This window comes from Candidatus Lokiarchaeota archaeon (genome assembly GCA_014730275.1).
In the GTDB taxonomy this organism is placed as follows: domain Archaea; phylum Asgardarchaeota; class Thorarchaeia; order Thorarchaeales; family Thorarchaeaceae; genus WJIL01.
Map to the genome: position 1 here is coordinate 1 of WJIL01000108.1, position 57,671 is coordinate 57,671.

The window sequence follows — 57,671 nt, forward strand, 5'->3', positions numbered from 1 at the left end:
AGCGATTCGCAGAAGATAGCCGATAGAGTTTATACCACTGGCGAGTTAGGCAGGGGAACCAAGGAGCAATCCTTGGTAGTCCATGGAAATGATGAATGGACGCTTGTAACTGGATGCGCTCATCCCGGGTTGGAAACCATTCTTGAGAAAGCAGAGGAATTTGGGAAGATTCATTGTGTAATCGGGGGTTTCCATGGTTTCAGTAGGCTCTATGCACTTGAACACATACCACTCATTATTCCCTGCCACTGCACCAGCAAGAAGAAAGAAATCCACGAGTTGTACAAGCTCTCAAGCAAGCGGTGTGGTGCCGGTCTGGATATCGAGGTCTAGGCTAGCTATCGGGTCTTAGCGATGCTGGAATCTCTAACTCATCAGCAACTGTAGTGACAACCTGTCCATCATATACTAATTCTAGAATTTTCAAACCTGCAGCCAAAGTCGACGTGACGCCACCGGCGGTCAGTACATCTCCATCAAGAATCACTCGATCAGCACTCACTTCGCAATACTCGCCAAGCTCATCGCGAACACTATGATGTGTAGATGCTGTTTTGTCGGATAGAATGCCAGCCTTCGCAAGAATCAACGCTCCGGTGCAGACCGATGCAATTGGTTTCTTCTTGCTGAAATTCTGAATTTTCGAGAGAATATCGTCATTTTTCATGACCTCCCTGATTCCACTGCCGCCTGGTACTACTACCAAGTCGTATGAAGAGAAATCCAAGTCCGAAACATGAGGCATCAACAAAAGACCATTGGCACACCGTATTGGTTTCTTTGAAGCTAGGATCTCAACTTCTAGGGGATGACCAGTGTTGAGCAAACCTTCCTCTTCGAGTGTCTTCACACAAGCCAGCACTTCATAGATACCTACGATATCAAGCTCTTCAGCTTCAGGAAATGCAAGAATGCCAACTCTCTGTATGTCCTTCCAATTCATTATTTCTTACCTCCACGAATAAGACGTAGCAGATTACTCACTTAGCTGGGGCACTACATTCCCACTATCCCGAACGATAAGCACATCCATATCAGGACCCAATTTCTCGTATGCCATATCTACAGCTGCTTGCGGAGAAGGCGCTTTTTTCAGATTGATACTTTCAACGGTCTCCTCGCTCATCTCAGTGACCATCCAAAGCTCCTTATTCGCTAGAAAAGGAGGAATTGATCCGATTTTGTGCGCACCCAGTTCATAGTGCTCTTGCATTTCCTCAAATCGCTTGACAAGCCCCTCAACGGAATCGGCACACTGCATCATTTCAGTGTATTCTTCATTTCCGATTCCTCCAGGACAGGCAACCATCAGTGCCATGATGCCTCCATCTCTAACAACATCCTTAGTGTTCTCAAATCCTTTGGCACCTTGATAGAGATCATGATCTAGAGGGGGATAAACAACAGAAAGGAGAAGATCAACCTTATTCTCAATAGAAGGAGCATAGATTTCTTCTGCGAGCTCAGCACCTTTGTAAAGCTGTTTGAATATGTCGCCAGCTACTGCTCCGACGATTCTTCCCTCGCCATCCTGAACAACATTGATACCAAAGGTTGGATAATCATTCACAACCTTCCCAACAGCCTCTTCCATGTCCTCATGGAGAGGGTTACCTTTCAATGCAAGGACGTTTGCCCGTTCATCCAGAGCCATACTGTGATTCCGCTCAACCGTCATGTACTCGGCTATACCGGGTAGAATGCTCTTTCTTCCTCCAGTGTATCCTGCGAAATAATGAGGTTCAATGGAATTGATGGCAATGATAGCATCAAACTCGGTGATTGTCTTGTTGAATTTCAGAGGTGTTCCTCTGCTGGTTTCACCGTAATCCACCATTTCATCGTTCTTGCAATCATGCAGAATAACACGGTCTTTGAGTTCTTCATAGAATTGACCGAGAATCTGTTCACGAAGATCTTTCTCGGTTGGTTTGGCATGAGTTCCACTTGCGACAATAATTTTGAAATCTACATCTTCAAGATAAAGAAGAACAACCTTCAATATCTCGGGAGTGGGTGTTCGCCGGGCGTAGTCATTAACAATTACGAGAAATGAATCGTGAGATGCGATGAATTCCTCAAAAGAGGGTGAATCAATAGGTGATTCCAGGGCGTCGTCCACAATTTGGGCAGGATCCATGTCCACATCCACAGGTTGGGGTTCGACCACTTGTACATCACAGGATTCAGGAATATCTATAGTTGTCTTCTCTCCAGCATAGAGTACGTCAAATTTCAACAAGCTTCACCATGTCTACATCAGTATTTGACAATAATAGTATAGCCAAATGGGAAAAAGAGATTCTCTATCCCACTTGGCTCATTCCTTCAATGCGGAACTAGAAGGAGACTATTTCTGCTTCCCGCAAAGCTACTATGATTATGGAAATTGTAACTACCGCGGCAACCACACCCGCAGTAATGCCAATGAGGGGATAGGTCGCAAGCTGTTTCACAACTACCCCAGTAGATGCCCATATGACTACTAAGCCGAACGCGATGTCTTTTCGCATAAAGAGCATAAGAAGTGTTAACACTAGTGCAACTACCAACATGATAACTGTCAACATCACCTGCGTAGGTATCGGGATTCCTGGAATCAATACATTCAATGCCGAAGCAATACCTGCGATTGTAGCCAAGCTGATCCATCCTAGATAAACACTCACTGGAAGATGTACAGCAAGCATCTGGTTACGAGGAACATCACGTATACCGATACCCAGTCTGACATACATGATAATGAGTGAAATCAACAGGACAACAATTGGAATAACAGCTAGGACAATCTGCTCATAATGGAACAAGAAGATCCAAGATGTGTTTCCAATTGCACCAAGGAGATGGAAGAAACTGATATCCTGAAGATACTGCTCACCTCGTTGATTTGGTCGAGCTTGAAAAACCATGAATACCGCTAACAGGACGTAGATAACGCCCCAGATGGCGAACACGTAGCCTGGTGGCGTGAAAAGATTTGGATACGCGTCAGCTACTTCTCCAGTGGTCACGCCGTTTATCGGCAAAATGTTTGCAAGCGCATCAACGACAAGTGTTGCAACTACCGCAATGATGTTTGTAATCTGTAAGATAATCGGATTAACTCGAGATGACATACTATTAATGTGATAACTATTGTTAATAAACCTACTTGATGGTAAAAAAAGGCCGGCTTTCATCGAGGATTATAGATGCATATTTCATTCAGCCTTGATAGGAGCCCCACAATAGGGACAAAATCGGTCCTCTTCTCTTAACTCAAAACCACAGTACTCACAAGCACGTACGTGTTTGGCCGGGTATTCTGTAACTCTAAGTGGCGTAGAAGTCTTGGTTCCAGTATTTGGATCAAACCAGACATTGGTCTCACCTTTACGTTTTCCTTCCACAATGTGACGCCTGACTTTTTCTTCAGGCAGTCCTGTTTCTTCTGCCGCATCATCTACGCTCTTTGCATCCCCGCGCTCCAGTTCTTCGATTACTCGTGATTGGTTTTGTTGGGATTTGGCTGAAGATCCCAAGAAAGAAATCACTAAGACTGCAATTGGAATTACGAACCAGACAGTTCCGGTCAAAAAGAAAAGGAGGAGTAGCACTGCAATAGGAATCAACACTCCTGCCGTAATCCCTTGTTCTTTCCTCCGTTGTGTTTCGTAAATTGGTTCTTGAATACCCCCAGTCTTGCCAATACGGGAACCCGAGAATGAAGATTTGGCATCAGGCGCCTTCCAATAATCAATATCACTGGCTCTACGAGTAATCTCTCGATCTTTGTGAATGCTTAATGCGAAAACAACTAGAAGTACTACGAGCGGAACGAGAAACCAAACGAAATGTGTGAGCATCATCATGATAAGAAGTACTGCAATGGGAATAGCCAGTCCCCATGGATCATCTTTCTCTCCATGTCCTCTTCTTCTCCTTCTGGGCATGTTGCTATTCTCCATTCACGAGTTTGTGCGCCGTGTAATTGCTAGTCCAGACTGCTTATTGCTCTTTGGGGGATTGGAATGGGTTTCGTTTAGAACAAGTTTCCTCAGATACGAAACATCAAAAGCAGCCACAACAATAACGACATGAGCTGAATCATGTGCAGGAAAAATTGACTGGGCAGCTATCCTCAAAGGAACTTGCTGAACTTAGGAAGTTAAAAATTGTCAGGAAGATGCTCAGAGAATTGAAGAAGAAAGGAAAAAGTGCAGATATACCAATCTGTCCTAACTGTAAGAGCGCTCGCTTGATTCGACTAACCTCTTTTCGTGATCTTGGTTACATCGGCAGTTTCCATCCTGCGTACTACTGCTTGGAATGTGGTTGGTATGGCCGTAATCTCACGCTCATGTCTAATCGAGATATGAAAAATGCGGTGCTGGAAGATTTGCATGAGAACTTCGGCAATCTTCTTGAGAATGATTCCTCGATCTGAATGCTATAGTGATGCATAGTAGTCACAGTGCTCATTGAGGAAACATTTTTCGCAAAGTGGATTTTGGGCCTTACAGATTCCTCGACCATGTTTAACCAAGTTTCTGTTCAATGAAAATACACAATCATGTGGTATTATTTCTTCAAGCACTACGTGTGCCTTCTCCCGCGAAGTGTCCTGATCAATAAGACCAAGGCGCTTTGTTACTCGCCAGACATGGGTGTCAACTGGCAGTGCTGGGCGACCAAACGAGAATAGTAGAATAATCGCTGCTGTCTTCGGGCCAACCCCATGCAAGGAAGTGAGCCAGTTCTTTGCTTCGTCAAGGGGCATGTCATTAAGCAAAGACAGGTCCAATTCTCCGACTCGGCTTTGTATTTTCGCCAACGCGGCCTTGATTCGTTCCGCCTTGATGTTATAGAGACCAGAGCAATTGATGGCTTCGGCCACTTCTTCTTGTGGCGCTTTTAGCAGGAGTTCCCAAGAATCGAAACGTTCTTTCAGGGATTCAAATGCTCTTCTTGAATTAACATCCGTTGTATTCTGGCTCAAAATGGTGAGTATGAGCTCATCGATTGGTGGAAGGCGTCGTTCATGAATAATATCGCCGTAGTTTTCTATCAAAATCCGACATGTATCACGAGCCTTCTGTTTTCGTCTTGGAAAGTCAGGCATCTTTATCACTCCTCGGCTCCAATCTACGCTAGATGATACGAGGGTTTTGTATTATTCTTGACAGAAGTGTGAAATGAGGCAAATTTAGACTGTTGGTTCCTCGGTTTACGTACATGTGCCAATCCTTTTGTTTATTCTATCTTCTTGCTTTTACTGATAACGATGAAGGTGGTCGTCATCTACGAAAGCACAAGAGGAAGAACAGAAGCCATGGCCAAAGCAATTTGTGAAGGTGTTAATTCAAATGGTCAAGAATGCGAAATTGTTAACGCCAAGGACTTCGAAGAATTGAAAGACACTTGTGCTTTGGCGGTAGGCAGTTCAACACGAATGAAAAAGGCACTTCCTCATGTGAGACGATTGCTCGCAGAGATGAAAGATCTTGAAGGAATACCAAGTGCAGCTTTTGGCTCGTATGGGTGGAGCGGGGAGGCCCCAGACACGATTGCTGAAGAACTGAAGAGACTCGGAGGCTCACTTGTTGAAAATCAACCAGTCAAGGCAAAGGAAATGCCTAACAGAAATGAGCTGGAGCTCTGCAAAAATCTAGGCAAAAGACTTGCAGACTCCTGTACGAGCTAACGTGTTTATTCATCTGCTCCAAATGTAGGGTTCACAACCCTTATCATATTCTTGTAGCGACCAGTATCTAGGGATGGCATGAATGGGTTACGTATGGCGATTGACTAAATACGCCCTCAAGCACTGGGGTCATTTCATAGGCTACCTTGCTTGTGCAGGAATTGGCTCACTCTTCAACGTGCTAACGCCCCTCGTACTTGTGAGTATCATCGATGATGTCCTCCCGAGTGCACAATATGAACTAATACTGCCATACGTTTTGATTTACATTACGTTAAGTGGACTCTATGCTGTTTTTGATATCGCTGGAAGGTATGGTGCAGCACTTACCGCTCAGAACGTAATCTATGATTTACGAAGTGAGCTATATGATAGCCTTTTGGAGAAAGACCTCGCATTCTATGATGAAAACGAAACTGGCAAGCTTCTAGCCAGGGTTACCACAGATGTCACAACTATGCGGCATTTCCTGTATTGGGGCTACAGGGTTGTCTTTATTGCTATTGCAACCCTCATAGGAACCTATGCAGTTATGTTCACATTAAGCATCGAGCTGACAATCTACATGCTGCTGGCCCTTCCATTTATTGTGACATTCATCTATCTCTTCGCAAAACGGGTACGACCTGTCTTCTACGAGGCCCGGAGCCAGTATGGTACTCTCAGCTCAGTTTTGTCCGAGAACGTAACAGGCATGAAGGTTGTCAAAGCGTATACAGCAACTGATCGAGAGTATGATAGAGTACAAGAAGAAAATGAGAAGTTCTATGAGACTCGAACTGAAGCTCTTCGACTTCTTTCACTGTACAGACCATTGCTCCCTGCAGTTCTTGGATTAATAACCGGCATTCTCATCTACTATGGAGGGTTCTCTTTCACCCTTGGCGGGATTAGTTATGGCCGTTTTGTTGGTTTTATCAGCTTGGTAAGCATGCTGTATCTTCCTGCCCGATTTCTTAGCTGGGGAGTTGGCATGTATCAAAGAGCGTCAGCATCAGGTGAACGAACATTCTACATTTTGGATCACGAAGACGAGCTGACCGAGCCAGAGGATCCTGTTCGAGTCGAGGACCTTGATGGGAGAGTTGAGTTCGATGGGGTGGATTTCAGCTACGGGGGAGATAACTGGATTCTGCGTGATATCAACCTAAGCGTTGAGCCTGGAAAAACAGTAGCACTTCTAGGTGGAACGGGGTCAGGCAAGACTAGTCTCGTTAACCTCATTCCAAGATTCTATGATGTCGACACGCGCACTACAGTAACTTATGATTGTAAGAAATACGCCGTCGACGAGAATGGAAAGGTGGAAATAGAGGGTGAGACATACACCGTCGAAGGGGACACTGTTGAAATCAAAGGTGAGGAATACCCCGTCAAGATGCCTGGAGCAGTTCGAGTAGATGGCATCGATGTGAGACTCTACTCCTTGGAGGATCTCAGAAGCAACATAGGAATGGTTCATCAAGACCCCTTCCTCTTCTCTGCGTCTGTAAGAGACAACATCGCGTTTGGTAATCCTCAAGCCCCATTGAAAGAGGTCAAAGAGGCAGCAAAAGCAGCAAACATTCATGACTACATCATTACGCTTGAAAACGGATACGATGCTAGGATAGGAGAAAGAGGTGTTACCCTTAGTGGGGGTCAAAAACAGAGGATTGCCATTGCCAGAGCGTTGTTGGCGAATCCGCGAATCTTGATTCTTGACGATTCAACAAGCTCTGTTGACGCTAGGACGGAAATGCTAATCCAAGAAGCGCTAGAGAAACTCATGACCGGGCGGACTACATTCATCATCACCCATAGACTCAGCACCATTCGTAATGCTGACATGATTGTGATGATGGATAGGGGGCGTGTAGTTGAGAAGGGCACTCACAAAGAACTACTAGAGAAGGATGGACTATATGCAGGTTTACATGCTACTCTTAAACAGATGGAGATAGCAGCCCCACGAGCCCAGAGCCCACAAACATCCACCGAAGAAATGGAGGTGACGAGTGGTGGGTAGACGGGCATTACTCTACGAGGATCTAGAACGATCCAACGAATATGAAGACATGACACTCCTCACCCGGATGGTGAGTTATCTTCTTGAGTACAAGGGATATTTCATAGCAACTTGTATTTTCGTTGCTATCAACATCATCGTGAATATCTGGGCACCTTTTGTGCTCAGACATGCAATAGATGTGGATTTCATCAGCGGTGATTTGCAGGCTTTAGCAATGACTGCTTTGTTTTATGTTGTTCTTCGGATAGGCAACTGGCTTTCAAACTATGGCAGTGGTTACCTTACAGCCCTCATGGGACAACGAGCGGTATATTCAGTAAGACAGGAGCTTTTTGGCGAGCTTCAGAAGATGGGGCAAGACTTCTACGATGACTACGAAAGCGGGAGAGTGATTTCGAGACTAACCAACGATGTCGATCGTATGAGTGAGTTCCTCTCAGGTGGCCTTATCAATACGATGGCTCAATTCTTCATAATTTTCGCAATAGGAGGAATCATCTTCACCGTTGATTTTCAGTTGGCGATTGTTTCGCTGGCCGTGGTACCCCTTTTGGGAGGGACAGCCATATTCTTCAGAAAGAAGATGAGGGAAGCGTATCGGAGTACGCGAAAGACAATATCCAGCGTTACAGCCAACCTTGCCGAGAGTATATCGGGCGCCAAGGTCACCAAGAGCTTCGCCAGAGAGAAACGATCAGCAGAAACTTTCGAGGAGCTCAATAAAGCCGATTACGAATCAAACATCGATGCGTCCAAAGCCAGTTCGACCTTTTTCCCGAGTATCAGATTTGTTGGTGCCATAGGCGTGTTCCTTATCCTCTGGATAGGTGGTATGCGACTTACTCAAGGGACGCTGAGCCTTGGTACACTTGTATTGTTTATCCGATTCAATGAACAGTTTTTCCGCCCAATGTTGATAATAAGCAACTTTTACAACACTGTGCAGGCTGCATTCGCAGGATCGGAAAGGGTATTTACAATCATGGATTCCGAACCTTCAATCGAGAACAAGTCAGACGCCATTGAGATGCCCCCTGTTAAAGGCCGGATAGAATTTGAGGATGTAACATTCGGCTATGTAAAAGATACACCGGTTCTAGAGGATTTCAATTTGGAAATCGAACCGGGCGAGACGATTGCCCTTGTTGGAGATACTGGTGCTGGGAAAACCACCGTGGTGAACCTACTCAATCGATTCTATGATGTGTGGGAAGGTTCTGTCAAAATCGACGGTATAGATGTCCGTGATGTCACTCAAGAGTCACTGCATTCCACTATTGGTATCGTACTGCAGGATCCATTCCTGTTCATGGGAACCGTGAAGGAAAATATCGCATATGGCAGACCAGATGCCACAGATGATGAAATAATAGAGGCTACTGAAGCCATTGGGGCAAGGAAGCTGATTGAGAACCTGGACAATGGCTTCGAAACCGGTGTAGGAGAACGCGGAAGTCATCTATCAGAAGGGGAGCGCCAGCTCGTGAGTTTCGCTAGAGCTTTGCTTGCTGACCCCCGAATCCTGGTGTTGGATGAAGCCACCAGTAGTATCGATGTGTACACCGAACACACGATTCAGAAGGGCATGGAAACACTTCTTGGGGGCCGGACGTCGCTTGTCATTGCGCACAGGCTGTCAACTATAGTCAACGCTGATCGCATCGTCGTTATCGAAGATGGCGAGATCGTAGAATCTGGCAAACATGAGGAGCTCATGAAAAATAAGGGGAAATATTTCTCGCTGTACGAATTGCAGCTTAAGCCAAGGGCGATGGAATCAACTGCGACCGTGTAAGGATAAGGAAACATTCAGATAGTTGTTTTGTAAAAAAGAGGCCCCTGCTCAGAGCACAGGGGCGGAATACTGATTCGATGCAAGGAACTAGAAGATGCGATTCTACTCTTCGTCTTCCCAGTCCAAATCGTCGATATCGCTGGAGCGTAGTTTCTTCAAGCTCTTTAGGCCCTTCAAACCCTTAAGTCCCATCATGGATTTACCAACTATGTTGGAGATTGATTGGCCCAGTCCCATCCCGGGAATATCTATACCACCTATCCCGTTCTTGCCAATTGTGATGGTCTTCCCGCTTGGTTCAGTGACTGTGACACCACTCTTCTCAACCGACACCAGTCGATTTTCTTTAACCACGAAAACCGATTTGCCTCTGACAAGTACAATCTCTGGGTCCTTTGCTACAAGAACAATCTTCTCATCTTCTTGGTCGGTTCCGATGATAACACCTTCTTCATCTAAGGCCCCTCTCCGTTCATCTTTGGTAGCACCCAAATCATCTATTTTGGGCCTTGCAGCTTCCAGGAATTCTTGGTTATTCGTATATTCCGTCTGTTGAAAATCAGTATCATGAGCAACCCGTGAGATATCATCAATCTCAACTGGTCCGAAATACACCTGTATACCCTTGAAAGAACCTGTTATCGATTCTCCAACAGCGCCGCGATCAGTTTCTGCAATTGCGTCAACAGCAAATTCTGCAGGATCACTAAATACAAGCCCAATTGGTTCACCGTTGTCCAAGAGCCTTGAACAGATACATCCTGACCCTAGCGTGACCAAACATTTCTCTTTAGAAATGAGGTCATGGGTTGTTTCGATTACATGAGTCTCTTCTTCTATTGTCATGCGTGCCATCTTTACACATCGCTCCTAAATTCATCATCTTCTTCAACGTCGTTTCCGTTCTCCTTTTTATCAAACTCAACCGAGACTTCACCATTGGTTCCAGCAGTTTTCTTTCCGTTTTGTACTCTTCTCTCATCTTCAACTTGGCTAGTTAACCACTGTGATAACCGATACGCTAGTCTGCCTTCAATAGTAATGTAATAGGTTCCCCGCACCTCGCCTTTCACAACGTATCCAGCTTCAAGCAAAGGATTGAGATGATGGGTTAGTGAACTTCCCGTTCGCCCAACATGATTCTCCAGTTCATTGAACGATTTGGCGCCGTCTTTCAGAAACTCGAGAATACGTAATCGCTCTTCACTTCCCAGAGGACTGATTACCTCAGCAACACGCTCGGGGGGTATTTGCTCGATTTCTTCACGATCCCATTTACGCTTCGCGCGATGGACCCGTACTGGAGGAACCTTGACTCTGAAATCACCGATGCCCTCTACAGAGGCCTGAATCTGTTCGTTTATGCCTTCCATCATGTCGCTCAAGCTTTCGGTCATACCACTCAAATCAATGAAGGGTCCACGAGGGGCATGACGAGATTCAGTAGTACGGCGAGATGATTCCCGCCGAATCCGGGCTTTGCTTCGAAGGTTCTTCCTTTCTCGGCGAAGATCCTCAATTTCTTCACGGAGGGTTTCTTTGAGCTCTCGCACTTCGCGGAGCTCATCTCGTAGGTTGTCAATGTCGTCGCTCATTGTATTCGTCTAATGTACAGTAGTACAGTTTGTTTATAAATTATACGGTCATAATACATCAAAGAATTGTGGTGGAATCAGATTTCAATGATCTGATTCCCAAAAGGAGAGATAGAGAGTAAGAGAAGGCCCAATGAGCCTCCGTTGAGAAGCGAGATGAGACCTATGCTTATATTCGAAGGAGGAGAGGCTCATTATTCCTAATCCAACGGGCCAGCCTTTGTGTGGGGGTGGTTGTGTTGAGTCTAAGCTCTTGCCGCCCATTGATGGGCCTATGGCTGCGTATCATAATGGAAAGGTATAATCCCTTTGCAATTGAACAGCCCGGTGCATTTACAGTAAATGTGGCTCAATGAAACATATGAATCACTTCAGCAGAAAGATAGAAGTAGGAAAACGCTACAGTCAGGAAAGTGGGAAGATGTGGCATAATGAGTGAGCGTTCACTGTGGATTGGCGTTTTTCTTGCAGTCTTGATATCTGGTGTGGTAATGATCCTTTCACTATGGCCGCGGGGTTTGGATTCGGTATTGCTCAATGCCACGAGATTAGTTTCCATTTTCCTTGGCATGCTTGGAGGTACGGCTCTAGGGGAGCTATTTAGAATCAGAAATAATCAGCAAACTGGACAGAAACTCTTGGATGATTTGCGAGAGGAATGCAAAGCGAATCTTGAGATTCTTGGCACAGGTGTACCATTGCGAAAAGGCTTCTGGATTCTGGGAATGCGGTCAGGAAGAGCACAATACCTCCCTGATGAAAACAGGCACAATCTTTGGGAAATCTATTCCCGAATCACACACTACAATGAGGATATTGAGAACCTTCACAGAGCTATGCTACTAAACCCAGAGCAGGAAAAACCAGCTGGTCTTCAGGAGGAAATAGACGACCTGTGTTCAGAAATAAGGAAACGAATCAAGCGCTTCCTGGATAAAAACTAGTTTGAAGAGACGAACCGATTACGTCAAATTATCTCCCTTTGAAACACTGAACTCGACTATCCCGCCCTCAGGTGTCTCTTCAATTTCTGTTATCTTGGCGTTAAGTCCAAATTCGTGTTCAAGGAGAAACCGAAAATCCTCGAAATAATCGTAGTAGCCACAGGTTGTACAAAACGAGCCAGTAAACTCAAGAACAAGCGATTCGTCCTGAAATGATATCAATTCCGCCTTTACTTCAGGCACTCTATACTTGTTGTATTCGTTTATGGCATTATCAATAACCTGCGTGATGTTCAGTCCTCTTCGCCTCCGCTCAAATGTAGCACAGATCATTGAAAAAGTAGTGGATTGAGGATAACTCATGCAAGCATGATTTAAGGGCAAGCTTGCTAATTCTAAGACCATGACCGAGCCCATTGTTTACCACGTGCAAGAAGGACGCCTTGTTTTGATGAAGGATCCTGGAGCTTTTGGAAAAGGAGACTGTTACCTTGTTGACGGTGGGGACAAAATCTATCTGTGGATTGGACCCGAATCAACCGTTGATGAGAGATTCCTAACTGCAGCAGAAGCAGTAATGCAGGACACTGCCCGAAAAGGCAAAGCTGACATTGATAGAATCGATGGCGGGGATGAACCGGAATCGTTCACGACCCTTTTCGATGATTTCGAAATCACCGATCAAGATACTGCCAGTATGTTGAAGAAAGTGCGTTTAGAAACCCATGAGCACAAGCTATGGAAAGTACACCGTGAGGGGGACAAGACCTTCTTCACAGAAGTGCCACTTGAAGAAAGCTCACTGAAATCAGACGATGTTTTCGTGCTTGATGCATGGGATGACATCTACGTATGGCGAGGGAAAACAGCTACAGCCAGAGAAAAATTCGATGGAAATATCATCGCAAGGAGATATGACGCGGAGAGGGTCGGCGTTCAGGATATCGAAATAATAGAGGAAGGAGCAGAACCAGAAGGGTTCTTTGAAAGCTTCGGTTAAGCAATAGTTATGGTTCCTTGCAAATAAATGTCCGACGAGAGGTTCTTGAGGTACTAGGGGCGGAGCTTTCGTTCCTATGCAAGTTGCCAGCTACCACTTTTCATGAAGCTGAGAGGTTCATAAGGGGAAATACGGAATTCAGAAAGAGTATCTCTGTAAGGCATGCTCACGGAGGCAAAGCTCTTTGATTACCATAGACAAGGCACGGAATTGGGAGTCGTATAGAAATCACTGGACAGAATTGATTGCCTCTGTTCAGTGGTATGACAGCGATGTCCCCATGCATTATTCTCCAGAGGAGGAGCTGGAAGAACTGGAAAGCGCTTTCATAAACAAAGAGGGGATATTCCTATTGGCCAAAGACGGGAGGGCTAAGATACGAGGGCTTTTGGGTGTCAGGTGTAAAGGGAATGTTGCCAAAGTTAGACCTTGGGAGCCGCTAGTAGCAGCCGATACATCACTGTATTATGTAGGACAAGTGCTTCTAGGGGCTGCTAGGACGGAATTGAGGAGGAAGGGAATAGAGACACTTCTCGCCACGCTGAAGTACAGCATAGATGAGATAGATAGCGCAAAACAACTACGTGAGCTCTATTTGAGCTGTGATTTTAATCTAACTCGATATGTTGGGATTCAGCTAATCGCAGACTTGACCCAGCTAGATACTGCTCATAGAGGGCCACAGGATATGATTATCAGGAATATTGATACCATCGATATGGATAGAGTTACCGAGCATGTTCTCAGGGCGTATATGTCCACACCGGGGGATCGTTCTATTCATGGCAACGACCCGGGAGTAAGTACTGCTGAAGGGATTATGCGAGCGTTGAATCAGGTAACCTCGGGCTCACTGGGAACAATGAAGCCGGGTTTGTACAAGCAGGGATTCAAAGATGGGACACTTGCAGGATTCATTCTCGCAGTCATTCGAAATCGGCCATACTATCCACGCCATGGACTGATTTTCCTATTCGGTGTTTTCCCCGAATTTCGACGACAGGGAATTGGTCAGGCACTACTGTATGAATTGGGGAAAACGCTCAAAGAATATGGCTGTGAATATACCTTCGTAGGAACACCAAAGGAGAACCAGCCAGCAATCAACTGCTATATTGATGCGGGATTTGAACCCAACTCTTGGGTGGAATTCTATTCCACAGAACTGAATCCGTAGCCATTGAATCTTCACTTTCAAATTGTTGGGGACCCATTCAGCTTCCTTCGTAAGATTCACGATAGATTGACGCCTTTCTGAATCAATTGAGTTCCCCCAATCAACTATAATAGTCAAGTTATGCGTAAAATCTGATATACTACGAAGGTCATGTATTCGATATGCTCGTTGAAATCACTCTTGTCTTTCTACTAGTGATACTTGTCTGGACTGTAATATCGTTCAGGGGTTGGAAACGAAAGATTACGAATACTCTAAGGGAGGAAAGTGAAGTTGCTAACACGGCAAGAGGTAAGATTGAGTATGCTCTCCAAGGTAATGGACCAGTAGTTCTAATGCTACATGGTGCTCCTGGCGGATATGATCAAGGCTCACTAGATATGGATATGTGGGTCAACGAAGGTTTCTCATTATTGACCATTTCGAGGCCAGGCTATCTCCGCACACCATTGAGTACCGGGAAGACATTCCAAGAGCAAGCAGATGCTATTAGTGCGCTACTGGACGCGCTTGGTATCTCAAAGGTCGCGATTGTTGCCGCCTCGGCTGGAGGACCTGTAGCTTTGCATTTTGCTCTACATCATCCAGACCGAATATCGGCTCTTGTTCTAATGGCTGCAGCCAGCCAACAGTATACCGTAGAGGAGAACCAAATGCATTCCTTGCTTGGTCGGATACTTATGTCCGACACGATTGCGGATTTTGGAGTCTGGTTGTACGACATTCTGACAAGATACTGGACTAGCATGTCATTAAAACAGATGTTCAATGAGAACGTAACTTTGGAACCAGAGGAATTAGATGAGTATGTAGACGAAGTGATGGCGATCCCAGAAGAGGTTGCTTGGTATAAGAGGTTCGTCCGCACGACCTGTCCAATGAGTCTAAGAAATGCAGGGCTCAACAATGATTTGGAGCAGCTTGGGCAGGTATCTTTTGATAATTTGGACGTCATAGAGTGCCCAACATTAGTGGTTCATGGAACAGCCGATGGAGATGTATCATACACAAATGCTGAGTTCTCGGCTTCGTCAATCCCAGATGCTAGATTGTACAGTCTTGACGGTGTTGGACATATAGTCGGGTTAGGAGAACACGTCCCTGAAATGAATTCAGAAATACTTGAATTTCTTGGAGAATCCATGTGACAGAAAATATTCGTATTTGAAACAAATGAATGAAAGCCTGCCGCCATTCTCTGGCGAACAGGCTCTGATTCCTTTCTACCTTTCTTCTTGCAGTTTCTTGATCTGCTCGATGATTTCAGGGACAACATCGAACAAATCTCCTACGATGCCGAAATCAGCTACTTCGAAAATCGGCGCTTCTGGATCCTTGTTGACAGCTACTATAATATCGCTGCTTCTCATTCCTGCTAGATGTTGAATTGCACCACTGATACCGAAAGCGAAGTAGAGTTTGGGACAGATGGTGCGTCCAGACTGGCCGACCTGCTGGGTTGGTGGGAGCCAGCCTGCGTCGACGATGGGACGTGAGCCGCCAACAGCAGCGTCGAGCAAGTCAGCCAATTTCTTGGGAAGGTCCAGGTTGGAAGGATCTTTGATGCCACGGCCGCTACAGACAACTATGTCAGCCTCTTCGACCGATTTCATTCCTTCGACCTTTTCGATGACGGTGTCAAGGACTTCGGTCCGGATCTGTGATTTGTCGATTGTAATGTCGACCTTTTCGATTTCACCCTCTCGTGATTCATCCGGTTCAGCCACTTTGAATACATTGGGACGAACAGTGGCCATCTGTGGGCGGGTATATGGAGTGATGATTTCAGCCATGACGTTGCCACCAAATGCAGGGCGTGTCTGAACGAGTTGACCTTCATCATCGATGTCAAGTGCCGTGCAGTCCGCAGTAAGTCCAAGTCCAAGTCTGGCTGCAACGCGAGGAGCCAAGTCTCTGCCATTGCTTGTCGCACCATAGAGTACTATTGAAGGATCTCTGGAGGATATCAGAGAGGTTACAGCGATTGTATACGCATCAGTGGTGTAGTCCGAGTAGATTTCATCGTCGATAAGCAGAACCTTGTCAGCCCCCTGGTAGATGAGCGGCTGAGCCAGGTCGTCGATGTCATGGCCAACGATAACTGCAGTAAGGTCCTCACCTAGTTTGTCAGCAAGCACCCTTCCCTCTGTTACGAGTTCGTTAGCGACACTACGCAGTCTTCCCTCTTTGGTCTCACAAACTACCCAAACACCTTCGTAACCTTCAAGAGCTTCCTGGTCCACGGCTTTTCGTTCGATTTCGATAGCATCAACGGGGCACACTTCCTCACAGGAGCCACAGAGTACACATTTGTTCATATCGAAGGCGACTTTCTTGCCATCCTTCTTAATTGCTCCAAAATTGCATACTTTTAGACACATGCCGCATCCAGTACAAGTCTCTCTATCGTAATTCAAACCCATTTCATATCGCCCCCTTCTTCGCGAGGAATTCAACAAGTTGTTTGGCTCCTTCCTCAGGAGTCTCGGGTTCTATTTTGATACCACCTTTCTTCTTTTCAGGCGGGAACACCTTTCTGACCTGAGTTGGTGAGCCCTTCAACCCAACTTCGTCTTCATCCACACCAAGGTCCTCAAAGCTCACTTCTTCCAGCGGTTTCTTCTTCGCCTTCATAATACCCATAATATTCGGCAACCGTGGTTCATTGAGACCCTTGGTAGCAGTAAGTAGCAAGGGCATCTTGCCTTTGACAACTTCGTAACCTTCGTCGGTCTCCCTGTGAACAGTAATATGCTTCTCGTCATCAGATACCTCGATATCGCGGACATAACAGATCTGTGGAATACCCAGCAATTCTGCGATTTCAGGACCGACCTGTGCAGTATCACCATCAATGGCCTGTTTGCCACAAATCACCAGATCGTAATCCATCTTCTTAATCTGCTGTGCAAGAGTGTATGATGTTGCCCAGGTATCAGCCCCTGCAAAAGCTCGATCAGTGAGGAGAACAGCCTTGTCGCCACCCATTGCTAAGGCTTTGTAAAGCGCATCCTTTGCCTGTGGGGGGCCCATGGTGATAATGGTGACCTCACCGCCGTACTGCTCCTTCAACTGCATCGCAGCTTCTACAGCGAATTCGTCAAATGGATTCAGAATTGACGGCACACCTTCACGCACAAGCGTGTTAGTCTCCGGGTCAATCTTGACCTCTGCTACTTCGGGAACTTGTTTTATTGGCACTACAATTTTCATTCGGACCATTCCCTATCGCCAGAGGGACCGTTCTACATTATAAGGAATATGCCCTCGGAAATCTAACAACCTCAACAGATACCACGGTGCACCAAACGCTTTTACACAACCCTTTTATTGTGTGAACTTTTCTTTTTGTTTAGTTCCATAATGATAGCCTCTCGTAGTTCGATATACTCGGGAGGTAGACTCGAGGTAGTTGACGGAAAATGAAAGAGAAAGTTATCGGCGCATTAATCTTCATAGTTGCTATCCTAGTGCTCATTTACTACACTTGGGCATTACCGCTATTGCAGAACCCATGGTTCGGGCCAGCCCTCAAGACTTGGGTGGACAATACTTTCGGAGCGGGCACTCTTCTACATCAAATCTTCGCCCCAGATCCGATGTTCCTCATCATCTTGCCTGTCTGGCTTGCAGCTGTCCTTATCATGGTCATCGGAGCCTGGATTGGTTGGACAATGATGACAACTCCTGCTCCAGAACCTTTGGAAGACTTCGATTTCGATGAATCTGAGATAGCAGAGCCCGAAATGGAAGAAGAGACTGAGGAAGAGTCAGAAGAAGAGGATTAATCACATCCGGTTCTTCACCTTACGTCTACAGTTTATGGGCCGGTTCATCCGGCCCCTCTCCAATTCTATTTCTTCTTTAACGCCCGCACAGTCAATCAAAACTAGTTTCTTATGATGTCATCTATCTATTTCCGCGTACCCGATAGCATAATAGATGATAGGATTCAAAGGCGTTCTATAGGGAGGGGGCTAGGCAAGGGTTTCCAGCGCCTTGAGAATCATGTTCTTCCCTTTTTCTGCTAGCTTCTCAGCTGTTTCCTCCGTTTCACTCTCAGCAAAACAACGCCAGATTGGTTCTGTTCCCGACGGTCTCATGAGAACCCAGCCCTCGTCGTACACCAGTTTCACACCATCTATCGTAATTCGTTCTTCATCTTTGGTTAGTTCAAGCAAAGGTTCCAAAATATCGAGTTTCTTTTCCTGGGGAACATCCACAGCCAATTTGACGCTTTCATACTGGGGTAAATCAGCAACGAGTTCAGATAGGGTCTTGTTCTCAACAGCCATGATTTCAGCCATTTTTCCAGCAGTCATGGCCCCGTCGCGGACTGCCTGATGCTCAGGATAGAACACACCACCGTTTTCTTCGCCGCCCATCTCAGCGTCGATTTCAGTCATGCGATGAGACACGTCAACACTTCCTACTACAGTCCAGTCGATTGTCGCCCCTGCTTTTTTAGCAACATCCTCAATCAGGCGACCACTACTTACAGGAGTTACCAGAGTCGGATTTTCATACTCGGCTAGGATATAGGAAGCCAGGATAGCAAAGGATTGGTCTCCCCAGAGGATAGTGCCATTCTCATCAACAAAGGTTGCCCGGTCTGCATCCCCATCATGGGCAACACCAAAATCCGCACCTACAGCTTTCACAGCTGCTGCAAGCATTTCTAGATTTTCGGGTGTTGGTTCGGGGTCTCGTCCAGGGAATAATCCATCCATTTGAGCATTCAGAGAAATGACCTTGCAACCGAGCTGCCGAAGCAGTATTGGTGTTGCCAGTGAACCCACACTATTTGCTCCATCGACCACCACCTTGAGTGCTTGTTTCTTCACAGCTTCTATATCAATGTGAGATTGTATTGCTTGGAGGTAATCTTCGATGGCAGAATCATAACTCCTTTTGCTGCCAATTTCGGTCCAGCTGGCAAGTTTGAAATCCTCATTGAAGTAGATTTCCTCCATTTCGTCTTCTAAATCTCTAGATACTTCTATACCGTTAGATCCCATGACCTTGAGCCCATTGAATTCTGGGGGGTTATGAGATGCAGTAATCATTATCCCGCCGGTACATCCAAGCTCTGGAATAATGAATTGAAGGGTGGGCGTCGGGACGAATCCAACATCCACAACGGATTTCCCGGTAGAAAGCAGACCTGATGTCACTGCATGCTGTAGCATTTCACCACCCATTCTGCAGTCGCGCCCGATAGCCACCTCCTCACCTTCTAGAACCGTCCCAACAGCTTTTCCTATGCTAAGAGCGATTTCCGGAGTGATTTCACGGTTAATGATTCCACGAACGCCATTTGTCCCAAAGAGCTTCTTGCCCATGGTGAATCGTACCCAGCTTTGTGCAACTAGGCCCAGACTTAAGAGTGTCGCTACAGTGTGGCCGAAGGGGGTTCGATATGCCGTTCGGTTTCTTCAAGAAAGAGAAGGACAAGAAATACGAGAAAGCAGCCAAGCTGCTGGCGGAAGAGAAGTATGAGAAGGCAATCTCGCTTCTAGAGGAAGTCCTCGAGGTGGACCCCGAGCATACAAATGCTCTTACGTCAATGGGAGTTGCTATGGTTTCTATGCATGTCAATCCAAACCTAGCAGATCCCAGTATAGCAGAAGGACTTGATTACTTGAATCGGGCTGCAGAAATCGACCCAGAAGATCCTGTACCCATATTCAACAAGGCGGTTTTGTTGCGGAAACTGAACAGACCAGACGAGGCAATTGAAGCCTTCAAAGAAGTACTTGAAATCGAGGAGCGACAACCACTTGCCCTGTTACATATCGCAGAAATCAACTATGAGCTCGAACGCTGGGAAACTGCCATTGAGTATGCCCGACGAGCGCTTATCAGAGACCCGGGATTAAAAGAAGTAATGAAATGGGTGCCTGAAGCCATGGAGAAAGCGGGCATGCTCGATGAAGAACAAACGGACCAAAAGTAGTATCGTCTCTATTGAGCTGGTTCATGTTATCTACTTCGGACCCTCAAAGTGTTTGTGCTGCTCTTAGCCATATACAAAAATACCCGTTCTGTTTCAGCCTGTCAGCGTCTTCTGAAGAAGATAGATGAGACGGGGTAAACAGATATGGATTGCAAAATAAGGGAATGGGACAGAAGAGCTGACATAGTATTTTTCAAGAAGGCGGAACTGGAGGCATTCAAAGGAACGATTCCAAACGCCGATGATTTGACCGAGTCGGAAATCAGAAACAAGCTCAAAGAAATGGATGAAAACGACCCTGTCGACCTCACTGATCCAAGTCATGAAGTTTTCATTGCTGAGACGGATGAAGCAGGGGCAATCGGATTGGCATGGATCCAAGATAGGGAGCCGTTCTGGCGGTTTGAAACCCAGCTCACTTGGATATTCAATCTATATGTCATTTCACAGTTTCGCAGAAAAGGTATAGCACGGCAGCTCCTTGAGTACATCGAAGCATGGACTCGCAAGCAGGGGTTGTCTCGAATCGGCCTTCATGTCATCGAATGGAATACAGCAGCAAGAAAACTGTACGAGTCATTGGGGTACAGCTTGCTACATAGCCACAATGAGAGCCGGTTCTATGAGAAAGTGTTATCGAACGAAGAGTGAATCCTGTAAGCAGAAGTATGCGCATGACAATCCTGGTCTGGGGTAGAATACTTCCTTTCTGTATCGCTCGTTTTCAACAGCTGCTGCATAACCCTTAAATTCACACTTTCAAGGCACTTCATTGAATTACTACAAGTAGTATATTCCCCATTTCCTAGGGTGATTACATGTCTCAACGTGGCAGAGAACCAACATATCGTGGCTACAAAATCCAAGAGCTCGTCGAAATGAGCATGGACGATCTCATCGAACTCCTCCCAGCTCGGCGCAGACGATCTCTTAAACGAGGCCTTCCTCCGCGCCAGAAGAAACTCCTCAAGAAGGTCAGGGAAGCTCGGAAGAAACTCAAGAAAGGAAAGGCCCCAGTCATCCGAACCCACTGCCGCGACATGGTCATTCTCCCCGAGATGGTAGACCTCACCTTTGGCGTTCACGACGGCAATCGCTTCCAAGATGTGAAAGTCACCCCTCTTATGATCGGTCATTGTTTGGGTGAGTTCGCTATCACTAACAAGAAGGTTAAGCATGGCAGCCCCGGTATCGGAGCTACCAAGAGCTCTGCATATGTGCCACTGAAGTAAAACCAAGCACGAAACTTTTGGCTGGTCATATGCCAGCCCTTTCTATTTTCATTCCAGAGAGCGGAAAGGCCAATCGTCGATTCCTTCTGCAGCAAGGTCATGTTCAACATCTTGTTTCCGTTCCTCTTGCTGAAAGACCCATTTCATCACATCAGACAGCTTCTTTATGTCATCAGGAGGTGTGAGAAGAGCTGCTCTCATTGGTCCTAGCAATACGAAGGAAAAAATCATTGAGGGGGGTGGGCTTGAGTTCCTCCCTCAATCCCCGGTCCAGCAGTGACTATACTACTCACTTCTAAGCGCTTCTACTGGTTCAAGCTTGGAAGCCCGCCATGCCGGGTAAAGTGCAAATACGACACTCACAAGTACTCCGAAGAGTAAGGCCTCAAGGGCTAATGTAGGTGTTAGAACAGGTGTTATGGCCATTGGGGCTCGTTGAGCTCCAGGACCTCCTAAACCACCCATGAATCGACCAAAGAAATTGGCTAGCAGGGCCCCAACACCAATTCCTATGCCACCGCCAATCAGACCGATGAGAAGAGCTTCACCAAGGAAAATTAGTAGGACACTCCTGCCAGTCGAGCCCAATGCCTTCAGGATTCCGATTTCTCGGGTGCGCTCCATGAGGGAGACGATCATGATGTTCATGATTCCAATCCCTGCAACAAGAAGCGATATCCCAGCGATTCCCCCAAGAAGAAGCTCGACAGTGGCGAGAGCATTAGAGATTGTATTCAACATCGCGGTGGCAGAGACGACTGACACCTCGTTGAGGAATAGTTCTTCAATATCCTCTGAAACAGAGTCGATAAAGTCACTATCATCACTCTCAAGCTTGACTGCGATTTGAGAAACCTCTTCTGAATCGAAGTACCCCATTGCTGATTCTAGGGATATGTACGCCCCCGTGTCGGAAGGGCCGAATCCAAAGGCACCGATTTCCTCCAAAATCCCAACAATTGTCACTGACTTGTTGACAGGTACCAGCTTGGTTCCGTTTCTCACCGTGTAGTATACGTTCACGGTATCACCGAGTTCTACCAGATGTGTTCCGTTGTTCCACGGATCATAAAGACGGTGTCCAATAACCATCTCATCATTAGCCGGATTGTCAGGTATCACCCCATGTTCGGCGACAAATGTAGAATACATCTCATGATATGCGTCAAAGTCTGCCCCGGTTAGGCTGAGTGTTCTATCCGAATCGTCTAATTCAACAGTAACGGTTTTAGAAATCGTGGCACTAGAAGTAACAACACCATCAATCTCGTTAATAAGCTCAGTATCGTTCGCATACAGTGCGAAGTCGCTATCTTCATTACTGTTGAAACCAAAACCAGTTGAACCTGTCTGTACATTCACAACATCAGTAGAAAGCCCTTCTTGGAACTGGCCAGTTATTGCCACCTGGAAACCCTGAGTGAAGGATAGGAGTGCAACAATTGCCCCAACGCCAATAACAATTCCCAAAGTGGTCAGGCCAGACCGAACCTTCCGTAGACGAATGGCACCAAATGAGTATGATAGTATATCACGTGCTTTCAATCTAGTTCCCCCCGTCAGACACAATATGCCCATCCCGCATTCTGAGAATTCGTGGCGTTTCCTTGGAAACCTCTGGATCATGAGTAACGATGATACAGGTAATATGCTGCTCTTCGTTTAATCCTATAACGAGATTCATAATATCCTGAGCCGTCTCCGAGTCAAGATTACCGGTTGGCTCATCCATGAGCAAAAATGTTGGATCATTGACAAGTGCCCGTGCAATAGCAACCCGTTGACGTTCACCACCGCTGAGCTCAGCAGGTTTGTGGTCCATTCGTTCCGCAAGACCAACCTTGGTAAGAGCATCAGTTACCAAGGCCTTCCGCTCATCCTTTGACATTCCTGAAATGGTAAGGGGAAGCTCCACATTGCCCTTGGCATCTAGCCGGGAGATGAGATTAAAGAACTGAAAGACAAAACCCACGGATTTCCTCATGCCGGCAAGTTCATCATCATCCAGTTCGTTAAGGTTCACACCGCTCAAGACTACCTTTCCGCTGGTTGGTCGGTCCAGAGCGCCTGCTAGGTTAAGCAAGGTGGATTTGCCGCTTCCACTTGGCCCCAGAATCGAAATCAGTTCGCCCTGGTGGACATCAAAACTGACTCCACGTAAGGCTTTGACTGTCACTTCACCCATTCTATAGTGTTTAGTTGCATCCTCTAGTTGTAGTACTGTATTCAGTTGTATCGACCCCTGTGTGGGGCGGAACAACACACTTCACGATTTGAGTTCGGCAAGAAGTCGTTCAACTTCTTCTGCGGCTTCAGTCATGAGAGACTCTAGTTTCTTGGCAACCTCGGATTCAGGATGATCAGTCAGTTCCATCGTGACTGCCAGCAAAGCATGGAACAGCCTTCGAGCTGAATCCCTGAGATAGTCAATCTCATCAGGAAGATCCAGAAATGGTGGGACTGACAGCGGGCCCGAACTGAGCCGCTGTTTCATCTTTTCAAACTGGCCACTTTGCTCCTCCAGAAAAGCGTGTCCCATATCTGTTAGCTCGTATCGCTTCATACCATCAATAGTTGGTAGTTCTTCAGCAAGCCCACTCTCTTTGAGTTTCTTCAAGAGAGGATATATCGAGCCTGGACTGGGACTGTATCTGCCGCCGGTCTCTTCCTCGATGCGGGACATAATCTCAGAGCCAGCCATTGGTTTTTCTTTCAATAGTAAGAGAACCCGATATCTCAAGTAGCCCTTGGGGACTCGCGCAGTTTGCCTTGCCCAACGGGACATTGGAGGAATCGGAAATGGCGCCTCCTTGTACTCATCAACACGCTTCTCATCAAGGTAGTATTTTCCATCAACCTCTTGAAATGGAAGGTGTTCCCCCATCGGAGAATCCATGAAATACTCAAAGACGTTTGGTAATCCCAGCTCATCCAGAGACAATGCGTTTTCTCTGCTTGTTGCTCCCTTCTGCTTGAAGAAATCAATGGTTTGCCTGAGCCGTTCCCGCATATCGTGATGCATGCTATTCCGCCTTTTGTCTTTAACGATATTGTTATTGATATCGTAAGCGATATCATAAGCGATATATAAATAAACTTTGTGAATGATACCATCATTCCTTGGTTGTGCATTAGTGACAGAATACCAAATACAAAACCAACAGCAGCTACAGGAAAACCAAAACCAACAAGAACCAACCGGTAGCTACTAGCAGATGAAGCATTGCCAATAGACTGGCAACTTTCGCAAATTCAACGAAGCTTATGGGATTTTTTGCCTCTTCTGCAAGTCCAATAGCCATAAGGTTAGCAGGCGCACCCATGGGAAGCAGATAGCCACCAATATTGACAGCTGTAATCAGAGCAAACGTAAACACAGGTGAGCTTGAAGCGAATTCCAAAGCAACTGGAGCAAGAACAACAGATACAGGAATATTGTCCACAATAGCAGAAAGGGCCGCCGGAAGCCAAGTGAGAAGGACAGTTGCTCCTTCCATGCTACCTCCAACTAGTGCGCTTACACCGTCTCCAAATGCGTCTATAACGCCGGTAATCTCCAGCGCCGTGACAAGGCCGAAGATTCCTATAAGAAAGAAAATAGTGCCCCATCCGATTCGTGCAAGAAAGACATTGACTCGTTCATGATTCATCAATAGCATGGCAAAAGCAATTGTGATTGCCACCATGACAGGCTCGATACCTACACTTGAACCTGCTGTGAAACCGAAGATAAGAACAATTATGGCTATGATTGAAGCATAGAAGTCACGTCTGGATTTGATCATGCTTTGAGGATTGATGTCAAAAATGTCATCCACCAAGTCTTGTGAACAACGTACAAATTTCGGTTCGAAAAGAGCCAAGAGATATACAACGGTGATGATAAAGAGAATGGCGGAAAGGGGCATTAGTACAAGGAACATCAGTCCCGCATCCAGTCCCGTTTTTGATGCAATTACCAAGTTGGGAACCGCTCCCACAACAGAGGGAATGGAGCCGAAATTGGCTACTATTGACTCAGATATGAGAAACGGTTTGAAATCGATTTCCAGCGCCCTGCAGATTTCGATGGTTAAGGGTGCCATGATAAGAATGGTTGAAGTAGTATCAAAGAAGAGTGAAACCGCCCACACGAAAGTCAAGAGCACGAGGAAAAGGTGTTTTGTATCGCCCCCCGAAGGTCTTGCCAGCGTCAGTGCAAGATATTGAAACATGCCCGAAGCCCCAGCAACGGAAACGATAACCATCATAGCCGTTACAAATAAGATTGTGTGCCATTCAATGTGGGAAATTAGGTCCGTGAAATCGGTTCCCTGAGATGGATCGATGGCGTGTGCAATCCATAGTGCGAATCCTGCGAAAGCCATGCCGGTCATTGACATTGCTGTCCGATTGACTTTCTCGCTGGAAATGGCAAGATACGTGATAACGAATATGATGATAACCAGCATTCCAACTGGTTGGATATCTAGCTGCAGCAGTTTCACCTCCACTGTTCATTGGAAATTCTGGACGGCTTATCCACTCTGCGAAACTATTTGAAGTATTCGCATCTGTAGGTGTTATTCAAGTTGCGACGGCTGAATGTAGTCGCCATGTTCCTCCTGTGCATCGGAAAGACGTTCTTTCTGTTCGTCCAATAATCGATAGAGAATGTTGGGTGTATCAGGCACAGTCTCATGGTAAGTGTTTGATACACGCTTAATTTTCTCCAAAAGCTCCGGCACTCTGATTGTAAATTGCTCTTCGTAGGCCTTGTACGAGTAGTCCTTGCCGAGTTCATCTTTGAAGAGGGGTTTCAAATCCGCGTAGTAGGGAAGATAGCCGCTTGGACTTGGGATAGCATCAACTTCGCCATGAATCCTCCTATCCATCCACTGAAGCCAAACCCGCTTGTCCTGCTTTCCATTCATGTATTCGCCACTGTCATCTTTCAGGAAATAATTGACAGCAAAGATTTCGGGTGGCGAAGTGACCTTGGTGCCAAAGTCAAGATGGTTTTGAATATACTGGCCAAGTGGAATTGAGACGAAATCAAGGTTGGAGAAGGGCTGCAATTTGCGTATACCACTGGGACCCAGTGTGGCTGCAGTGGTCTCTGATTCTAGACTTGCACCCATCGTGATGACACCATGCTCCCAGCTGAGAGATTGTTGCACGGGAACCCAAGTATCGCTATCGCGTCCACCATATATGATGCCTCCGACTTTCACACCCGTCGGCTCATCCAGTGTCTCATCTTTGTTGGGCAGACTGTCTAGGCTCACTGTGTAACGGGCATTCTTGTGTGAGGGTGGAATCTCATTGCCTTCCGCGTCGACTTTGCCTTTGAACCACTGCCCAGAATGATTGATGCCGCGATCAGGAGTTTCTCTCCCATCTCCGAGCCAATAGGGTTCTCCGTCATGAATAAGCACATTGGTAAAAATGACGGGTTCATCAGATTGGAGAACATTCCAGATAACTGGATCATCCTTTTTGTTAACGGAGCGAATTATTCCAAAGATGCCATGTTCAACATTCACCCCCCGGATTTCATCGTCAATCGCTCTGAGATAGGCGATATCATCACCAACAATGGTACTACCCTTCACCATCGAGGTGCTTGTTTTGCCACAGCCGGAGGGAAAGGCACCAGTAAGATACGTCTTTCGCCCTTTGGGACCATGGGCAGCCATCAAGAACATGTGTTCAGCAAGCCACCCTTCCCGATTTGCTTTTCGTATAGCAAGTCTGAGTGCCAGCTTCTTGAGACCTATTGTATTTCCAGCATATTGTGTGTTTACGCTATACACTGTGTTTTCCTTGTAATCAATTGAAACACCACGCTTATCCCAATTGATACTCGTAGCATGAGCAAGCTTGCCGGAGGAATGAAGCATCCAGAATATCTCAGCATCCTCAGGTAGTGTCTTGAAGAATTCGTATCCCTGTCTATAAAGAAGGTCCTCACTATGTGCAACATAGAAGGAGTCGGTGATTTGAACACAGGGTATGGAAAAGGGTGAATCCACCGGGCCGAGACAGAAGAAGCGTACGACCAACTTCTTGTTATTCATGCTGTTCTTCAGACGCTTCCGAACCAGCTTTAGTCCCTTCTGCCGATCCATTTGTGCCAGCTGGTCACCAAGGCTCTCGCCCTCTGGAACCAGGTAGCGAGTGTGTTCTTTGTCACGTGCTTGATCGTAAAAACCATCGAAATGCACAGTATGATTTGGATTTGATAGCGGTGTTTCCTCACCACGGGCTATTGCAGTTTTCCGTACATATTCTATGTCCTCCTTCTCATCACTGCACACGAAAACCTTCATTGGCTGGCAGAGCTCTATAGCATTCGCAACGAATCTATGAATGCGCCTGTTAGGAATCGCTAACAACTTCTTGAAGTTCGCGTCGTTAAGTCTCTCTTCAAGGATTGATATTGTTTCATTCATGCGGTCTGTCTCCCTGGCGGATTTCGCTACCATCATGGGATTGAGGGGCAGCATGTGTTTAATATAAGCCCCATGGATATTGCAGCTGATTCTTCCTTCCACCACCATCTCTAGTCTTAAGTGGAGGTAATGTATCTAACGGGTATTAAACATAGGAGGTTATAGAACCTGCCCACTATGGAAATCAACGGAATCGAGATGTTCTACCGAATTACCGGAGAAGGAGAACCAGTGTTATTTGTTCACGGCCTAGGCGGTGATATACGCGGCTACGAATTTCAGGAAGACGCATTGGCAGAACACTTCACCCTTCTCATGCCAGATCAGAGAGGCCATGGTCACTCCGACGGTCCGGATGCAGATGCAGTCTCAACCGAGGTTTTCGGCAACGATTTGGCCACGTTTCTCAAGAAGCTGGGGTATGAGTCAGTCCATGTTGTAGGCCACTCGATGGGTGGAATGATAGCTCAACAATTCGCCTTAGATTATCCGCACTTAGTAGACAAGCTCGTTCTTATTGATACAACCCCAAGAATCACTGAAGAGACAATCGACGAAGTGTATTCATGGCGCGAAGCACAGATAGAAGGCGGTCCTGAAGCATATCAGGAGGCTGCAATGCGCAGCACATATCCACAAGAGTTCATGGACAACAATCCTGAGCTAATCGAGTACTTGATGAGCAAAGAGGATCTCGTAAACCAAGAGGGGGTGCTTGCTGCGGGACTCGGTATGGCTTCCTTTGATGCCACTGACAGGCTGCCGGAGATTAGCGCAGAGACACTCATTATTCATGGCGAGGAAGATGTGATAATGGATATCAGTCTCGCGAAACTCATGCATGATAGAATCCCGCACTCCAAGATTATCACGTTCCCAGAATGCGGTCATTCACCTACAGTCCAGCGGCAGGACGAGCTCAACCAGATACTTATCGAGTTTCTGGCGTCCTAATCACCAAAAAGATCCCCAATCATACTGAAGGCAAATGTAGCAAATCATAATATTGGCGAAAGAGGGAGCGGGAATACTCGGCTCCACTACTTCCGATACCGATATGCATGACACAGTGCTTCAGTACTTGGCCCCTTTGTTGAGTGTTTCAGAATAGCTCGCTTGTTGGTTGCATTTCTTGAATGAGACATTGTAGTTCACACGAGTATATGTTATGGGCAGTGGCTATACCCTTTCTGTGAAGATTTGCCCACATTTACGGTCACATCTGGCCAACAAGGCAGATTGGGTATAATTATGAGTTTAAAAGACAGAATGGCCATGACAGGAAGGTGATTGCCGTGGATACAGTTGCGCTTGTGAAGAATGAAGGGGCTGTTCGACAGAGCATAGAAACAGGATTGAATCTGCTTGAGGGTTTTAGAGAGCTGCAATCACCCGTCCTATTGAAGCCGAATATCTGTACAATTGATAATAGCACGGGTCACACCGTGACCGACATAGAAGTTGTTAAGGCAGTCGTGGACATTCTACTTGAGGAAAAGAAAGACCTAGAGATTAGAATAGTAGAATCGGACAGCCAGAGCAAATATGCTGATGAGGCGTTCGAGAAGTATGGATACGATCAATTGACTCAGAATATGCAGGAAATGGGCTATGATGTAGCTACAGTCAATCTAAGCCATTCACCAAAACGCTTGGTGGATTTCAACGGTTTCTATTTCAAAAACCCTGAATTCCCGAACATCATTGTAGACCATGGATTCTTCATATCCGTAGCAACAGCCAAGACACATAGTTTGACCTGGATTACTGGAGCGCTAAAGAACCAGTTCGGACTGTTACCTGAGAAACAGCAGTCAAGGTTCCATTCAGATATTGATGATATAATAGTCGATCTGAATAGACTCGTTCAACCTAATCTCTGCATTGTTGACGCACGGGTTGGTTTGGAGGGGTGGAATGGTCCAAAGCAGAGAATGCTTGATTCATTCATACTTGGCTACAGTCCAGTCTCTATCGACGTAACTATGGCGCGTATTATGGGCTTCAATCCCGAGGAAATCAAGCATGTAGTGAAATGTGCGGAGGAGGGGTTGGGAGACATGAATCCAGCAGTACTCGGTGAGGCTATTGAGTCTGTTATGATTCCATTCGAGAAGCCCTAGTGGGTGAATGTGGTCTTTGCAATCAGTCCCATACCTTGACAGGAAATTGCGCTTGGTCTTCAAGCCATTTTGGATGGACACCAACACTTCGTTTCAGTGTTTTACAGGGAAAGTCATCACATTCTGAACAGAATCTGAGGCTTTTTTTCTCAACACAGCACTCGTATATGGTACAGCCTTCTCTGCTTTCTGTACCACATCCTTTGCACTCATTGTTCATGAAGTAACGGCATGATCCACAATACAATAAGCAGGGCGTACCCAATCCATCGAAATCCATTTTAGTAACGCTCGCTGAAATCACGACCTAGTGATTCATATGCCTTAATATCTCCGCCAAGATGGGTTGTTTCGGGTCTTAGGTGCCATACCGAAAAGAGAAGGTTTTGTTCATCGATAAGGAAACTCGAAAATGATTGGCTGTTCTGCAACCATGACTACAATCTGATTCCGATGTACTAGATAATTCTTTGTGGCAAAAGAATATTCGTTTCTTTTTCTTCTCGAATCTCTTCTAGCATGAACGTGCAATCTTGGAGGTTCCTCTTCAATTGTAAGCTCAAGCTGAAACCTATTTTCGCCTTTGAGTTTTTCTAGGGTTGCGTTTGAAGGTTTCTGAATTGGTATTCGCTTAGTGCGACCATTACTGAGAGAGATGCTCATCATCGGCAAGGTTTGTAATCCTCATGTTTGGAATTTGTTACACAATATATGTGTAACATATTTGACTTAAATATTGTGGTCATAGTTACACAGTATGCGTGTAATAATGCTTAAATGAGGGAATGTGATATCGGAATTCATGGCTCCAAATGAAACAAAGCTGATAGAAACGTTAGAGAAAGAGATGGATTTCACGCCGTACGAAGCGAAAGCGTATGTTGCGTTGCTCATACACGGTCCTCTCTCACCTCGAGGGCTGAATCAGAAATCAGGAATCCCGAGACCTCGAACCTATGATGTTCTGAATGGCCTTCTGGGGAAAGGCTTGCTAGTTGAACAACCAGGAAGACCCCGTCTGTACGCTGCTGTTGATCCGACCATTGGGCTTGAATCACTACTGAAAAAATACAAGAAAAAAATGAACAGAAGAATCAGAGAGAAAACTAAAGCTGCGAATCGCTTGACTTCGGTGCTCACAGATTTATACGATGAAAGCAAGGGAGCCACAAGAGAAGAAAGTGTCTGGGTCACACGGAGAGATAACGCACTTCTCTCCAGGTACACAAATGCCATGCGAGAAATAGAAGAAGAGATGATTGTTGTCAGTGCTGCACCGACCCCACCAGAAGAAGATATCCTCCAAGCTGCAAGAGATGTACTAGAAGCTGATAAGACGATGCGAGTTCTGCGACCGGTCACGGAGCAGTGGAGCGTTGAGCAGCTGAACGAATACGAAGATTTGATTGCAAGAGGCGACAAGATTCGGCATTTGGATTATGATGGGCTTTCATTTGCCGTTTTTGATGAAAAGCAAGTTGTGCTTTTCATTGAAAGAAGAAACACTGTCTGGATAAACATGCCCGAACTTGCGGAAGTGCTATGCAGCCATTTCGAAGATATTTGGGAGAAAGGAGTAGAAGCTGCAGATAGGATAAGGGAAGTCAAGGAACTCCTCCGGAGCTAAAAGCATGCTTCTTCACCTATTCTGCGGTTTCCACTGTCAGTTTCAAGTGCGACCTAGACATTATATGGGCTCGTAACGAATAGGTCCGGGTGATTCCAATTGGAGAATAATCCCTGGGAGCAATTAGCAGAAGTTCTGAATAAAATTCCAAATGGTTTTGCATCTACAGAAAACGGAGATCATATTGAGATACTGAAATGGATTTTTTCAGGCGATGAGGCGGCCATTGCAAGCAAAATGAAACTCCGAGGGGAAAAGCTGGAAGAGCTTGCGAGTCGGTTGGAAAGAGATGCCAAGGAGCTGGAACCCCTTCTAGAGACGATGGCAGAGAAAGGCCAGATAAGTGCATGGAATTCCAGCACAGGAAGGAAATACGCCCTGATGCCGTTTGCTGTTGGTATCTATGAAGAACAACTTGACCGAATGGATGAAGAATTTGCCCAGCTTGCAGAGAACTATTTCATGAATTCACAAGGAGCAGGACTTTTCGATACCGAGCCACCCATTTTCAAAGTCATTCCAGTTAACAAAGTGATTCAACCAGATTTGGAGGTATATCCATATCAGCAGGCAGAACAGATGATTAGGAATTCGAGCTCGTGGGGATTAAGGGAATGTATATGCAAGAAACAACAGCGACTTCTTGGAAATGGATGCAAATACCCAGAAACTGTTTGTTTGACCCTAGCACCCAATAAAGAGCATGCATTTGATGATGATGAGTTAACACGGTCTATTCCTATGGAGAAATCACTCGAGATTCTTAGAGATGCAGAAGAAGTAGGTCTTGTTCATTGTTCCATGAATGTGCAGAGTGGCCACTATTATATCTGCAATTGCTGCACGTGCTGCTGTAATGTCCTCCGTGGTCTTTCCATATCGAATCAACCGCACGCTTTCGTCAATTCAGATTTCATCATCACAGTTAATCAAGAGCGCTGTATCGGATGCGGTACGTGTGTAGAACGTTGTCAGTTCGATGCTCTTAGGGTTGTAGATGGTGTTTGCCAACTTGAGAGCAACAGGTGCATTGGATGTGGTGTGTGCGCGTTGAAATGCCCCCAGGACGCCTTGACGTTGATTTCAAGAGAAGGGAAAAGCAAATCCCCGCCAGAGAATATGATTGACTGGATGACACAGAAGGCTATGTCCAGAGGAGTCGATCCATCTGATTTGCTATAATTCAGGTCGAGCTTGATTTCCTCATTGCCAATACATCCTCAGCAAAAAGCAATCCGAACAGCAGGTCCCCAGTAACCACAGCAAGAACCCACACTGATGCTTCTCCTGCAATGAAGTAGTATAGACCTATGATAAAAACCCAACATTTCTCAAAAATGGCAATCAGTAGCAAATCACGATTCTTCTCAGGATTCAAACTGACCAAGTAGAATCCGATTCCAAACGCAAACACGAGTCCCATGAAGCAGTCGAACCACAAGAATGTGGGCGGAACTACATTGCCGGATATCCCGAAGTAGCCAATATCGATTCTAGGCAGAACAAGGAACAGAATGGCTAGAACCCAGTTCCAAATTGCTGCGATTGTATACATCACTTTCTGGTGCATTTCTCGGTTCATGATAGAACCAGATGAAAGGGCACAATAAAACCCCATTGGGCGTAGCTAGAGATGTGCTACTTACTATTCTTCCTCGAAGTCTAGTGCAACCGAGTTGATGCAGTATCTCAAGCCAGTTGGATCTGGACCATCCTCGAACACATGTCCCAGGTGCCCACCGCATTTGGCACACAGAACCTCAGTTCGAGTCATCCCATGGCTAGTGTCTTGACGTGTTTCAATGCTGTTTTCAGACACCTTATCCCAGAAGCTTGGCCACCCCGATCCAGATTTGAATTTGGTCTCCGATGAGAATAACTCATTGCCGCATGCCGCACATACGTATGTTCCGTCGGCCTTATGCTTGACATACTCCCCGCTGAAGGCAGGTTCTGTGTCCGCCTTTCTCAGTACATAATACTCTTCCTTGCTTAGAATCTCCTTCCATTCCTTGTCGCTTTTCTTCATGATATCATCTCACATATCGTTGTCTTTAAAACACATAACTCTTAACTATAGCTATCTTATATGTTTGTATCGAGGAAGAGAGAAAGATGCATTACAGACAAGTCGGAAATAGTGGTTTGAAAATAAGCGAAATCGGATTAGGATCTTGGCTCACATACGGCAAAACAGTGGAAAAGGATAGAGCAAAGAAATGTCTTTCCGCAGCTATCGACCATGATATCAATTTCATAGATACTGCAGAAATCTATGCCAAAGGTGGGGCTGAAGAAGTCATCGGAGAGTGGCTGGAAGAGGAGACTGTCGATAGAGATGATTTAGTCATATCGAGCAAGGTCTTCTGGCCAATGAGCCAGAACGTCAATGACTGGGGATTGAGCAGAAAAAACATCATGAAGGCAATTGATGGGACGCTCGAGAGACTAGGAACAGATTACCTTGACATCTACTACATGCACAGATTTGATCCGAAAACGCCATTGCGTGAAACCGTGATGGCTATTGATGATTTGATCAAAGAAGGGAGAATACATTACTGGGGCACATCCGTCTGGACAGCTGCACAGCTTGAACGAGTGCATGCTACAGCCAGAGAACTCGGTGCACATGCGCCCATCGTCGAACAGCCCATGTACAACATGCTCTTCAGACATATTGAAACTGAAATCATGCCGGTAGCAAATCGACTTGGAATGGGCTTCACTGTCTGGTCCCCACTGTACCAAGGCATTCTCACAGGCAAGTACAATGATGGCATACCTGAAGGTAGTCGAGGAGATAGATCCCCGGGATTTCTCAAGTACCTTACCGACGAATGGCGCGCGAAATTGAACACACTTGAAGAGATTGCCAATTCCATGGATATCACAATGACACAGCTGGCGTTAGCATGGATACTCAGAAGGCCGGAGATTTCTGCGGCAATCATTGGTGCTACCAAACCAGAGCATATAGCAGAAAACACTGGAGCATCAGGTGTTGAATTGTCAAACGATGTGATTCAGAGGATAGAGGATGTTCTCGATAACAAGCCGGAATGGCCAAGGACCTATACGCCTAATATCTACCACGAAGAGGAGACACAGTATTATTAATAAGAAATGAATTCGTTCAAGGATGATACAAAACTCGTGTAGCAGAATTGCACATACTTGTAGGTGTAATTCAGTTATTCAATAGTCTCCAATGGGGAGGAAGCGTGCCGAGCAATAACGTTTTCCTGCCCAGTGGTTTCTATCGCACATGGCCTGATAGATCGGACTTTCTTCATTGCACCCGTGGCAGTATCCTCTTCAAAAAGATAGAGCTCAGCTAATGCCAGCATCGTCCCTGTTCGACCACAGCCCGCGAAGCAATGAACCAATACAGTCTTGCCTTGAGAGAACGCATCCTTCAGCAATCTGATGAATCGAGTAACATTATCATCGGAGGGAATACCAAACTCCTGCAAAGGCAGCTCGTAATGCTCAAGTCCATAACCTTCGAAATCTGGAAGAGGATAATCGGTTTCTAAGGAAACAACAACGTCAATATCCGACTCTCTGATGCGAATCAAATCCCGTTCCTGAGGCAGGGATCCGCCATAGATTCTTCCGGGTTTGTATTCGAACAGATTCATTTTCATCGTCAGGTTCTCCCAAAGGACAAGTCAGGTTTGATTGAGAGAACTATTTACAAATAAGATATCTGCCCGGCAAACAGGAGCAATCCATGACCCATTAGTCCAAAATATCTCATATCCATCTACAAATCTAACCGAATTGTCTCCCAACGGACTCTTCCCGCTTCCACAGCTTCTTTGATTTTGCGTTCCGTCTTGTTCAGCCTAGCGTTGCCTGTTTTTATGTCAGCCAAGATGACGGTAATCGGTGAAGGAGAGCCTTGATCCTTTGCAGCGGTATAACCGTCAAAAATGAGGTAATCAATAGGAGCACCAATGAAGCGAGCATCAGATGGATCATACTGAAAGACATCGCTTAGCATGGGTACCATATGCTCTGCGATTTTTCCTTTGAGTACATACCTGCTGCGACGGGTAGCATCTTTTCGTATGTCTGATTCCTGCTCTGCCCATGTCTTTCGAAACTCGGCCTCGACCATTTCAATACGATGTCGGAGTCTTGCTTTCATAGCCGCATATACAATAACTGCAATGAGTAAGCCAACTCCAAGACCAATAATAATGTCCAATAATGCCATACCATGTAGTAGTAATGGTGAAATATATGCACCCGTAATTGTGTTGAAATACACCAGCTATACAATTTGTTGAGCAAAAAAGGGGAAAGATAGGAATAGAACACAAGAATAATTCAGTCTTAGGAAAATCCAAAAACTTGTTTTTGTATACCAATTCAATAATTGGAAAACGAGAATAAACATCACACCTCTTAGAATCCCGTAATCAGATGTAATACCGCAAAGGAAGACTACACCAATGAGAGATGATATCACAGAGCTCATAGCAACCCTAAGTGAGACTCCAGGACCCGTTGGGAGAGAGGACCTCGTCCAAGACATGATGACAGATCATTTCCAACGGCATGGGCTTGAAGTTGAAAGAGACAAAATAGGTAACATTCAAGCAACCATTAAGGGGACAGCTCATCATTACGCGATTGTTGCTCACGCAGACGAAGTAGGTTTCTTGGTGAGTAACGTAAACGATGAAGGGTTCATTCAAGCCAAATGGAATACACAAAGTCACATGCCGGATTTGCGCCTTCTTCCCGGCCAAAGAGTGACAATAATGAAAGATGGGGGTCTTGTCCCAGGCTGTTTCTGTGTAAAGACCGCTCACATAGCAGGAAAAGAGGGTAAAAAATCCCTGCCCGAATGGGGCGATGTATTCATTGACATTGGAATGGCTTCGGCAGAAGAGGTGTATGACGCGGGAATTGCAATTGGTGACCCAGTCTTGTATGCAGCAGGCGTTGAAAAAATCGGGAACCATCTGGTCGGGAAGGCCATGGACGATAGAGTGGGCCTAGCAATCATGATCGAACTTCTTGGAAGACTACAGAAAGCATCTCACAAGAAGCATCCAACTATAACGTTCATCTCTACAGTAATGGAGGAATTGGGTGCAAAGGGGGCAGCTTCGGTAGCTAATCATTTGGACGTTGACGGAGTCATCATAATTGATGTGGGCCTTGCTGATGACTATCCTGGTACCGATGGCGAATCTGGCGTCTCTCTAGGGGAGGGTCCATCATTGGTTATCAAGGACAGTCAAATCCATTATTCTCATTCTCTCAATAGGAAAATCCTAGAAACGGCAGAGAAAAAAGGGCTTCCAGTGCAAAGGGCTGTATTCCACAATTATGCAACAGATGGGTTCCAAATCGCTTCCCAAGGTGAGGTGGTAGCTGCACTGGGTGTGCCTTGCAGATACACTCACAGTAGCTTCGAGACTGTGCATCCAACGGATATTGAGAGTACACTTCAGCTCATCCATGCCTTTCTGAATGCTCAGCAATAGGACTTCGGATTACTTTCAATCTTCAGTGAGCGTGTTTTCTTCCTAGGATATAGATGATAGTGGTTCACCCAAGACGTAGTCTCTGTTGGTGTTCCACTTGCCATTACCTAAGTAGTTCTTATGATAGAAGTAGTAAGTGAATGAAGAATCAAGTTGCAATTGATAGACATTGACGTAGCTGGTATGCTCCCACATAAACTCGGATACTTCTGGAGATAGTGAAGGGGGCGTTACAACAAACAAGATGAATCTATTCCCGTCTATGAGAACTTTCGATTCAAATGGAAGCCCTCCAGATTCAATGAACCAGTAAAGACTGCCAGCATCTAACTCGTTTTCTTCTGTGAATTCACCCACAACAAGCTGAGGATAAGTGAGATCAAACACTGATCGGTCATAGTAGAGCATATCATTTTCGGCAACCGTTTCTCTCAACCGATTGATTCTACGAGAGATGGTCGACGGGTCTCTGTGATACACTGGAGCAAGAGGCTTGATAGCCGGTGTTCCATTGATAGTCAGTTCCCGTAGCAATGTCATGTCGAGTTCATCCAGACTGAAAGCCATCTCGGGAGACGTTTGTTCTGGATTCTTTTCTTCCTGTGAAGTCTGAAACTCCTCCCACAAATCCTCGATTCTACTAAGACGGCTACCTTTTCCAGATTTTGTTCCGTATTCGACTGACCATCTATTATCCACTAGATTCCATTCATGGAAGTCAGCCTCATGCGTGGCCAGAAATTGAGTCTCAAAGTAGTCAAGGTGGGCAAATAACCCACGCTCCCTAAGATTGCTATAGAGCTCGCTCATAATATCGACAGTAGATGGGGGGATGTCGAACTGCGCATATAGGGTGGCACCCTTGCTGTATCCAAGCGTTCGGAAATGAGTATAGGGATGAGAGTCACAGACAGCTTTGAGTTTATTGAGAGAGGTGCGATTGGGAATGTCCTTGAAGAGTACATGTTGCCTCAGAAGACCGATCTTGTGCGGATCATAGACGGCTTCCACTTCCGTTTGAGTTCTATCTCCTAGAATGGGGTCCCTGATTGTGCGGTTCGGTCGCAGAAAACCTGATTGTTTCATTTTCTGGATTCGTATTCTGACCGACTCCGAAGAAATTGGTTCTGTCTCACTTACTTCTCTGCTTATGGACGCATTACTCAGTGAAGGATCCTGCTCCAGACACAGGAAGATGAGGTAATCTTTGCGGTCTAATCCATAACTCGACCAAAGAACCATTTCATTCACGTCTTCTTGACGGGGGCGGTATATAATCAAAGAAACCGGTCAACGCAATTCCAAGGGGAGAGTTTGCGTTAGTGAACACCGAAGGTCGGTTTACCTCCTTCACTTCCTCCAGGTGGATCGAACACATATTCCTCGTAATCCATAGTGAAGACGGGATTTACCATAGCAGCATCGACGTAAACAGTGTAGTTGCCGCTTTCTGTTGCATGATTATAGAAGAGGTTGTTAGTATAGACAACATCAATCCAAGCCCAAACGTACACAAGGTAAGAATACTCGATACCCGAAGGCAGTTCGAGTGTAATGATGTAGGCAAATTCGTAATAATCGAAATCTGCTAGATCAAACCTCAGAAGAACATACACATCATCTTCAAAGGAATCGAGGTCCAAGTCGAGATAACAAGCATCTTCAATGGAAACATCAATTTCTGCAATAGACTCCTGTGAAGGGGTTTCAGTTGCTCTTGCGGAAGGGCTGGTGACCATAACTACACACAATGAGAATATCACTGCGATGATGACTGTTGTTTTCTTCAAACCCCACCATGAACGCCATCTTGGAGATTTCATGGTTATAAACTCTCTCTACCACGATTGCAAGAGAAGTATATATGGGTTGTGGGGATTCGTGTATGCAATTTTTCCAGAATGATTTATATAATCGGTTGTTATACGTGCGAAGCTATCAGGGGTTGAATTCCCCCTGCAAGGTCCCTTTAGGAGAGAAAGGGGCCAGCGGTGATTATTATGAGAAGAAAGAAACAATTGAAAATCTTCTCTGCGATTATAGTACCACTACTACTTTTTTCAAGCGCGAGTCTCGTGCTAAATGGTACTTTTGGCGGAGGGAAGATGGTGGATGCGGTCATCCTGTTCGAACCAGGAGTCGATGTCAATCTACATGGTGTAGAAATCGAGCATCGATATGAAGGATTGAATGGGATATCAGCACGACTCCCACTCTGGCTCTTTCGTTCACTCGAGTCAGCCTGGTATGTTGATGCAATCGTCCGTGATTCGAAGATGAGCCTCTTCCAAGACACATTGGATTGGGGCGTGGATGATGTCGAAGCAGAACGAGTCTGGGGCGGTGCAGAAGACGCCAAAGATGTCGTTTCGGGTAATGTTGCAGGAAACGGCATCAAGGTAGCTATCCTTGACACTGGCATAGATTATACACATCCCGACCTAGACGATGTCTATTCAGGTGGTTATGACTACGTCGATGATGATAGCGATCCCAAGGATGGAAATGGCCACGGAACACACTGTGCAGGAATAGTCGCAGCGGAGGACAACGGCGAAGGGGTGATTGGAGTTGCTCCAATGACATCTCTGTACGCTGTACGAGTGCTTGATGATCAAGGCTCTGGCTATACAAGTGATATTATCGCAGGCATCGACTGGGCGATAAACAATGGCATGAACGTCATCTCTATGAGTCTTGGCGGCGGTAGTTACGATGATGCATTTAATGACGCAATCAATCGTGCATATAATGCAGACATAGTAGTTTGCGCAGCATCAGGCAATGATGGAGAAGGGACTGTATCATATCCAGCAGCTTACACCAATGCAATAGCAGTAGGAGCAATCGATAGCAACCATGAGCTGGCCAGTTTCAGTAACTATGGTACCGAGCAGGAAGTTGTGGCACCAGGAGTGGATATCTATTCTACCATGCCAACATATAGAGTCACGCTGACTTCTTGGTGGTATGGCTACAGCAACAACTACGATCAAATGAGCGGAACATCCATGGCCTGTCCAATGGTAGCAGGAGTTGTATCCTTGATTCGTGACGCTAATCCCGACCTAACTGCACCAGAAGTAAGAGACATTCTACAAACTACTGCCGTAGATCTCGGATCCAGTGGGTGGGACCAATACTTTGGATATGGTGAAGTGGATGCAGAAGCGGCTGTCGACGATGCTGGAGGTACCTCAGACACCACACCACCAGCTAAGGTTACAGGTTTGACAGCGACCACTGTATCCCACTCTCAAATCGACCTAAGTTGGGATGCTAATACCGAGCATGATCTTTCGCATTACAATGTGTATCGTGATGGATTAAAGATTGCAGAAACAGCAAATACCCAGTACAGTGACACAGGGCTATCACCCGAAACGACATACACATACGAAGTATCAGCGGTCGACACATCGGGCAACGAAGGAGAGAAATCGGACCCTGCCTCAGCAACAACTGACACTGAACCTCCAGATACGACCCCACCAGCCAAGGTGACAGGTCTTACAGCAGACGCAATCTCACAGACCGAGATTGAGCTAAACTGGGATGCGAATACTGAATCAGACCTCGATCACTACAACGTCTACCGTGATGGTGTGAAGATAGCAGAGACTGCTAACAACTACTACACAGATACTGGGCTTTCTGCTGATACCACCTACACGTACGAGGTTTCTGCTGTCGATACCTCAAGTAACGAAGGCGAGAAGTCAGACCCTGCCTCAGCAACCACTTATGGCGATAATTCCATGCATGTTGCCAGCATAGATATGTGGTACGAGGAAGTCACATGGTGGTACTGGGTAATCGGCTATGATGTATACACTCAAGTAACCGTACACGATCAGAATGGGGATCCCCTGGAGGGAGCAACCGTTTATCTTGAGATGAGCCTGCCTGGAGGTGGAACTGCTACAAGCAGTGGAGATACAGGGACGGATGGAACGGTGACCTTTGTCTACGAGGCAGGGAGCAGTGAGACAGGCACCTATACATCAACAGTAACTGATGTTGTCAAGACAAGCTACACCTATGCTGAATCCCAAAATGTAGAGACTTCTGAGAGTCTCACAGTACCGTAGTTCAACAGACATGAAGCCCAAGGGAAATCCCTTGGGTTCCTTTTCTTTTTTGTAAACGTCTAGTTCGGCTAGTATTTTGGAGAAGCATTTCCATGTGGAAAAATAGAGGTGATACTGAACGAGGTTACCATTCAGATTCAGTTGGAGCGACTTTCACCCGGAAGCTTTCTCTCGCCACAATTTGAACCTCGGTTCCTATCGGTATTTCTCCTTCTTCGCATCTGGCATCCCAGATTTCCTGTCCCACCTTGACTTTTCCTTCCGTGGGAGTTACTGTTTTGGTTACTTTCCCAGTAACACCAGAAAGATCGTAAAGAGAATATGACTGTTCCTGGGACAATGTTGGAAACACCAGATAGAACTTCACCAAGACGAAAATACCAGCTCCAACCACGGTGAGTACGGTAACAATGAATAGATATTCGCGAGCAAAGAAATAGACAAGGAAGAGTATTAGCGGCACAAGGATTAGTTCATCGATAGTCATGGCAACGAATTTCACTTTTGGGGAGACCATACAGTACATCAACCTGTTCAGGTAAGTGTATGTAGATTAGTAGATACTGAGAAAAACCTTTGGTGGGGCATACACACGCTTAATTAGTAGATGGCCTTCGCTTGTGTAATGGTGACGGGCAGTGAAGACGGAGACTATCCAGATTATGGCTGGAGCAGCGGTCCTTTCTGCCTTCACGTATGTCCCGATATTAGCACGGGATTACCTAGGAGCAAACGAATTCTACGTAACATTGCTGGTAAGCTCCTATGCTGCTGCCATGTTTGTCTCAAGCTATGTTTTCGGACGAGCAGGCGACATTCATGGTCGCAGAGTGGTTCTAAGAATCGGCTTACTGCTTTCTACATTGAGCTTTGCTCTCCTTCTCATAGCTTCATCGCCAGAATCACTTTTCATCATCAGAGTGCTAAACGGCTTCTGTATTGGCATATATCCAGGAGCGCTGGCAGCGTATGCTCACGAATCCAAGATGGCAATGGGGAGATTCGCTACCTTTGGTGCGCTCGGATGGGGGTTTGGAACCGCGCTTGCCGGGTTGGCTGCAGGCTTCAATATCTATTATGCATTTGCTCTTTCCAGTCTTTTCTACATGATGGCATTTGCCACCTCAATGAAGCTGCCTCCAATAGAACACGATGAAATGGACGTCCCTTTGCTTCCAATGAAAACACTGAAGCAAAACCTCCCGGTCTATCTTGCAATTCTTATTCGCCACAGCAGTGCTTCCGCTGTGTGGACCCTATGGCCTCTTCTTCTTAGCGACTTGGGTGCTGACTTCTTCATGATTGGAATTGTTCAAGCTAGCAATTCAATTAGTCAGGTAATTTTCATGGCCGCCATTACGGACCGTATAGGATATGAGAAGCTAGTTATAATGGGACTTCTGGCGTCTGCCATAACATTTGCTTGGTTCGCCTTGGTAACCAATATCCTTCAGATGATTCCTGCTCAGATTCTTCTTGGATTCTCCTGGGCATGTCTGTATGTTGGGGCTCTTCGATATGTCACTGATCGAAATAAAGAGAAAAGCACAGCTTCGGGACTGCTTCAGTCAATGATGTCCATTTCAGGCGTCATAGGCCCCATTATAGCAACGATTCTCTATTTTGTCTGGCCAAGCTATACCCCCATACTGCTCAATGCTATGATAATGTCATTCGTGGCATTCATCATATTCACGTATGGAGTTAGAAAACGGAATGCCGCTAAGAGCGGCTACGCGGATACGGGCTTCCGCTTCTAGCGCGATTCATTCCAACTCCAGTGAAGAGTGTCATTCTCCAATAGCGGCATCACCGACTTCACCTGTTCGGACCATGAGGGTGAGAATCAGTGAGATGACGAAGAAAGTAATTGAAAGCGGGAAAAGCACTGCTATGGAGGTCAAATCGAAAATGACTCCGCTTATGAATGGACCAACAATAGCAGCTGTCATACTGCTGGCATAGTACAGCCCAGTTCCGGCACCAACTTTCTCCTGACCTATAAGCTGCCAAATCATGACGATACTGTTAACATTAACAAAAGCCCAACCCACCCCAGCTACACCTAGAATTCCAAGAATCAGCCAGTAATCAACTGTAAACCATAGCACAAAGAGTGAGGCAATCATGATACATAGACCCACTAGTATGGTCCGTCTTCGCCCAATTTTCCCTGCAATATAACCTGCGGGAACAGCGAAGATGACAAAGGACAAAGCAATCCCATTCAGTAGGAACGATGCGTCGGCAGTAAGAAAACCGAGGACTTCTTTGCCATAGCGGGTAAACCATGTTTCAATAGCGTTATAGCCGAAGAACCAGAACAGAATGGCGCCAAGCAATGCAGCTGCAGACTTGTCCTCCGAGAAAGACACGGTCTGGAAAGCTTCGATGATACCCATCTTATCACGTGCATCATGAGGAACTTCTGGTTCCTTAACAACGAAGAAGAGGATAATCACAGAGACAACCATAATCACTGATGTTGTCAGAAAAGCGAGGACTGGACCCGATTGAGCCGCTGTTACTCCAAGGAGTGAACCTAGAGCGGGATCACTTATTTTGTAAATCTGAGATGCCACAGCGAAAGCGTAGATGGCCCCAATCCCGCCCATCAGATTGATGACGCCATTAGCTTTGGACCGGTGTTCTTCAGGTACCAAATCAGGCATCAGTGCCACAACCGGTGCTCGGTAGAAAGCCATTGCGATGTTGAAAGAGGTGATGAATGCGAACATTGCCCAAAAGCCGAATACTGCCCAGCCATATGCCACGAGTGTGAAAAATGCTGCTGCGATCGGTGCACCAATCATGATATACGGCATCCTTCGCCCCCATTTCGTTTGAGTAGCATCAGACTTAGCGCCGATGTATGGCTGCATGAAGAGAGCAACTGCATTATCAAGGACCATAACAGCGCCGATAATCGTGTTTTGAAGATCACCAACGATGAATGTAGGAAGGAAATCGGCAGGAAGGTAGCTATTATACACACTCCAGCTTATACCTGTCGTAAAGAAACCCAAACCTATTGCCAGAACATACAGCCAGCGCATCTTCTCCGGCTCGTAGGACTCTGTATCCTCGGAGGCCGAATCTTGCACGGGCATCTTCGCTGTTTCGGTATTATTCGACTCGTCATCTGTTGCCAAAAGAATTCACCAACGAAAGCCAAGGTGAGAAATGGCTTCCCTGTATAAGAATGCACATGGTAGTAGCATTGACATTGAATGCACCATTTTCAAAGGGCCCTATCATCGGGTTCATATGAGCTAGGCAAATGGTTCTGCCTGTGTTATGATGGAATTGGATGTTACGTTCTTTGTCAGACCAGCAGTCTGGGTTGTACTGAAGGAGTTATCATGGGGAGACCGATTTGAACACGACCTTTCTGGGAAAGTCGAGAAAGAAATCGATAGCACCAGCATGCCCTTCGGAGAGGTGGCAGATAAGCTTGTAGGATCTGAGATATGTTACCGATTCAAAGGCGGAGAAGGTAACCCGTACTTGACACTAACCGAGAAGGGCTGGACAATAACGGAAAAACTACTGGCAATCGAGGATATCCTGAAAGATTGGACATAGTACGGGGTATCCAGAACGGTAGGATAACATATCCTATTACTCAGTGGGATTTCTCGACGTTTATGGCTTCATCATATTCAAATGGAATGCATGAATCTCTCCTATGCGGTAATGAAATCACTTCATGAGGAAACCAAATGTGCTACTGAATCATCTCTCGTCTTTGCGGTGCCCAAAGTGCCAAGGCAAGTTGAATCTCTCAGACACATCAAATATCTCCAACCGAATACTCCAGAATACACTCTACTGTGATAATGGGCATTGCTGGCAAATTAAGGATGGAATCGTTTCACTCAACCATCCGAAATTCATTCGCAGAAAAGAAACAGATGTACGAGGAAAAATACTTCGAGGGGTCTTAAAGGAAAAAGACTCACTTAACTTGAGCCTGGAGGATATCATGAAACCTGTGAGGGAATGTATACCTCATCACAGCGGTATTCGTATTCTTGAGATGTCTGCAGGAGGATTTACGAGCTACCTGCTACTCCAAGATATGTTAGACAACCTCGAGGGTACACCCGAACTGCATGCAATGGATTCAAGCGCAGAAAGGTTGAATCATACAATGCACAAAATCTACGAGCAGGATATACCAGTAACAGGCGTACATGGTAATGAAACCCATGCGCCGTACCCTGCAGAATGGTTTGATCTGGTTTTTCAGATTGGTCAACTAAGTACCTTTAGAAGCAAGGAGACCATCATGAAAGAAATGCTGCGCCTTGTTGCCCCAAGTGGTTCAGCGGTAATTCTTGATTGGGGTATGTCGCCAAAAATCAGAGATAAGGGGAGTAGCGAAAGGCTATTGAAGGATCTTCAGCCACTCGCCAATAGACCTCCCCTAGAGTCGCTACCTAACGACGTAGATAGCGCGGAGATAGAGTACATAGCGCGAGATTTGATGTTCTCCATCCGGATGCAGAAATGAATCGGTAAGCATCCGGATGTAGGAGAAGCCTATGTTGGTTCCCAACTCAGGACTTCTTCACGGGTCAAATCGTCGCCATGATTGTGATCAGGTTGATTCTGTGATTCTTCGTGATTCATAATATCATCATCCAGTTTGAAGTGATAATAGGAAAGGGAGAGAAGCGGGTCGCTTGCTTCATCTCATCTACCTACGATAGATGTAAGCATAGCAGACCGCATCTGCTCTCTCAACTTTCTTCCTGTTGTTCACACCGAGTATTCCTTTCTTCGAATTTCGTTCTACAGCCATCTTTTTTCACCATATTAGTTTGTTAAGCAAACTATTTCTCTGTATATAGTACAAACTCAAAAGCATATAAAGGTTTGCTTTGCAAACTATTCCTAAGAAAAAAGTAAAAGGTTTAAACGTTAAACTTTAAAATGGAATTCTACATAAAACACAATGGGAAAAGAGGTACTAGCCTTGGCGCATGAGATTACATTTACAGAAGAAACCGACAGTCTCGAAGGTATCGAGCTGACTCCAGAGGGCAAGAAAGCCCAGAAGGAACTCGAATTTGTCAAGGAAGCAAGTCGTGCCGAATTGCTTGATGACCCGGTGAGATTAGAGATAGTCAAGATTCTCAGGCAAGGAATCCAAGACACGCAAACCACACGAGAGTTCAATGAGGAAAACAACGAAACCATCATACGCAAGAAAGAGGTCAGACGTAACATCATGTCTGTAACCGAAATCGTGAAGGTTAGCGAGGAAAATGAACAATTCAACAAGGTGACCAAAAACCAAGCCTACTACCATCTGCCCAAATTAATCGAAGCGAATTTTGTAATAAAGTATGGTACCGTGGAAACAGGCGACAGAACCACCGACTATTATAGACGAACTGCACGAAGCTTCGTTCTTACTAGAGGCAGAATCGTAACGGGTCAGAAAGAGGTACGAGAACGAAACGAGAAACATGTTAAGCTACTTTCTCGGGTATTTGACTTGGGCTTATCTGAGGAAGATAAGGAAAAGCTGGTGGAGTTACTTGTTAGCGCTGAAGACACAATCAATAAAGCAAGGCCAGAAATGGCTGAAAGAATCAGCGGTGATGTAGCCGACAAAGAGGTCATAGACACCTGGATGTGGCTGCTAAGATTGTATGCTTTTGGCGATGAAGAATGGGTGAAGCTCCAACGGAACATGCATGATCTAGTATTTGGAAAAGAGTCTCAAGAGTAAACTACAGAAGAAGCTACATCAGGCGGAAAAGATGGATGTAGCAAATTAGATTTGACCCTTAAGAGTAAGGGCGGTCCTTGCTAGATCGATAATCGCAAGCTCGGGTTCTGAATCAGTCTGTGCCCAGGCAATAAGCCATGTTCCGCTCTCAACCTTGCGCATCAGAATATGACCGTTTTTCTTTGCCGATGCTATGTAATAGTCTGAGCTGCACTCGACTTGTATGTAGGGCTTCCCCCCTACCACGATTGCCGGAGCATCGTTGACAAAAGCTTTGGCCAGCTGCTCCGTATCCTCGGCTAGATCCCAGTTATTCGTTTGCCAGACGATCTGCCCATCTTTGAAAACTGCAAAAGCACCTATCTTGGGATTGTTCTCATAAAGAAGAGTCCAAGAATTTTCGATACTGCTCAGTGATATACTCTCCTTTTAGGTGGATATGGCACGGCATAGTATTCGCGGTTGTCAAAGTACTGTCCTATCGGCTGCTGCCTGAAGGACTATACCTTGCCTTTCAATGACTTGGCTGCGCGATCGACGTCTACATAGATTCCGTCAGGTGCAGCATCCTTGGCTGCCCATGCTACTGCCCACTTGCCGTCTTCTATCTTGGCAAGCACGAGAGTACCATTACCCTGAACGTTTCTCGCTACCAAACTTTCTGGAGTTGTGCGTATCGTGCTGTATTTAACCTCATTCTGCTTCACACTTGTTGCTTCATTCTTCACGGCAGAAATCAGGCTTTGAGCGTCATTCTGAAGGTCCCAGTTGTCGCTCTGCCACAATACTTCGCCGCTTTCAGAGATGACTCCAAAAGCTTGAACCATTTCGCCGCTGTCTTCATAGGCCTGTGTATATGCTTCCATTACAGGATCTGACATTGTATTGTTCACCCGTACTTGAATTGTAGGAGCACAAGTCCATTTAAAGAAATTCTTGATAACCTCAATTCTTGCACGCAAGAGGACTCAGAAGTCTACATTGTTAGTGGAAAGGACCACCGATGGTGTGATAGCTACCCAAAGACTTGTTATTCGCCCTGCAAGCCACACATACTGGAGAGTAATCCCCATGTCTGTAAGCAAAGAAGTCATTTGGCAGGCCGATGCTGGAACGTTCTTGCGTGTGTTCGTGAAACCAAGGTCTGGGAAACGTAATCTACTTGAAGAAATGACCAAAAACACGATACAGCTTAATCTCAAGTCATCAGCAAGACGTGGCAAAGCCAACAAGGAACTGCTGAAACGAGTATCCAAGGTTCTAGGCATATCTTCAGGGGATATCTCACTGGTAGCAGGACAGCGTTCAAGAGATAAAACGCTGCTCATCCCAAGTATGGAGCCTGATGAAATCATCGAAGCTTTTGAGAGCCTGAAGGAAGAATAGACGAAATCTCAATTGGTTATCATATGAAGACACAGGGATGGGCTGATGGCCTCCGAAGATCTGGTTTTGAGCAATAAGAACAGGTCAAAGCGGTCATTACTCGCGGGGCTCTTTTCTGCCGGCCTTTTCTACATATTTTTCAGTCTATGGCGAGGTCGCTTTCCCAATCCTGCAATTATTACAGCAATTATCATTGAACTGGTACTCCTTTATGCTGCGCTTTTCGAACCAACCCCCACCAAGAAACGACTTGTGACCGGACTAACGGTAATCGTGCTATATTCAGTACTAAGTGTGATAGCAGGCTGGTTCTCAGAGATAGTTGTTATGGCAGCAGGCGGAATAGCAATCTATGCCTTTATGATGAGTGAACCCAACTTCCCGTTGACAAAGCGAGCGCTCACGACGGGTTTGATTGTTGGTACGGTTTACACATTTCTTGGAATCTATCTAGCGCTTAAACTAGGTATCGTCTATTTCATTGGTGCAGAAATGCTCGGTTTCATCGTTTTAACCCTTCACGGTCAATACACTCCAGAAGAGAATACGATTGTAGTAGCCATCGCAAACGGATCCTCCATGATTTCGGTTGGGGTCCTCATCACTTTCCCAGCTATCGCGATATTCCAACCGGAGATAGCACCTAGTCTCATTACCTATCCCTTCGTTGCATTCGTCACCTTCGTGAGTGCAGTTTTCGGTATGATACTACTTACACCCTTTCGTGAGAGATTCGACAAGCAGCCATGGCCCCAAGCTCAACCACAAGCAGAATGCATAGTCTCACTGGGAAAAGAGGAGGAAGCAAAGAAAGCTGTTCTAGCGGGTATGGGAGGTTCGGTCATATGGATGGGTGCGACAAAAATTGTAGAAGAAGCGACAGGGGGTACCCTCGATTCGCTGCCAAATGCATTGCAACCGATTTTACCTGCAGTTAGGGCAATACCAGATTGGATTGGAATCAGCAATTCACCATTGATTGCAAGCATGGGCTTCTTCATGGGCTGGAAAAGAACTCTTGCTTTATCTTTGGGAAGCGCTGCATCGCTCCTCATTTGGGTGTTTGTAGAAAGACTACAGCCCGTTACATATGCAGCACATCTCCATAGACCTGAAATACTCTATCTAGCTCTTGGTGTTTTTGCCGCTGTAATTGGTGGCGACATCATAGCCACAAGAGAAGAGACTATGACCGTAGAAGAATTTGAGGCGGCGGTGAACAGACAACCGAATCGTGCTGAACAGCTAATTATTGACCGACCGCACCGACCATCAGAAGTGTCGGAGTATATCGATGATGTGGACAAACAGACAATGTCGTTGAAAGTGTTCAAGAAAGAAGTCGAGCGTATGGTACGTGATCCAAGAGGGTACTTGGATGCCACAAGAGGGAAACTGCCAATTTGGCTTGCAGCTGTGTCTCTCGCGCTTTTCACGGCTACAGGGATAATTACATTCTGGTTTCTCAAACCGTTTGCTGATCTTACTATTCATTGGTTGCTATTCATCCTTGGCGCGCCACTTGTACTCCTTTCTGCATACTTTACTGCCCGAGCTATCAGCGAAACTGGAATGCTGGCAGGCTATATCTCCGACATAATAGCTGTTCCAGCTATAATCTTCTTCCGCCTTTCATTTGCAGCTGTAACAACATTCATGGCGATGCTAGGTGCCTTGCAGGACGCCGCAATTGCTTTGTTACTCCATTTGAAGCTTGGAAAATTGACTGGAGTGAAAGGGAAAACGATTCTCAAAGCAGTATTTGTCGGTACGATTCTTGCTACAACTTTTGGTTCGTTAATCACATACAGTATCTACAGTCAATGGGGGTTTGGTGGCACCGAATTCCCTGCCCCCGCAGCTCAGTTATTTGGATTTCTAGTAATCAGTCTGCGAGGGCTCGGGAATCTTGCACTACCAGGACTTGATAGATTACCAGGTATACATCCCATGCTTGGGTTTTTCTATCTAATGTCGTTCGGCATAGTTGGTGCACTCACCGGACGGGAATTGAATAAGAGAGATATGAGCGCAATCAGTCTTGCAGTAGGATTGCTTATCCCACCAGCAACATCAGCAGCTATGATTATTGGAGGGCTCATTGATTATCGGCTCAAGAAACTAGAGCAGATTGATGACAAAGAAGTATGTAAAAACAGACAAAATCGAACTACACGGGTACTAAGCGGTGTTGTTGCAGGAGAAGCGATAGTAACCATACTTTGGGTACTGTGGAGCGTGACCAACTTCCTTTTCATTTAGGATGTAGATCATTGATTCTCTGACCGGATAAGAGAATCGGTTTACTTGCAGAATAAGTTCTCCGTTCATGTCTTGGATTGCCTATCGAACGAACACGAGATTCTATGTATTGTTTCCAAAGGTCTCCTCCAAGACCGCATCCCATTCATCTTCTTCCTCTGTACTTCTCGAGGGGGTTTCTTCTTCATGGCCTTCTAACCGTTTCTTTCGTTCTTCTCGTATCCGCTTCTGCTCACGCTCAGCATCAGTCATTTCTAGCTCTTCAATCTCTTCGTCTCTGCTGACCCATCCAATTACTAATGCGACAAACGGGAAAAGCAAAACAATTGGCACGAGCAGAAGGAGAACTATCTCGGGCTGCAAAAGCTCAACACTATTTGCTATGCCTGGTGGTAATTCAAGAAAGGAAAGGAATACTCGTGGATTGAGAAGGACGAATGACAACAAGACCACACTTACAAGTCGAATACCAGAACCGATAATTGTAGATCCTATCACATATTGTTGTGATGGCGCTGCCGCTCGAGCAGTCAGTTCATCCCGTGCTTGCGGGTCCTGTTCCAAGAGATCGTCTACATAATGCTGTAGTCGCCGCACATCACTGATTGCATCGAGGTTTTCAAGAACATCTTTGTCTCCAAGCACTTGTCTTTCAATAGCTTCTCGAAGGTATGAAAAAATAGTTGCGCCTGAAGATCGGCTCATTGAAGTACTAGAGACCTTCCGTTCCCGTTCGATTGCATCTTGTTTTCGGGTAGCTTGGCGAAGAGCTAGCAGCTGTTTCTTTAACGTCTCTTCACGGTCCTCTACAGGTTTCCCAACCGAGTAGCTATAAACCATCTGATAGCTGACTTCTAGGTAGGCAAAAGATACTAGCGCAAGAATCTGTACAGAACTTGTTGCAAATTCTAAGAAGTTTGTGGGAAATACAATGAAGTTGGGAATACCTAAGTTGCGAAATGCTGCCACAACAAGAATCGACTGTATCGCTATGAAGGCACCTCCAACAAAACGATGCTCAAGACGATACAATGATTGAAGAAACAATGCAACCCCTACTCCAGCACAGAAAAAGTAGAGAAAAATGAAAGCCTGATCCCATAGTGACAGAGCAAGCGATAGGATATCACCCTGTATTGACGCGAAAATCTCTTGAGCGCTGGTAAGAGGGCCATTTACTCCATATGGTTGAAGATACCACATTCGAAGAATGAGCGTATTGTACAAACCAATGACAAGTTCATTTGTAGCAGCAGGCCCAGCTCCCACCAAGGTCAAGAGACCAGCAATCGTCGTGATGGATACCAAGAACACGAGTAAAGACAGCAAACGAAACACTGTGACAACAAACACGTAGGGTGCTGCCCACGACCAGATACCTTCCGGATAAAGGAGACTATAGACTAACCATGCCATGTACACGAAAAGTGCCGTTGAGGCTATCCGGAGTATCCATGTGACTGCCTTCAGAATAAAGCCACTCCTTGACGTTTAGCGCGTTCATACTGCTCAATCACAGTGGGGAGGAAGTCTTCCGGCCCCACATTGACTACTTCAATACCAAACCTTGAGAGTGCCCTTCCGATTTTCATGCGGCGTTCCCAGAGTTCCTCAGATACCGCTTCAGCTAGTACTTTCTCTACAGGACCAAATTGACCAACTGGAGCCTCAAACCAAGGTCCAAAGGGGCTAATAACCATCGCCTTATGTCCGTTAGCGATAAGCGTCTTCATCGCGTTGAGGAGAGGCGTTGGGCTAGCTTCCAGGTCAGTTAGCCAGATGAAGAAACTTCGTTTCCGAACCTTTTCAGTTACCTTTGAAATGGCACGTTCGTAGTTGCTCCATCCCCCGGGTTCAGCCATAGCCAAAGCTTCGAGAACATCATACATATGGTTTGGACGCAAACTGGGTTCAACGATAGAGTGAACAATATCACTGAATACACACGTTCCAACCAAGTCCTTGCGTTCCAGTCCAAGGTGTGATAGGAGAACCGCAGATCGTATCGCATATTCGAGTTTGGTATTTTCGGGATACCCGTTTCCCATGCTTCCGCTACAATCAATCATACAAACAATCTGGATGTTTTTTTCCTGCTCATACTGTTTTACTACAATATCATCACGTTTTGCGCTGCTCTTCCAATCGATAAGCCGGAAAGGATCACCAGGCGTATATTCACGGAAACCAGCAAACTCCGTTCCCATCCCCACGGTCTTTGTTCTGTGTGCTCCAAACATAAGGCCAAGCTGTCGCTGTTTACCGAGGGCTTCTAGCCTTCTAACGTCCTGCCATGTCGGGTATACAAGCACTTCGGTAGATTCCGTAAGAAGCCGCTTATAGTAATGCAATCCAAGACGGTCTCGCATAACGACTTCTGTCGGACCAAGAAAGTACCGCCCGCGCATCCTCGCCTGTAGTATGTAAGAAAAGGTGATGGTACTACCAGGCTCTATCCGTGAAGCAATGAAATTCTCCCCGATTGCGAGAATCCATGTTTCTGGGTATCGATCATGTATCTCAATGAAATCAAAATGACGAGACGAATTGTTTCTGACTGTTACCTTTATTTTCACAAAATCGCCAGAAAATATCTTCCTCTTGTGGAGTTCTCGCTCAATTTCAATACCAGCAACATTGGCAGTTGTTGCAAACAAGGGGAGTGTGATAACGAGACCAACAAGCAGATACACGCCAGCTACTACGAGATAGTAGTTCACGAAAGAGAAACCACTAGTGAGGAGTAGAACCCCTGCGAATACAACCATGAAGCCTCGCTCTGTCAGCACACCTAATCGTCTCCAACCAATATGACAACAACTGTTTGTTATCGCGGGCAGTCGACTTCTCCCAGTATCTTACTTACCACGCGTTCAACGGTAAGACCTTCAAGTTCTGCTTCGGGCTTCAGGATAAGCCGATGGTTCAGAGCTTGAACAGCGAGCTTCCGAACATCTTCGGGAATAACATAGTCGCGACCATGCATTGCAGCCCGAGCTTTGGAGGCATTCATCAACACCAGAGATGCTCTCGGAGAACCACCCAGAAGAATCTGAGGGTCGTTACGCGTTCGGACAATCATATCACGTATGTAATTGACAATATCTTCGTCGATATGTACAGTCCTGCAGGCCTCCTGCATTTTTACAATAATACCGGGGCTCGCAAGCACCCGTAGATCTGTCACCTCGCCTCTGTGTTTCCGTCGTACTATCTCTGCCTCTTCGCTGGGTGTCGGATAGTCAAGAATCAGACGAAACATAAAGCGATCCAGTTGAGCTTCAGGAAGAGGATACGTTCCTTCCTGTTCAACAGGATTCTGCGTGGCAATCATGAGGAAGGGACGTGGTAATTTCCGCGTTACACCTTCCGTTGAAACCTGCCGTTCTTCCATGACCTCAAGTAATGCACTCTGAGATTTTGGAGGACACCTGTTAATCTCGTCAGCAAGAACCAGATTCGCGAAAACAGGTCCCTTGCGAAACCAAAATTCTGAGCTCTTTTGATTGTACACATTACTTCCAAGCAGGTCTGCGGGCAATGTATCAACTGTCAGTTGTATTCGGTTGAATTTGCAGCCCAGTATAGAAGCAAAGGTGCGAGCCATGTATGTTTTCGCTAAACCTGGCACTCCTTCTAGTACAACATGCCCATCTGAAAGAAGGGCAGTAAGTGTATTCCGGAGGATGCGGGTCTTGCCAACAATTACCCGCTGGCACTCCTTGATTATAGCATTTGAAAGCTTATGAACATCGTCTATAGTCATCTCCTGAGACGACTGCAGTTCAGCTTTCTCTGGCGCTTCTACTGTCATATCTCGTTTCTACCTCACTTTTGTGTTTCAACTAATGATGAATGGATATTGCGCATGAAGAAGAATAGGCGCATTAGCTCGTTTTCGTTAATATCTAAATCAGGATTACTGGAAATTTCCTCGATACGTTCAACAGTCTCGAAGAAGTCCTCTCTATTCAGTTTAGGATCTTTGAATTTCATCAAATCCCAAACTTTCTCCGTTTCGAAAGATCTCCACATGTGCTTCTTCCGGAGGTCTCTACGGAGTTTTCGATACAGCATCTTAATGACACGTGCGTAGTTGCCTTCTCGTCGATAATAGCTCATCCGTTCGCTGAAATAGGTCTCTCCCTTTCTCATGAATACTTCAGAGACACTCTTGACCTCCGGTTTCTTGGGATCTGGAAGGTACTTCTTGATACCTACAGCAGTGAAGATAGGATAAAGGGGAGCAAGCCATGGATTTGTGCTCATCCACAGCGCACGTGATAGGAACTGCCCAAAGAAGAATTCGGGCGAATTCCATGGAATAGCCAATAAACTCTCACAGAATAATACGGGTACATTCTCAGAACCATGGGAAAGCCACTGGATAATGTTGCGGCCTAATCGCCTATTGCCAGCAAATCTATTCCACATATCATTATCAAACACACTCGGATCGCTCAAGGCAACAAGCCGCCCGCCTTCACCACCTGTCAACGGACCCAAATCAAGAGCACCTGCAACTGGTAATCGACCAGCTATTTCATTATCATCAGGGGCGGGATTTGGATCGCTTATGTTGGTTTCACACCATGCACGAGGAGTGGTCCAAGCAAAACCAGCAACCGGCGAGCCTAGAAGGCATTTGGGACTTAGAGCCGAAGCCCAATTGAGATGAAGTCCACCTTCGGATTCTACGCCGCTGACTAGTTGGCTTTGACCGCCACTGGTTTGAAAATCATGTATAACAGGTAATTTGGGACTCTTGTCATAGGAATCAAGATCGAGGAGGACACCACCAGCATAGGAGAGGAAGCCCTCAACACCAAGCTCTTCCAGTTGACGACCACCAATGAAATCAAGAAGATAATTATTTAGCAAGTAAAACGAGCCGTTAGCTGTGCCAAAGTCATCCGCAATCAGCACAGAACCACCTTCTGAAAGATGGGTGAATATGGTGAGGATGGCATCTTTGCTAAAATCTTTCACAGGGCCCATGATGACAAGGACTGCATTTCCATGAAACCGTGAAACAACGCTCATCGATGCTTGGATAGACTGAACATCGTATCCTTGTTCTTCAGTGCTTGAACGGAATTCGCTCAGGCCATCGTAATGCTCATTCCATGCTGAGAAATCCTGTGGATAGTCGTATTGTGCATTGAAAACGGTAGTGCCAATAAGGACGCCTATGGGCATCCACGAAAGCACGAATAGCAGTATTTGAACGGCTGGCTTCCAACGCATGGTTTTCCCTCGCGATTTACTCCCGTGGTTTAGCTATATCAACACGGGGATAAAGATCTGTAAATATCCTAATGGCATTCTCATATTGAGCCTTGCTCATTTTGTGACCGGAGAATCTCGCCTCTTCATAGATTTCGAGAAATTCACTTACTATGTCCCGGTCTACGGAAATCGAGTCGACCATTCGGTCAAGATATTCTCTTGAGGTTTCTGAGTTGGCACGTTCTGACCCTATTTTCTTGCCAACCATTTCCTCAAACGTGCGATAGGCAAGGGTTATCGCAGTTCCGTATTTTCCTGCATTTGCAAGCTTCTTGATATTACGCAGCTTGCTTGATACATCCATGCCAGTTGTTCTGGTTTGGCCGCGAAACATCCCGCGAACATAGTAGAGGTACAATAGTACCACAATCACTGCTCCGCTCGCAGCCACAATTGGCAGTATTATTTGAATTTGCATGTTTTCATCCTCGTGTTATTCTAAATGAATCTTGGCCGTGTAAATGGTTCAAAGTCTCAACCGAAATACTCCTGAATCTAGAATGTCCTGAATACCGGTGTTTCCTAATTAGTACAAGTCCCACAATAACTTCAACCCCGATGATTGCTATCCAGCCGATAGACCAAAGGGTATCACCAGGCACACCGGTTGTTCTACGGACCTCTACTACGTAAGGACCTATGGAGATGTTTTCAACATCAGATAGCAATGTAATCTGGTAGCTCAAATCACCCTCTGATCCGGGGGCTGTAACAGCATATGATATCCTACCGTTTTGACCAGTAGTTATGGCCTCGGAGGTGCTACCATTAAGGTTGATGGTGATATCTCTATTTATGATTGCACGGCCCTCGCTATCAACGCATCTACCACTAATGGTAAAATCTTGGCCTGGTGCTACTCGAGATGGTGTATTCGAAGTGAATGAAAAATCAATGAAAATATGAAGTGACGATGTTTCTTCAGCAGATGATGGTGTAAACAACTCTCCACCAGGATACTCGGCACGTAGAATGAAATAACCACTTTGGGTCCATGACGGGGGTATTGAAACTTGTAAAGTTACGAGATCTACTGTGTTAATCGAGTAATTTGACAGGAAAGTCGAATTCAAGTATACCATAACAGTAGCATCCGGTATCAATCCTCCATCAGCATCATGGAGACTGATTCTCGCTGTGAAATTCTCTCCTGGAAGAAGGCTCCTGTCAGTAGCTAGCTCAACTCCAAGTTCTGAAGGCATCTGAACTGTAATAGACCACATTTCGATAGGGTCAATAATCTCATAATTGGAATCATCGATTTCGGCGAGAAGTAGGTAGACTCCTATTTCGGTGTCCTGATTGCTCGAAAGCGTGATTTCGAAAACACCACTAGCGTCGGTTGTAGCAGAAGCCCCAGTATCGGTGCCATTTGCCCGTAGAAATACAGAGAGGTTCGCAATGGGGCCACCCCCGCTTGTTATTACTCCAGGAACAGTGATGCTTTCGCCTCGTGCGATACTGAACACAGATTGTTCTCCCAAGTCAATCTGTACTTGATCCCAAACTGATATTGTCTGTTCACCAGTTGCTGCTTGTTCATATGCTTCAGTGGGTCGGTCAAAACGCAGCTGATATGTTGTGTTGCCTGCAGTCCAATTCCATGAAAAGGTGTATTCGATTTCGAAATAACCCGTAACGACATCTTCAACTGTAGTAGAACTGACAAGAACACTTCCAATATACAGTTCCACATCATATCCAGTCATTGCAGTTCCGTTTGCAAAAGTCAGGTTGCCCGAAAATATGCGGGACTCATTCAAGTAGACAGTCGAGTTAGATACAGTTCCTGTGATATCAACTGGTATCTGCTCTA

General features: G+C 45.9%; 58 protein-coding genes (1 of these 58 running past the window's edge). 25 read left to right on the plus strand and 33 right to left on the minus strand.

Annotated features, from left to right (window positions below; all coding sequences use genetic code 11):
* Positions 1-334: 334 nt before the first annotated feature.
* The 4 genes from GF309_12120 to GF309_12135 form a co-directional block, all read right to left on the minus strand.
* Positions 335-943, minus strand: coding sequence for a hypothetical protein (locus GF309_12120; protein ID MBD3159529.1), 609 nt, complete (start codon positions 941-943; stop codon positions 335-337).
* 33 nt (positions 944-976) lie between these two features.
* Positions 977-2,242 carry a nickel-dependent lactate racemase gene (gene larA, locus GF309_12125; GenBank protein ID MBD3159530.1) on the minus strand — a complete coding sequence of 422 codons (1,266 nt, stop codon included), beginning with the start codon at positions 2,240-2,242 and terminating at the stop codon, positions 977-979.
* A 97-nt stretch (positions 2,243-2,339) separates the two neighbouring features.
* Positions 2,340-3,116: a tryptophan-rich sensory protein gene (locus tag GF309_12130; protein ID MBD3159531.1), complete on the minus strand. Its 777-nt coding sequence runs from the start codon at positions 3,114-3,116 to the stop codon at positions 2,340-2,342.
* Positions 3,117-3,200: 84 nt separating this feature from the next.
* Positions 3,201-3,947 carry a zinc-ribbon domain-containing protein gene (locus GF309_12135; GenBank protein MBD3159532.1) on the minus strand — a complete coding sequence of 249 codons (747 nt, stop codon included), beginning with the start codon at positions 3,945-3,947 and terminating at the stop codon, positions 3,201-3,203.
* Positions 3,948-4,090: 143 nt separating this feature from the next.
* Between GF309_12135 and GF309_12140 the strand changes: the two genes are divergently transcribed.
* Positions 4,091-4,426 carry a hypothetical protein gene (locus tag GF309_12140; protein MBD3159533.1) on the plus strand — a complete coding sequence of 112 codons (336 nt, stop codon included), beginning with the start codon at positions 4,091-4,093 and terminating at the stop codon, positions 4,424-4,426.
* A 3-nt stretch (positions 4,427-4,429) separates the two neighbouring features.
* Here the strand turns inward: GF309_12140 and GF309_12145 are convergent, their stop codons facing one another.
* Positions 4,430-5,101 carry an endonuclease III gene (locus GF309_12145; protein MBD3159534.1) on the minus strand — a complete coding sequence of 224 codons (672 nt, stop codon included), beginning with the start codon at positions 5,099-5,101 and terminating at the stop codon, positions 4,430-4,432.
* A gap of 162 nt (positions 5,102-5,263) precedes the next feature.
* Here GF309_12145 and GF309_12150 point away from each other — a divergent pair, with 162 nt between their 5' ends.
* From GF309_12150 to GF309_12160, 3 genes are all read left to right on the plus strand, one after another.
* Positions 5,264-5,683: an FprA family A-type flavoprotein gene (locus GF309_12150; protein ID MBD3159535.1), complete on the plus strand. Its 420-nt coding sequence runs from the start codon at positions 5,264-5,266 to the stop codon at positions 5,681-5,683.
* An 82-nt stretch (positions 5,684-5,765) separates the two neighbouring features.
* Complete coding sequence (locus tag GF309_12155; GenBank protein MBD3159536.1) at positions 5,766-7,691, plus strand: ATP-binding cassette domain-containing protein; 1,926 nt, start codon at positions 5,766-5,768, stop codon at positions 7,689-7,691.
* Positions 7,684-9,489 carry an ATP-binding cassette domain-containing protein gene (locus GF309_12160; GenBank protein MBD3159537.1) on the plus strand — a complete coding sequence of 602 codons (1,806 nt, stop codon included), beginning with the start codon at positions 7,684-7,686 and terminating at the stop codon, positions 9,487-9,489. The genes GF309_12155 and GF309_12160 overlap by 8 nt, the downstream gene beginning before the upstream one ends.
* A gap of 102 nt (positions 9,490-9,591) precedes the next feature.
* On the opposite strand, the gene GF309_12165 is transcribed toward GF309_12160, so the two are convergent.
* Together GF309_12165 and GF309_12170 are read right to left on the minus strand one after the other, a co-directional pair.
* Entirely contained in the window at positions 9,592-10,335 is a 744-nt protein-coding gene (locus GF309_12165) for a hypothetical protein (GenBank protein MBD3159538.1), read from the minus strand.
* Between the two features lie 11 nt (positions 10,336-10,346).
* On the minus strand, positions 10,347-11,084 hold the full coding sequence (locus GF309_12170) for an ArsR family transcriptional regulator (GenBank protein MBD3159539.1): 738 nt from the start codon (positions 11,082-11,084) through the stop codon (positions 10,347-10,349).
* A 431-nt stretch (positions 11,085-11,515) separates the two neighbouring features.
* On the opposite strand from GF309_12170, the gene GF309_12175 reads away from it, so the two are divergent.
* Entirely contained in the window at positions 11,516-12,028 is a 513-nt protein-coding gene (locus GF309_12175) for a hypothetical protein (protein ID MBD3159540.1), read from the plus strand.
* Between the two features lie 18 nt (positions 12,029-12,046).
* Here the strand turns inward: GF309_12175 and GF309_12180 are convergent, their stop codons facing one another.
* Complete coding sequence (locus GF309_12180) at positions 12,047-12,433, minus strand: hypothetical protein (protein MBD3159541.1); 387 nt, start codon at positions 12,431-12,433, stop codon at positions 12,047-12,049.
* On the opposite strand from GF309_12180, the gene GF309_12185 reads away from it, so the two are divergent.
* The 3 genes from GF309_12185 to GF309_12195 all read left to right on the plus strand — a co-directional run bounded on the left by GF309_12185 (position 12,432) and on the right by GF309_12195 (position 15,353).
* Entirely contained in the window at positions 12,432-13,028 is a 597-nt protein-coding gene (locus tag GF309_12185; GenBank protein ID MBD3159542.1) for a hypothetical protein, read from the plus strand. The genes GF309_12180 and GF309_12185 overlap by 2 nt on opposite strands.
* A gap of 184 nt (positions 13,029-13,212) precedes the next feature.
* Positions 13,213-14,205, plus strand: coding sequence for a GNAT family N-acetyltransferase (locus GF309_12190; GenBank protein ID MBD3159543.1), 993 nt, complete (start codon positions 13,213-13,215; stop codon positions 14,203-14,205).
* Positions 14,206-14,366: 161 nt separating this feature from the next.
* Entirely contained in the window at positions 14,367-15,353 is a 987-nt protein-coding gene (locus GF309_12195) for an alpha/beta fold hydrolase (GenBank protein MBD3159544.1), read from the plus strand.
* 75 nt (positions 15,354-15,428) lie between these two features.
* Here the strand turns inward: GF309_12195 and GF309_12200 are convergent, their stop codons facing one another.
* Positions 15,429-16,628, minus strand: coding sequence for a 4Fe-4S dicluster domain-containing protein (locus tag GF309_12200; GenBank protein MBD3159545.1), 1,200 nt, complete (start codon positions 16,626-16,628; stop codon positions 15,429-15,431).
* Position 16,629: 1 nt separating this feature from the next.
* Positions 16,630-17,418: an electron transfer flavoprotein subunit beta gene (locus GF309_12205; GenBank protein ID MBD3159546.1), complete on the minus strand. Its 789-nt coding sequence runs from the start codon at positions 17,416-17,418 to the stop codon at positions 16,630-16,632.
* 209 nt (positions 17,419-17,627) lie between these two features.
* On the opposite strand from GF309_12205, the gene GF309_12210 reads away from it, so the two are divergent.
* Positions 17,628-17,993: a hypothetical protein gene (locus GF309_12210; protein MBD3159547.1), complete on the plus strand. Its 366-nt coding sequence runs from the start codon at positions 17,628-17,630 to the stop codon at positions 17,991-17,993.
* A gap of 189 nt (positions 17,994-18,182) precedes the next feature.
* On the opposite strand, the gene glmM is transcribed toward GF309_12210, so the two are convergent.
* On the minus strand, positions 18,183-19,547 hold the full coding sequence (gene glmM / locus GF309_12215; GenBank protein ID MBD3159548.1) for a phosphoglucosamine mutase: 1,365 nt from the start codon (positions 19,545-19,547) through the stop codon (positions 18,183-18,185).
* Between the two features lie 77 nt (positions 19,548-19,624).
* Between glmM and GF309_12220 the strand changes: the two genes are divergently transcribed.
* The 3 genes from GF309_12220 (at position 19,625) to GF309_12230 (ending at position 21,393) form a co-directional block, all read left to right on the plus strand.
* Positions 19,625-20,161 carry a tetratricopeptide repeat protein gene (locus GF309_12220; protein ID MBD3159549.1) on the plus strand — a complete coding sequence of 179 codons (537 nt, stop codon included), beginning with the start codon at positions 19,625-19,627 and terminating at the stop codon, positions 20,159-20,161.
* Between the two features lie 144 nt (positions 20,162-20,305).
* Positions 20,306-20,812 carry a GNAT family N-acetyltransferase gene (locus GF309_12225; protein ID MBD3159550.1) on the plus strand — a complete coding sequence of 169 codons (507 nt, stop codon included), beginning with the start codon at positions 20,306-20,308 and terminating at the stop codon, positions 20,810-20,812.
* A gap of 167 nt (positions 20,813-20,979) precedes the next feature.
* Positions 20,980-21,393: a 30S ribosomal protein S19 gene (locus tag GF309_12230; GenBank protein MBD3159551.1), complete on the plus strand. Its 414-nt coding sequence runs from the start codon at positions 20,980-20,982 to the stop codon at positions 21,391-21,393.
* A gap of 48 nt (positions 21,394-21,441) precedes the next feature.
* Here the strand turns inward: GF309_12230 and GF309_12235 are convergent, their stop codons facing one another.
* From GF309_12235 to GF309_12260, 6 genes are all read right to left on the minus strand, one after another.
* The gene (locus tag GF309_12235; protein ID MBD3159552.1) at positions 21,442-21,594 is read right to left on the minus strand and encodes a hypothetical protein; all 153 of its coding nucleotides are present in this window, start codon (positions 21,592-21,594) and stop codon (positions 21,442-21,444) included.
* 84 nt (positions 21,595-21,678) lie between these two features.
* The gene (locus GF309_12240) at positions 21,679-23,019 is read right to left on the minus strand and encodes an FtsX-like permease family protein (protein ID MBD3159553.1); all 1,341 of its coding nucleotides are present in this window, start codon (positions 23,017-23,019) and stop codon (positions 21,679-21,681) included.
* Entirely contained in the window at positions 22,940-23,578 is a 639-nt protein-coding gene (locus tag GF309_12245; GenBank protein MBD3159554.1) for an ATP-binding cassette domain-containing protein, read from the minus strand. Before GF309_12245 ends, GF309_12240 begins: the two co-directional genes overlap by 80 nt.
* An 81-nt stretch (positions 23,579-23,659) precedes the next feature.
* Positions 23,660-24,415: a hypothetical protein gene (locus tag GF309_12250; GenBank protein ID MBD3159555.1), complete on the minus strand. Its 756-nt coding sequence runs from the start codon at positions 24,413-24,415 to the stop codon at positions 23,660-23,662.
* Positions 24,416-24,560: 145 nt separating this feature from the next.
* Positions 24,561-25,880, minus strand: coding sequence for a hypothetical protein (locus GF309_12255; GenBank protein ID MBD3159556.1), 1,320 nt, complete (start codon positions 25,878-25,880; stop codon positions 24,561-24,563).
* Positions 25,881-25,955: 75 nt separating this feature from the next.
* A complete protein-coding gene (locus tag GF309_12260) occupies positions 25,956-27,827 on the minus strand; it encodes a phosphoenolpyruvate carboxykinase (GTP) (GenBank protein MBD3159557.1) in 1,872 nt (623 codons plus the stop codon).
* Positions 27,828-28,004: 177 nt separating this feature from the next.
* Here GF309_12260 and GF309_12265 point away from each other — a divergent pair, with 177 nt between their 5' ends.
* The 4 genes from GF309_12265 (at position 28,005) to GF309_12280 (ending at position 32,759) form a co-directional block, all read left to right on the plus strand.
* A complete protein-coding gene (locus GF309_12265) occupies positions 28,005-28,781 on the plus strand; it encodes an alpha/beta fold hydrolase (protein MBD3159558.1) in 777 nt (258 codons plus the stop codon).
* Positions 28,782-29,035: 254 nt separating this feature from the next.
* Positions 29,036-29,950: a DUF362 domain-containing protein gene (locus GF309_12270; GenBank protein ID MBD3159559.1), complete on the plus strand. Its 915-nt coding sequence runs from the start codon at positions 29,036-29,038 to the stop codon at positions 29,948-29,950.
* 802 nt (positions 29,951-30,752) lie between these two features.
* Positions 30,753-31,577 (plus strand): hypothetical protein, encoded by an 825-nt coding sequence (locus GF309_12275; GenBank protein MBD3159560.1) that lies wholly within the window; start codon positions 30,753-30,755, stop codon positions 31,575-31,577.
* A 99-nt stretch (positions 31,578-31,676) separates the two neighbouring features.
* Positions 31,677-32,759 carry a hypothetical protein gene (locus GF309_12280; protein MBD3159561.1) on the plus strand — a complete coding sequence of 361 codons (1,083 nt, stop codon included), beginning with the start codon at positions 31,677-31,679 and terminating at the stop codon, positions 32,757-32,759.
* A gap of 1 nt (position 32,760) precedes the next feature.
* Here GF309_12280 and GF309_12285 read toward each other — a convergent pair whose 3' ends face one another.
* Together GF309_12285 and msrB are read right to left on the minus strand one after the other, a co-directional pair.
* On the minus strand, positions 32,761-33,159 hold the full coding sequence (locus tag GF309_12285; protein ID MBD3159562.1) for a hypothetical protein: 399 nt from the start codon (positions 33,157-33,159) through the stop codon (positions 32,761-32,763).
* A 63-nt stretch (positions 33,160-33,222) separates the two neighbouring features.
* Entirely contained in the window at positions 33,223-33,606 is a 384-nt protein-coding gene (msrB, locus tag GF309_12290) for a peptide-methionine (R)-S-oxide reductase MsrB (protein ID MBD3159563.1), read from the minus strand.
* Positions 33,607-33,692: 86 nt separating this feature from the next.
* Here msrB and GF309_12295 point away from each other — a divergent pair, with 86 nt between their 5' ends.
* Positions 33,693-34,697, plus strand: coding sequence for an aldo/keto reductase (locus GF309_12295; GenBank protein ID MBD3159564.1), 1,005 nt, complete (start codon positions 33,693-33,695; stop codon positions 34,695-34,697).
* A gap of 74 nt (positions 34,698-34,771) precedes the next feature.
* On the opposite strand, the gene GF309_12300 is transcribed toward GF309_12295, so the two are convergent.
* Both GF309_12300 and GF309_12305 read right to left on the minus strand, forming a co-directional pair.
* Positions 34,772-35,227: a hypothetical protein gene (locus GF309_12300; protein MBD3159565.1), complete on the minus strand. Its 456-nt coding sequence runs from the start codon at positions 35,225-35,227 to the stop codon at positions 34,772-34,774.
* Positions 35,228-35,346: 119 nt separating this feature from the next.
* On the minus strand, positions 35,347-35,856 hold the full coding sequence (locus GF309_12305) for an endonuclease (protein ID MBD3159566.1): 510 nt from the start codon (positions 35,854-35,856) through the stop codon (positions 35,347-35,349).
* A 184-nt stretch (positions 35,857-36,040) separates the two neighbouring features.
* Here GF309_12305 and GF309_12310 point away from each other — a divergent pair, with 184 nt between their 5' ends.
* Positions 36,041-37,084 carry a M20/M25/M40 family metallo-hydrolase gene (locus GF309_12310; GenBank protein MBD3159567.1) on the plus strand — a complete coding sequence of 348 codons (1,044 nt, stop codon included), beginning with the start codon at positions 36,041-36,043 and terminating at the stop codon, positions 37,082-37,084.
* Between the two features lie 42 nt (positions 37,085-37,126).
* Here the strand turns inward: GF309_12310 and GF309_12315 are convergent, their stop codons facing one another.
* Both GF309_12315 and GF309_12320 read right to left on the minus strand, forming a co-directional pair.
* Complete coding sequence (locus GF309_12315; protein MBD3159568.1) at positions 37,127-38,365, minus strand: hypothetical protein; 1,239 nt, start codon at positions 38,363-38,365, stop codon at positions 37,127-37,129.
* A 38-nt stretch (positions 38,366-38,403) separates the two neighbouring features.
* On the minus strand, positions 38,404-38,907 hold the full coding sequence (locus GF309_12320; GenBank protein ID MBD3159569.1) for a hypothetical protein: 504 nt from the start codon (positions 38,905-38,907) through the stop codon (positions 38,404-38,406).
* 177 nt (positions 38,908-39,084) lie between these two features.
* On the opposite strand from GF309_12320, the gene GF309_12325 reads away from it, so the two are divergent.
* Positions 39,085-41,175, plus strand: coding sequence for a S8 family serine peptidase (locus GF309_12325; GenBank protein MBD3159570.1), 2,091 nt, complete (start codon positions 39,085-39,087; stop codon positions 41,173-41,175).
* 124 nt (positions 41,176-41,299) lie between these two features.
* On the opposite strand, the gene GF309_12330 is transcribed toward GF309_12325, so the two are convergent.
* Entirely contained in the window at positions 41,300-41,701 is a 402-nt protein-coding gene (locus GF309_12330; GenBank protein ID MBD3159571.1) for a hypothetical protein, read from the minus strand.
* A 112-nt stretch (positions 41,702-41,813) separates the two neighbouring features.
* Here GF309_12330 and GF309_12335 point away from each other — a divergent pair, with 112 nt between their 5' ends.
* Positions 41,814-42,935, plus strand: a complete 1,122-nt coding sequence (locus GF309_12335; protein MBD3159572.1) for an MFS transporter — start codon at positions 41,814-41,816, stop codon at positions 42,933-42,935.
* 30 nt (positions 42,936-42,965) lie between these two features.
* Here the strand turns inward: GF309_12335 and GF309_12340 are convergent, their stop codons facing one another.
* Positions 42,966-44,327, minus strand: a complete 1,362-nt coding sequence (locus GF309_12340) for an MFS transporter (GenBank protein ID MBD3159573.1) — start codon at positions 44,325-44,327, stop codon at positions 42,966-42,968.
* A 145-nt stretch (positions 44,328-44,472) separates the two neighbouring features.
* Here GF309_12340 and GF309_12345 point away from each other — a divergent pair, with 145 nt between their 5' ends.
* The 3 genes from GF309_12345 to GF309_12355 all read left to right on the plus strand — a co-directional run bounded on the left by GF309_12345 (position 44,473) and on the right by GF309_12355 (position 46,918).
* Positions 44,473-44,760 (plus strand): hypothetical protein, encoded by a 288-nt coding sequence (locus tag GF309_12345; protein MBD3159574.1) that lies wholly within the window; start codon positions 44,473-44,475, stop codon positions 44,758-44,760.
* 124 nt (positions 44,761-44,884) lie between these two features.
* Complete coding sequence (locus GF309_12350; GenBank protein ID MBD3159575.1) at positions 44,885-45,691, plus strand: methyltransferase domain-containing protein; 807 nt, start codon at positions 44,885-44,887, stop codon at positions 45,689-45,691.
* A gap of 465 nt (positions 45,692-46,156) precedes the next feature.
* The gene (locus GF309_12355; protein ID MBD3159576.1) at positions 46,157-46,918 is read left to right on the plus strand and encodes a hypothetical protein; all 762 of its coding nucleotides are present in this window, start codon (positions 46,157-46,159) and stop codon (positions 46,916-46,918) included.
* 45 nt (positions 46,919-46,963) lie between these two features.
* On the opposite strand, the gene GF309_12360 is transcribed toward GF309_12355, so the two are convergent.
* Positions 46,964-47,164, minus strand: a complete 201-nt coding sequence (locus GF309_12360; GenBank protein MBD3159577.1) for a hypothetical protein — start codon at positions 47,162-47,164, stop codon at positions 46,964-46,966.
* Between the two features lie 254 nt (positions 47,165-47,418).
* A complete protein-coding gene (locus GF309_12365) occupies positions 47,419-47,799 on the minus strand; it encodes a hypothetical protein (protein ID MBD3159578.1) in 381 nt (126 codons plus the stop codon).
* Between the two features lie 190 nt (positions 47,800-47,989).
* On the opposite strand from GF309_12365, the gene GF309_12370 reads away from it, so the two are divergent.
* Together GF309_12370 and GF309_12375 are read left to right on the plus strand one after the other, a co-directional pair.
* Positions 47,990-48,304, plus strand: a complete 315-nt coding sequence (locus GF309_12370; protein MBD3159579.1) for a hypothetical protein — start codon at positions 47,990-47,992, stop codon at positions 48,302-48,304.
* A 45-nt stretch (positions 48,305-48,349) separates the two neighbouring features.
* Entirely contained in the window at positions 48,350-50,566 is a 2,217-nt protein-coding gene (locus GF309_12375) for a hypothetical protein (GenBank protein MBD3159580.1), read from the plus strand.
* 102 nt (positions 50,567-50,668) lie between these two features.
* Here GF309_12375 and GF309_12380 read toward each other — a convergent pair whose 3' ends face one another.
* The 6 genes from GF309_12380 to GF309_12405 all read right to left on the minus strand — a co-directional run.
* Positions 50,669-51,982 carry a hypothetical protein gene (locus tag GF309_12380; GenBank protein MBD3159581.1) on the minus strand — a complete coding sequence of 438 codons (1,314 nt, stop codon included), beginning with the start codon at positions 51,980-51,982 and terminating at the stop codon, positions 50,669-50,671.
* Positions 51,983-52,032: 50 nt separating this feature from the next.
* Positions 52,033-53,355, minus strand: a complete 1,323-nt coding sequence (locus GF309_12385) for a DUF58 domain-containing protein (protein ID MBD3159582.1) — start codon at positions 53,353-53,355, stop codon at positions 52,033-52,035.
* 38 nt (positions 53,356-53,393) lie between these two features.
* Entirely contained in the window at positions 53,394-54,332 is a 939-nt protein-coding gene (locus tag GF309_12390) for an AAA domain-containing protein (GenBank protein ID MBD3159583.1), read from the minus strand.
* Positions 54,333-54,394: 62 nt separating this feature from the next.
* Entirely contained in the window at positions 54,395-55,813 is a 1,419-nt protein-coding gene (locus GF309_12395) for a hypothetical protein (GenBank protein ID MBD3159584.1), read from the minus strand.
* 16 nt (positions 55,814-55,829) lie between these two features.
* Entirely contained in the window at positions 55,830-56,273 is a 444-nt protein-coding gene (locus GF309_12400; GenBank protein ID MBD3159585.1) for a DUF4129 domain-containing protein, read from the minus strand.
* Between the two features lie 4 nt (positions 56,274-56,277).
* A protein-coding gene (locus GF309_12405; GenBank protein MBD3159586.1) for a hypothetical protein crosses the window boundary here: on the minus strand, positions 56,278-57,671 show its final stretch. 5,122 nt of this gene lie beyond the right edge of the window; the window shows 1,394 of its 6,516 coding nt (coding positions 5,123-6,516); the start codon falls outside the window, past its right edge — the gene reads right to left on this strand; its stop codon occupies positions 56,278-56,280.

What these genes read in the sequence shown, in the direction of transcription:
- GF309_12350 (MBD3159575.1), top strand. Translation starts at nt 44,885, where the DNA reads ATGAGGAAACCAAATGTGCTACTGAATCATCTCTCGTCTTTGCGGTGC.
- GF309_12230 (MBD3159551.1), top strand. Translation starts at nt 20,980, where the DNA reads ATGTCTCAACGTGGCAGAGAACCAACATATCGTGGCTACAAAATCCAA.
- GF309_12295 (MBD3159564.1), top strand. Translation starts at nt 33,693, where the DNA reads ATGCATTACAGACAAGTCGGAAATAGTGGTTTGAAAATAAGCGAAATC.
- GF309_12370 (MBD3159579.1), top strand. Translation starts at nt 47,990, where the DNA reads ATGTCTGTAAGCAAAGAAGTCATTTGGCAGGCCGATGCTGGAACGTTC.
- GF309_12205 (MBD3159546.1), bottom strand. Translation starts at nt 17,418, where the DNA reads ATGAAAATTGTAGTGCCAATAAAACAAGTTCCCGAAGTAGCAGAGGTC.
- GF309_12265 (MBD3159558.1), top strand. Translation starts at nt 28,005, where the DNA reads ATGGAAATCAACGGAATCGAGATGTTCTACCGAATTACCGGAGAAGGA.
- GF309_12135 (MBD3159532.1), bottom strand. Translation starts at nt 3,947, where the DNA reads ATGGAGAATAGCAACATGCCCAGAAGGAGAAGAAGAGGACATGGAGAG.
- GF309_12310 (MBD3159567.1), top strand. Translation starts at nt 36,041, where the DNA reads ATGAGAGATGATATCACAGAGCTCATAGCAACCCTAAGTGAGACTCCA.
- GF309_12380 (MBD3159581.1), bottom strand. Translation starts at nt 51,982, where the DNA reads ATGGCATGGTTAGTCTATAGTCTCCTTTATCCGGAAGGTATCTGGTCG.
- GF309_12150 (MBD3159535.1), top strand. Translation starts at nt 5,264, where the DNA reads ATGAAGGTGGTCGTCATCTACGAAAGCACAAGAGGAAGAACAGAAGCC.
- GF309_12170 (MBD3159539.1), bottom strand. Translation starts at nt 11,084, where the DNA reads ATGAGCGACGACATTGACAACCTACGAGATGAGCTCCGCGAAGTGCGA.
- GF309_12260 (MBD3159557.1), bottom strand. Translation starts at nt 27,827, where the DNA reads ATGAATGAAACAATATCAATCCTTGAAGAGAGACTTAACGACGCGAAC.
- msrB (MBD3159563.1), bottom strand. Translation starts at nt 33,606, where the DNA reads ATGAAGAAAAGCGACAAGGAATGGAAGGAGATTCTAAGCAAGGAAGAG.
- GF309_12235 (MBD3159552.1), bottom strand. Translation starts at nt 21,594, where the DNA reads ATGAGAGCAGCTCTTCTCACACCTCCTGATGACATAAAGAAGCTGTCT.
- GF309_12395 (MBD3159584.1), bottom strand. Translation starts at nt 55,813, where the DNA reads ATGCGTTGGAAGCCAGCCGTTCAAATACTGCTATTCGTGCTTTCGTGG.
- GF309_12285 (MBD3159562.1), bottom strand. Translation starts at nt 33,159, where the DNA reads ATGAACCGAGAAATGCACCAGAAAGTGATGTATACAATCGCAGCAATT.
- GF309_12400 (MBD3159585.1), bottom strand. Translation starts at nt 56,273, where the DNA reads ATGCAAATTCAAATAATACTGCCAATTGTGGCTGCGAGCGGAGCAGTG.
- GF309_12195 (MBD3159544.1), top strand. Translation starts at nt 14,367, where the DNA reads ATGCTCGTTGAAATCACTCTTGTCTTTCTACTAGTGATACTTGTCTGG.
- GF309_12365 (MBD3159578.1), bottom strand. Translation starts at nt 47,799, where the DNA reads ATGTCAGATCCTGTAATGGAAGCATATACACAGGCCTATGAAGACAGC.
- GF309_12130 (MBD3159531.1), bottom strand. Translation starts at nt 3,116, where the DNA reads ATGTCATCTCGAGTTAATCCGATTATCTTACAGATTACAAACATCATT.
- GF309_12300 (MBD3159565.1), bottom strand. Translation starts at nt 35,227, where the DNA reads ATGAAAATGAATCTGTTCGAATACAAACCCGGAAGAATCTATGGCGGA.
- GF309_12320 (MBD3159569.1), bottom strand. Translation starts at nt 38,907, where the DNA reads ATGAAATCTCCAAGATGGCGTTCATGGTGGGGTTTGAAGAAAACAACA.
- GF309_12220 (MBD3159549.1), top strand. Translation starts at nt 19,625, where the DNA reads ATGCCGTTCGGTTTCTTCAAGAAAGAGAAGGACAAGAAATACGAGAAA.
- GF309_12175 (MBD3159540.1), top strand. Translation starts at nt 11,516, where the DNA reads ATGAGTGAGCGTTCACTGTGGATTGGCGTTTTTCTTGCAGTCTTGATA.
- GF309_12345 (MBD3159574.1), top strand. Translation starts at nt 44,473, where the DNA reads ATGATGGAATTGGATGTTACGTTCTTTGTCAGACCAGCAGTCTGGGTT.
- GF309_12375 (MBD3159580.1), top strand. Translation starts at nt 48,350, where the DNA reads ATGGCCTCCGAAGATCTGGTTTTGAGCAATAAGAACAGGTCAAAGCGG.
- GF309_12185 (MBD3159542.1), top strand. Translation starts at nt 12,432, where the DNA reads ATGACCGAGCCCATTGTTTACCACGTGCAAGAAGGACGCCTTGTTTTG.
- GF309_12225 (MBD3159550.1), top strand. Translation starts at nt 20,306, where the DNA reads ATGGATTGCAAAATAAGGGAATGGGACAGAAGAGCTGACATAGTATTT.
- GF309_12145 (MBD3159534.1), bottom strand. Translation starts at nt 5,101, where the DNA reads ATGCCTGACTTTCCAAGACGAAAACAGAAGGCTCGTGATACATGTCGG.
- GF309_12200 (MBD3159545.1), bottom strand. Translation starts at nt 16,628, where the DNA reads ATGGGTTTGAATTACGATAGAGAGACTTGTACTGGATGCGGCATGTGT.
- GF309_12165 (MBD3159538.1), bottom strand. Translation starts at nt 10,335, where the DNA reads ATGACAATAGAAGAAGAGACTCATGTAATCGAAACAACCCATGACCTC.
- GF309_12240 (MBD3159553.1), bottom strand. Translation starts at nt 23,019, where the DNA reads ATGATCCAGAGGTTTCCAAGGAAACGCCACGAATTCTCAGAATGCGGG.
- glmM (MBD3159548.1), bottom strand. Translation starts at nt 19,547, where the DNA reads ATGGGCAAGAAGCTCTTTGGGACAAATGGCGTTCGTGGAATCATTAAC.
- GF309_12155 (MBD3159536.1), top strand. Translation starts at nt 5,766, where the DNA reads ATGGGTTACGTATGGCGATTGACTAAATACGCCCTCAAGCACTGGGGT.
- GF309_12245 (MBD3159554.1), bottom strand. Translation starts at nt 23,578, where the DNA reads ATGGGTGAAGTGACAGTCAAAGCCTTACGTGGAGTCAGTTTTGATGTC.
- GF309_12275 (MBD3159560.1), top strand. Translation starts at nt 30,753, where the DNA reads ATGGCTCCAAATGAAACAAAGCTGATAGAAACGTTAGAGAAAGAGATG.
- GF309_12390 (MBD3159583.1), bottom strand. Translation starts at nt 54,332, where the DNA reads ATGACTATAGACGATGTTCATAAGCTTTCAAATGCTATAATCAAGGAG.
- GF309_12250 (MBD3159555.1), bottom strand. Translation starts at nt 24,415, where the DNA reads ATGCATCACGATATGCGGGAACGGCTCAGGCAAACCATTGATTTCTTC.
- GF309_12325 (MBD3159570.1), top strand. Translation starts at nt 39,085, where the DNA reads ATGAGAAGAAAGAAACAATTGAAAATCTTCTCTGCGATTATAGTACCA.
- GF309_12180 (MBD3159541.1), bottom strand. Translation starts at nt 12,433, where the DNA reads ATGGTCTTAGAATTAGCAAGCTTGCCCTTAAATCATGCTTGCATGAGT.
- GF309_12330 (MBD3159571.1), bottom strand. Translation starts at nt 41,701, where the DNA reads ATGTACTGTATGGTCTCCCCAAAAGTGAAATTCGTTGCCATGACTATC.
- GF309_12120 (MBD3159529.1), bottom strand. Translation starts at nt 943, where the DNA reads ATGAATTGGAAGGACATACAGAGAGTTGGCATTCTTGCATTTCCTGAA.
- GF309_12210 (MBD3159547.1), top strand. Translation starts at nt 17,628, where the DNA reads ATGAAAGAGAAAGTTATCGGCGCATTAATCTTCATAGTTGCTATCCTA.